General features: G+C 65.1%; 56 protein-coding genes (2 of these 56 running past the window's edge). 26 read left to right on the forward strand and 30 right to left on the reverse strand.

Features of this window, described 5'->3' with window-relative positions; genetic code table 11:
• Together ilvD and LGR44_RS10980 are read left to right on the forward strand one after the other, a co-directional pair.
• Positions 1 to 359 carry the 3' end of a dihydroxy-acid dehydratase gene (gene ilvD, locus LGR44_RS10975; RefSeq protein ID WP_226740325.1) on the forward strand. The gene continues 1,372 nt to the left of window position 1, outside the view, so the window shows 359 of its 1,731 coding nt (coding positions 1,373–1,731); its start codon lies beyond the left edge, outside the window; it ends in the stop codon at positions 357 to 359.
• Positions 346 to 1,209 carry a tetratricopeptide repeat protein gene (locus LGR44_RS10980; protein ID WP_226740327.1) on the forward strand — a complete coding sequence of 288 codons (864 nt, stop codon included), beginning with the start codon at positions 346 to 348 and terminating at the stop codon, positions 1,207 to 1,209. The genes ilvD and LGR44_RS10980 overlap by 14 nt, the downstream gene beginning before the upstream one ends.
• Before the next feature lie 27 nt (positions 1,210 to 1,236).
• Here LGR44_RS10980 and xth read toward each other — a convergent pair whose 3' ends face one another.
• The gene (xth, locus tag LGR44_RS10985; RefSeq protein WP_226740329.1) at positions 1,237 to 2,022 is read right to left on the reverse strand and encodes an exodeoxyribonuclease III; all 786 of its coding nucleotides are present in this window, start codon (positions 2,020 to 2,022) and stop codon (positions 1,237 to 1,239) included.
• Between the two features lie 82 nt (positions 2,023 to 2,104).
• Entirely contained in the window at positions 2,105 to 3,079 is a 975-nt protein-coding gene (locus LGR44_RS10990) for an aldo/keto reductase (RefSeq protein ID WP_226740331.1), read from the reverse strand.
• 199 nt (positions 3,080 to 3,278) lie between these two features.
• Between LGR44_RS10990 and LGR44_RS10995 the strand changes: the two genes are divergently transcribed.
• The 3 genes from LGR44_RS10995 to LGR44_RS11005 are packed head-to-tail and all read left to right on the forward strand — an operon-like array spanning position 3,279 to position 5,059.
• A complete protein-coding gene (locus LGR44_RS10995; protein ID WP_226740333.1) occupies positions 3,279 to 3,968 on the forward strand; it encodes a ceramidase domain-containing protein in 690 nt (229 codons plus the stop codon).
• A gap of 35 nt (positions 3,969 to 4,003) precedes the next feature.
• Positions 4,004 to 4,561, forward strand: coding sequence for a hypothetical protein (locus LGR44_RS11000; protein ID WP_226740335.1), 558 nt, complete (start codon positions 4,004 to 4,006; stop codon positions 4,559 to 4,561).
• Between the two features lie 48 nt (positions 4,562 to 4,609).
• The gene (locus LGR44_RS11005) at positions 4,610 to 5,059 is read left to right on the forward strand and encodes a hypothetical protein (protein WP_226740337.1); all 450 of its coding nucleotides are present in this window, start codon (positions 4,610 to 4,612) and stop codon (positions 5,057 to 5,059) included.
• A gap of 57 nt (positions 5,060 to 5,116) precedes the next feature.
• Here LGR44_RS11005 and LGR44_RS11010 read toward each other — a convergent pair whose 3' ends face one another.
• Entirely contained in the window at positions 5,117 to 6,211 is a 1,095-nt protein-coding gene (locus LGR44_RS11010; RefSeq protein ID WP_226740339.1) for an alkene reductase, read from the reverse strand.
• Between the two features lie 144 nt (positions 6,212 to 6,355).
• Positions 6,356 to 7,309: an aldo/keto reductase gene (locus LGR44_RS11015; protein ID WP_226740341.1), complete on the reverse strand. Its 954-nt coding sequence runs from the start codon at positions 7,307 to 7,309 to the stop codon at positions 6,356 to 6,358.
• Positions 7,310 to 7,442: 133 nt separating this feature from the next.
• On the opposite strand from LGR44_RS11015, the gene LGR44_RS11020 reads away from it, so the two are divergent.
• Complete coding sequence (locus LGR44_RS11020; protein WP_226740342.1) at positions 7,443 to 8,459, forward strand: LLM class flavin-dependent oxidoreductase; 1,017 nt, start codon at positions 7,443 to 7,445, stop codon at positions 8,457 to 8,459.
• Positions 8,460 to 8,562: 103 nt separating this feature from the next.
• On the opposite strand, the gene LGR44_RS11025 is transcribed toward LGR44_RS11020, so the two are convergent.
• The 6 genes from LGR44_RS11025 to LGR44_RS11050 all read right to left on the reverse strand — a co-directional run bounded on the left by LGR44_RS11025 (position 8,563) and on the right by LGR44_RS11050 (position 14,160).
• Positions 8,563 to 8,859, reverse strand: a complete 297-nt coding sequence (locus tag LGR44_RS11025; RefSeq protein WP_226740344.1) for an HU family DNA-binding protein — start codon at positions 8,857 to 8,859, stop codon at positions 8,563 to 8,565.
• Between the two features lie 127 nt (positions 8,860 to 8,986).
• On the reverse strand, positions 8,987 to 9,667 hold the full coding sequence (locus tag LGR44_RS11030) for a hypothetical protein (protein WP_226740346.1): 681 nt from the start codon (positions 9,665 to 9,667) through the stop codon (positions 8,987 to 8,989).
• A 113-nt stretch (positions 9,668 to 9,780) separates the two neighbouring features.
• Entirely contained in the window at positions 9,781 to 10,686 is a 906-nt protein-coding gene (locus LGR44_RS11035; protein WP_226740347.1) for a carbohydrate ABC transporter permease, read from the reverse strand.
• Between the two features lie 18 nt (positions 10,687 to 10,704).
• Entirely contained in the window at positions 10,705 to 11,574 is an 870-nt protein-coding gene (locus LGR44_RS11040) for a carbohydrate ABC transporter permease (RefSeq protein ID WP_377035158.1), read from the reverse strand.
• A gap of 138 nt (positions 11,575 to 11,712) precedes the next feature.
• Entirely contained in the window at positions 11,713 to 13,032 is a 1,320-nt protein-coding gene (locus tag LGR44_RS11045) for an ABC transporter substrate-binding protein (RefSeq protein ID WP_226740351.1), read from the reverse strand.
• Between the two features lie 75 nt (positions 13,033 to 13,107).
• Positions 13,108 to 14,160 (reverse strand): ABC transporter ATP-binding protein, encoded by a 1,053-nt coding sequence (locus LGR44_RS11050; protein ID WP_226740353.1) that lies wholly within the window; start codon positions 14,158 to 14,160, stop codon positions 13,108 to 13,110.
• A gap of 415 nt (positions 14,161 to 14,575) precedes the next feature.
• Here LGR44_RS11050 and denD point away from each other — a divergent pair, with 415 nt between their 5' ends.
• The 3 genes from denD to LGR44_RS11065 are packed head-to-tail and all read left to right on the forward strand — an operon-like array spanning position 14,576 to position 17,124.
• Positions 14,576 to 15,559 (forward strand): D-erythronate dehydrogenase, encoded by a 984-nt coding sequence (gene denD / locus LGR44_RS11055; protein WP_226740355.1) that lies wholly within the window; start codon positions 14,576 to 14,578, stop codon positions 15,557 to 15,559.
• Between the two features lie 27 nt (positions 15,560 to 15,586).
• Positions 15,587 to 16,336 (forward strand): SDR family NAD(P)-dependent oxidoreductase, encoded by a 750-nt coding sequence (locus LGR44_RS11060; RefSeq protein WP_226740357.1) that lies wholly within the window; start codon positions 15,587 to 15,589, stop codon positions 16,334 to 16,336.
• Between the two features lie 29 nt (positions 16,337 to 16,365).
• Positions 16,366 to 17,124: an SDR family oxidoreductase gene (locus LGR44_RS11065; RefSeq protein WP_226740359.1), complete on the forward strand. Its 759-nt coding sequence runs from the start codon at positions 16,366 to 16,368 to the stop codon at positions 17,122 to 17,124.
• A gap of 11 nt (positions 17,125 to 17,135) precedes the next feature.
• Here LGR44_RS11065 and LGR44_RS11070 read toward each other — a convergent pair whose 3' ends face one another.
• Entirely contained in the window at positions 17,136 to 17,552 is a 417-nt protein-coding gene (locus tag LGR44_RS11070; RefSeq protein WP_226740361.1) for a hypothetical protein, read from the reverse strand.
• A gap of 205 nt (positions 17,553 to 17,757) precedes the next feature.
• Here LGR44_RS11070 and LGR44_RS11075 point away from each other — a divergent pair, with 205 nt between their 5' ends.
• Positions 17,758 to 18,645, forward strand: a complete 888-nt coding sequence (locus tag LGR44_RS11075) for a YihY/virulence factor BrkB family protein (RefSeq protein WP_226740363.1) — start codon at positions 17,758 to 17,760, stop codon at positions 18,643 to 18,645.
• 67 nt (positions 18,646 to 18,712) lie between these two features.
• On the opposite strand, the gene LGR44_RS11080 is transcribed toward LGR44_RS11075, so the two are convergent.
• Positions 18,713 to 19,120, reverse strand: coding sequence for a DUF1236 domain-containing protein (locus LGR44_RS11080; protein WP_226740365.1), 408 nt, complete (start codon positions 19,118 to 19,120; stop codon positions 18,713 to 18,715).
• A gap of 212 nt (positions 19,121 to 19,332) precedes the next feature.
• Here LGR44_RS11080 and LGR44_RS11085 point away from each other — a divergent pair, with 212 nt between their 5' ends.
• From LGR44_RS11085 to LGR44_RS11120, 8 genes are all read left to right on the forward strand, one after another.
• Positions 19,333 to 21,648, forward strand: a complete 2,316-nt coding sequence (locus LGR44_RS11085; protein WP_226740367.1) for an FdhF/YdeP family oxidoreductase — start codon at positions 19,333 to 19,335, stop codon at positions 21,646 to 21,648.
• Positions 21,645 to 22,490 carry a formate dehydrogenase accessory sulfurtransferase FdhD gene (gene fdhD / locus LGR44_RS11090; protein ID WP_226740369.1) on the forward strand — a complete coding sequence of 282 codons (846 nt, stop codon included), beginning with the start codon at positions 21,645 to 21,647 and terminating at the stop codon, positions 22,488 to 22,490. The genes LGR44_RS11085 and fdhD overlap by 4 nt, the downstream gene beginning before the upstream one ends.
• Positions 22,491 to 22,586: 96 nt before the next feature.
• A complete protein-coding gene (locus tag LGR44_RS11095) occupies positions 22,587 to 23,237 on the forward strand; it encodes a cytochrome c3 family protein (RefSeq protein WP_226740370.1) in 651 nt (216 codons plus the stop codon).
• 5 nt (positions 23,238 to 23,242) lie between these two features.
• Entirely contained in the window at positions 23,243 to 26,182 is a 2,940-nt protein-coding gene (locus LGR44_RS11100; protein WP_226740372.1) for a TAT-variant-translocated molybdopterin oxidoreductase, read from the forward strand.
• Positions 26,183 to 26,186: 4 nt separating this feature from the next.
• A complete protein-coding gene (gene nrfD / locus LGR44_RS11105) occupies positions 26,187 to 27,497 on the forward strand; it encodes an NrfD/PsrC family molybdoenzyme membrane anchor subunit (protein ID WP_226740374.1) in 1,311 nt (436 codons plus the stop codon).
• A complete protein-coding gene (locus LGR44_RS11110; protein WP_226740376.1) occupies positions 27,497 to 28,030 on the forward strand; it encodes a DUF3341 domain-containing protein in 534 nt (177 codons plus the stop codon). The genes nrfD and LGR44_RS11110 overlap by 1 nt, the downstream gene beginning before the upstream one ends.
• A complete protein-coding gene (locus LGR44_RS11115) occupies positions 28,027 to 28,521 on the forward strand; it encodes a c-type cytochrome (RefSeq protein WP_226740378.1) in 495 nt (164 codons plus the stop codon). The genes LGR44_RS11110 and LGR44_RS11115 overlap by 4 nt, the downstream gene beginning before the upstream one ends.
• Positions 28,518 to 29,570, forward strand: a complete 1,053-nt coding sequence (locus LGR44_RS11120) for a hypothetical protein (protein WP_226740380.1) — start codon at positions 28,518 to 28,520, stop codon at positions 29,568 to 29,570. Before LGR44_RS11115 ends, LGR44_RS11120 begins: the two co-directional genes overlap by 4 nt.
• A 23-nt stretch (positions 29,571 to 29,593) precedes the next feature.
• Here LGR44_RS11120 and LGR44_RS11125 read toward each other — a convergent pair whose 3' ends face one another.
• A complete protein-coding gene (locus LGR44_RS11125) occupies positions 29,594 to 30,136 on the reverse strand; it encodes a c-type cytochrome (RefSeq protein ID WP_226740381.1) in 543 nt (180 codons plus the stop codon).
• A gap of 313 nt (positions 30,137 to 30,449) precedes the next feature.
• Between LGR44_RS11125 and coxB the strand changes: the two genes are divergently transcribed.
• From coxB to LGR44_RS11150, 5 genes are all read left to right on the forward strand, one after another.
• Positions 30,450 to 31,487 carry a cytochrome c oxidase subunit II gene (gene coxB, locus LGR44_RS11130; protein ID WP_226740383.1) on the forward strand — a complete coding sequence of 346 codons (1,038 nt, stop codon included), beginning with the start codon at positions 30,450 to 30,452 and terminating at the stop codon, positions 31,485 to 31,487.
• Positions 31,484 to 34,051, forward strand: a complete 2,568-nt coding sequence (locus LGR44_RS11135) for a cbb3-type cytochrome c oxidase subunit I (RefSeq protein ID WP_226740385.1) — start codon at positions 31,484 to 31,486, stop codon at positions 34,049 to 34,051. Before coxB ends, LGR44_RS11135 begins: the two co-directional genes overlap by 4 nt.
• 35 nt (positions 34,052 to 34,086) lie before the next feature.
• On the forward strand, positions 34,087 to 34,413 hold the full coding sequence (locus tag LGR44_RS11140) for a hypothetical protein (RefSeq protein ID WP_226740387.1): 327 nt from the start codon (positions 34,087 to 34,089) through the stop codon (positions 34,411 to 34,413).
• Positions 34,414 to 34,542: 129 nt separating this feature from the next.
• Positions 34,543 to 34,764 carry a hypothetical protein gene (locus tag LGR44_RS11145; RefSeq protein ID WP_226740389.1) on the forward strand — a complete coding sequence of 74 codons (222 nt, stop codon included), beginning with the start codon at positions 34,543 to 34,545 and terminating at the stop codon, positions 34,762 to 34,764.
• Positions 34,765 to 34,892: 128 nt separating this feature from the next.
• Positions 34,893 to 36,041, forward strand: a complete 1,149-nt coding sequence (locus LGR44_RS11150) for a glycosyltransferase family 87 protein (RefSeq protein WP_226740391.1) — start codon at positions 34,893 to 34,895, stop codon at positions 36,039 to 36,041.
• A 41-nt stretch (positions 36,042 to 36,082) separates the two neighbouring features.
• On the opposite strand, the gene LGR44_RS11155 is transcribed toward LGR44_RS11150, so the two are convergent.
• From LGR44_RS11155 to LGR44_RS11195, 9 genes are all read right to left on the reverse strand, one after another.
• Complete coding sequence (locus LGR44_RS11155; RefSeq protein ID WP_226740393.1) at positions 36,083 to 37,717, reverse strand: hypothetical protein; 1,635 nt, start codon at positions 37,715 to 37,717, stop codon at positions 36,083 to 36,085.
• Positions 37,714 to 39,360 (reverse strand): hypothetical protein, encoded by a 1,647-nt coding sequence (locus tag LGR44_RS11160; protein WP_226740395.1) that lies wholly within the window; start codon positions 39,358 to 39,360, stop codon positions 37,714 to 37,716. The genes LGR44_RS11155 and LGR44_RS11160 overlap by 4 nt, the downstream gene beginning before the upstream one ends.
• Complete coding sequence (locus LGR44_RS11165) at positions 39,357 to 40,967, reverse strand: hypothetical protein (protein ID WP_226740397.1); 1,611 nt, start codon at positions 40,965 to 40,967, stop codon at positions 39,357 to 39,359. Before LGR44_RS11165 ends, LGR44_RS11160 begins: the two co-directional genes overlap by 4 nt.
• Positions 40,968 to 40,993: 26 nt before the next feature.
• Positions 40,994 to 41,734 (reverse strand): SDR family oxidoreductase, encoded by a 741-nt coding sequence (locus LGR44_RS11170; protein WP_226740399.1) that lies wholly within the window; start codon positions 41,732 to 41,734, stop codon positions 40,994 to 40,996.
• Positions 41,734 to 43,068 carry an FAD-binding oxidoreductase gene (locus tag LGR44_RS11175; protein ID WP_226740401.1) on the reverse strand — a complete coding sequence of 445 codons (1,335 nt, stop codon included), beginning with the start codon at positions 43,066 to 43,068 and terminating at the stop codon, positions 41,734 to 41,736. Before LGR44_RS11175 ends, LGR44_RS11170 begins: the two co-directional genes overlap by 1 nt.
• Positions 43,065 to 43,457 (reverse strand): GtrA family protein, encoded by a 393-nt coding sequence (locus LGR44_RS11180; RefSeq protein WP_226740487.1) that lies wholly within the window; start codon positions 43,455 to 43,457, stop codon positions 43,065 to 43,067. Before LGR44_RS11180 ends, LGR44_RS11175 begins: the two co-directional genes overlap by 4 nt.
• An 85-nt stretch (positions 43,458 to 43,542) precedes the next feature.
• Positions 43,543 to 45,093: a UbiA family prenyltransferase gene (locus LGR44_RS11185; RefSeq protein WP_226740403.1), complete on the reverse strand. Its 1,551-nt coding sequence runs from the start codon at positions 45,091 to 45,093 to the stop codon at positions 43,543 to 43,545.
• Between the two features lie 637 nt (positions 45,094 to 45,730).
• Positions 45,731 to 46,546: an alpha/beta hydrolase gene (locus tag LGR44_RS11190; protein WP_226740405.1), complete on the reverse strand. Its 816-nt coding sequence runs from the start codon at positions 46,544 to 46,546 to the stop codon at positions 45,731 to 45,733.
• Positions 46,547 to 46,961: 415 nt separating this feature from the next.
• A complete protein-coding gene (locus LGR44_RS11195) occupies positions 46,962 to 47,327 on the reverse strand; it encodes a response regulator (RefSeq protein ID WP_226740407.1) in 366 nt (121 codons plus the stop codon).
• Between the two features lie 345 nt (positions 47,328 to 47,672).
• Here LGR44_RS11195 and LGR44_RS11200 point away from each other — a divergent pair, with 345 nt between their 5' ends.
• From LGR44_RS11200 to LGR44_RS11210, 3 genes are all read left to right on the forward strand, one after another.
• Positions 47,673 to 48,257 (forward strand): NAD(P)H-dependent oxidoreductase, encoded by a 585-nt coding sequence (locus tag LGR44_RS11200; RefSeq protein WP_226740409.1) that lies wholly within the window; start codon positions 47,673 to 47,675, stop codon positions 48,255 to 48,257.
• Positions 48,258 to 48,412: 155 nt separating this feature from the next.
• Entirely contained in the window at positions 48,413 to 48,814 is a 402-nt protein-coding gene (locus LGR44_RS11205; protein WP_226740411.1) for a hypothetical protein, read from the forward strand.
• Complete coding sequence (locus LGR44_RS11210) at positions 48,814 to 49,137, forward strand: c-type cytochrome (RefSeq protein WP_226740413.1); 324 nt, start codon at positions 48,814 to 48,816, stop codon at positions 49,135 to 49,137. The genes LGR44_RS11205 and LGR44_RS11210 overlap by 1 nt, the downstream gene beginning before the upstream one ends.
• Positions 49,138 to 49,153: 16 nt before the next feature.
• Here the strand turns inward: LGR44_RS11210 and LGR44_RS11215 are convergent, their stop codons facing one another.
• The 8 genes from LGR44_RS11215 to LGR44_RS11250 form a co-directional block, all read right to left on the reverse strand.
• The gene (locus LGR44_RS11215; RefSeq protein WP_226740415.1) at positions 49,154 to 49,915 is read right to left on the reverse strand and encodes an LOG family protein; all 762 of its coding nucleotides are present in this window, start codon (positions 49,913 to 49,915) and stop codon (positions 49,154 to 49,156) included.
• A gap of 272 nt (positions 49,916 to 50,187) precedes the next feature.
• Positions 50,188 to 50,469 carry a hypothetical protein gene (locus tag LGR44_RS11220; protein ID WP_226740417.1) on the reverse strand — a complete coding sequence of 94 codons (282 nt, stop codon included), beginning with the start codon at positions 50,467 to 50,469 and terminating at the stop codon, positions 50,188 to 50,190.
• Between the two features lie 152 nt (positions 50,470 to 50,621).
• A complete protein-coding gene (locus LGR44_RS11225) occupies positions 50,622 to 51,467 on the reverse strand; it encodes a universal stress protein (protein ID WP_226740418.1) in 846 nt (281 codons plus the stop codon).
• 38 nt (positions 51,468 to 51,505) lie between these two features.
• The gene (locus tag LGR44_RS11230) at positions 51,506 to 52,195 is read right to left on the reverse strand and encodes a helix-turn-helix domain-containing protein (RefSeq protein ID WP_226740420.1); all 690 of its coding nucleotides are present in this window, start codon (positions 52,193 to 52,195) and stop codon (positions 51,506 to 51,508) included.
• 94 nt (positions 52,196 to 52,289) lie between these two features.
• Positions 52,290 to 52,703: a response regulator transcription factor gene (locus LGR44_RS11235; protein WP_226740421.1), complete on the reverse strand. Its 414-nt coding sequence runs from the start codon at positions 52,701 to 52,703 to the stop codon at positions 52,290 to 52,292.
• 118 nt (positions 52,704 to 52,821) lie between these two features.
• On the reverse strand, positions 52,822 to 53,442 hold the full coding sequence (fixJ, locus tag LGR44_RS11240) for a response regulator FixJ (RefSeq protein WP_226740423.1): 621 nt from the start codon (positions 53,440 to 53,442) through the stop codon (positions 52,822 to 52,824).
• Positions 53,432 to 54,973, reverse strand: a complete 1,542-nt coding sequence (locus LGR44_RS11245; RefSeq protein ID WP_226740425.1) for a PAS domain S-box protein — start codon at positions 54,971 to 54,973, stop codon at positions 53,432 to 53,434. Before LGR44_RS11245 ends, fixJ begins: the two co-directional genes overlap by 11 nt.
• Positions 54,974 to 55,222: 249 nt before the next feature.
• Positions 55,223 to 55,454: the end of an adenylate/guanylate cyclase domain-containing protein gene (locus LGR44_RS11250; RefSeq protein ID WP_264196468.1), read on the reverse strand. Its footprint extends 881 nt past the window's final position; only the last 232 of its 1,113 coding nucleotides appear in the window; its start codon lies beyond the right edge, outside the window; the stop codon is at positions 55,223 to 55,225.

Consider the following 55,454-nt stretch of genomic DNA (forward strand, 5'->3'; position numbering starts at 1 on the left):
CGGCGGCCCTCTACGGCCAGGGAATGGGCGACAAGGTGGCGCTCATCACGGACGGCCGCTTCTCGGGCGCGACCCGCGGCTTCTGCATCGGCCATGTGGGGCCGGAGGCGGCGGTCGGAGGCCCCATCGGCCTCATCAGGGACGGCGACATCATCGTTCTCGATGCCATCAAGGGCACCATCGACGTGGAGCTCTCGGAGGAGGAGCTGGCGCGCCGCCGCGCCGAGTGGAAACCCCGCGAGACCTTGTCGACCTCGGGCTATCTCTGGAAATATGCGCAAACAGTGGGTCCTGCGCGGGATGGGGCGGTCACTCATCCCGGCGGAGCCGCAGAAAAAGAAACCTATGCGGACGTCTAGCCTTATCGCCATCTCCTTCGGTGTCGGCCTCCTGGGAACGGGGGCCGCCCATGCGCTCGACGCCGCACCGCGTCCGCAGCCGCTTGCGCCGACGCTCACCCCGGCACTTCCCACGCTCAGCCCGAAGATCACGCCCGCCGTCAAGTACAGCTCGGCGCGCGAGGCCCTGCGCAACGGCATGCGCGACTACAATGCGGGCGACAAGGTCGGGGCCGCCCAGGCCCTCGAATACGCGGCGGGGCAGGGGCATACTCTCGCCCTGTGGAAGCTCGGCCGCATGTATGCCGACGGCGACGGGGTCGAGCACGACGACCTGAAGGCCTTCGAGTATTTCTCCAAGCTCGCGGACCAGAATGCGGACGAGAGCCCCGATTCACCCAATGCGGCCGTCGTCTCCAGCGCTTTCGTGGCGCTCGGCGGCTACTTTCTGGACGGGATCAAGGGCACCTATGTGAGCGCCAATCCCCGGCGCGCCGTCGAGATGTTCAGCTACGCGGCGTCGTATTTCAGCGACCCCAACGCGCAGTACAACCTCGCTCGCCTCTATCTCGAGGGAACCGGCGTCGCGAAGGACGCGCGCCGCGCGGCCCGCTGGTTCAATTTGGCGGCCGAGAAGGGCCACCCGGCCTCTCAGGCCCTCCTCGGGCACCTGCTCATCAACGGACAGGGCGTTCCGCGCCAGACGGCCAAGGGCCTGATGTGGCTGACCCTCGCCCGCGAAGGCAGCTCCGGCTCCGCCAAGGATCGTTGGATCGACAAGCTCTACGAGGAAGCCTTCGCCGATTCGGCCGAAAGCGACCGCAAGCTCGCCCTGGCGCTTCTGGAGCAGTATATCCAGTCCCGCCGATAGATCGGCCGGGCGGGCAATGTGTTCCGCCTACTCGACGTCGAGATCGACCATCACGGGGACGTGGTCCGAGGGCTTGTCCCAGCCCCGGACCTCCTTGCGGATCGAGGCCGTCTTGAGCCGATCCTGCGCGTGCGACGAGAGCAGGAGGTGGTCGATGCGGATGCCGTGGTTCCGCTGGAAGGCGCCGGCCTGATAATCCCAGAACGAATAGAGTCCGGGCTGATCGCTGCAGGAGCGGACCGCGTCACCGAAACCCAGATTCAGGAGCGCGCGGAACCTGGCCCGGCTCTCGGGCTGGAACAGGGCGTCGTTCTTCCAGGCGGCAGGATCGGCAGCATCCTCCGGCTCCGGGATCACGTTGTAGTCGCCGCACAGGACGAGCGGCTCCTCCAGGGCCAGGAGCTTGCGCGCATGGGCCGTCAGCCGGTCCATCCAGGCCAGCTTGTAGTCGAATTTCGGCGTTCCGATGGGGTTGCCGTTCGGCAGATAGATCGAGGCGACCCGCACGACTCCCTGCGATGTGGAGACGACGCCTTCGAGATAGCGCGCCTGTTCGTCGCTCTCGTCGCCCGGCAGCCCCCGGCGCACGTCTTCGAGCGGGCGCTTGGAGAGGATCGCAACGCCGTTATATGCCTTCTGGCCATGGATGGCGACATTGTAGCCGAGGGCCTCGATCTCGGCCCGCGGGAACGCCTCGTCCACGCATTTGAGCTCCTGCAGGCAGACGATGTCGGGCTCCGCGCTCTTCACGAAGGTGACGAGGTGGTCCAACCTCTGCTTGATGGAGTTCACGTTCCAGGTGGCTATTCTCATCGTTCGACCTTCTTACTGCCGTACGCCTTCATCGGACGTCGCGGCTCGTCTGGCAAGGTCGAGGATGCAGATGGAGCCCGCGCTAGGCGGGTTCGAACTGAACTGCTTTTGTGGCTGAAGCTTCGTCGAGAGCGTCGATATCCGACCTCTCGAGGGTGAGCTTGGTTGCCGCGATCAGATCATGGACTTGCTCGACCGTCGTTGCGCTTGCAATGGGTGATGTCAGGCCCGGACGGGCCAGGAGCCAAGCCAAGGCGATCTGGGCTTGCCCCGTCTTGTGTTTCCGCGCGATGCGGTCGAGCGTCTTCAGGATGCGCAGCCCCCGATCGTTCAGGTATTTCCCCATTCCGTGACCGCGCGGGCTCTTCCCGAAATCGTGTTCCGAACGGTACTTTCCGGTCAGGAAGCGGCTCGCGAGGGAAGAGTAGGAAATCACCCCGAGTCCACTGCTGCGGCAGACCTGTTGTGCGCTGCTTTCGAAGTTCTCGCGATCGTAGAGATTGTATTCAGGCTGGAGGGACTCGTATCGGGGCAGTCCGGTTCTGGCGCTGACCGCGAGAGCCTCCCTCAACCTCTCGGCGCTGTAATTCGATGCGCCGATGGTCCGCACTTTCCCTTCCCGGATCAAATCGCCATAGGCTTCGAGCGTCTCTTCGAGGGCCGTGGCCTTGTCGTCGATGTGGGATTGATAAAGATCGATGTAGTCGGTCCGGAGGCGCTTCAGGGATGCCTCCACGGCCTTCCTGATATAGGCCTTCGAGAGGCCTTTGCGGTCGGGGGACAATTCCACCCCGACCTTGCTGGCGATGATGACCTTTTCGCGGTTCCCGCGCGCCTTCATCCAGTTGCCAATGATGGTTTCCGATTCACCGCCCTGGTTGCCGGGAACCCAGATGGAATACATGTCGGCCGTGTCGATGAAGTTGAGACCAGCCGCGAAGGCCGCGTCCAGCAATCTGAAAGAGGTGGGCTCATCCACCGTCCAGCCGAAGACGTTGCCACCGAAACAGAGGATCGGAACCTCAATGCCGGACCGGCCGAGTTGACGCTTCTCCATGGCAGCCCTCCCATACCCATACTGTCTTTCTTCTCACACGGGACCTCCCCGTATGTGAAACAGTATTTCAAGATATCCTGCTGCCAAGCATCGCACGGTTCAAGTTAGCCGTTGGAATAACATCCTAAGCCGAACGAAGGCCAATACTCAGAAGCGGTCCGAGATGCTAGAGCAGGCCATCCTCCCGAGGCCTTTAGCCATGCCGACCTCCTGGTCCACGCCCATCGACAATTACTGCGAGCGGATCGGTGCCGGTTTCTGGGCCGAGCCTCTCAACGCGATCACCAACGGGGCGTTCGTTCTCGCGGCGGCTTACGCCTTTTTCCTCTGGCGGTGGGCCGGAGGCCGGGACCTTGCCGCACTGTGGCTGATCGCGGTCACCGCCGCTGTGGGCATCGGCAGCTTTCTGTTCCACACCTTCGCCAATCGCTGGTCGGTCATGGCGGATGTGATCCCGATCGCAGTGTTCATCTACAGCTATTTCCTGCTGGCGCTGCGCCGCTACCTTCGCCTCGGATGGGTGGCGGCCGTCGCCGTGACCGTGCTCTTCGGCCTGTTCAACTCGCTCTTCGTCCGCCTCTGGCTCGGCGTGTTCCCCGGGCTCACCCTCAACGGCTCCGTGAGCTACTTCCCCGCGGCGCTTGCTCTCGTCGCGGTTGGAGCGCTCTGCCTGCTGAGGGACAGGCGCGTCGCAGGCCGTGCTCTTCTTCTGGCCGCCGTCGTCTTTGCGGTTTCGCTCCTCTTCCGCTCCATCGACGACGCGCTCTGCTCCGCACTGCCCATCGGAACGCATTTCCTCTGGCATGTCCTCAACGCCCTGGTTCTCCTCATTCTCATGCGGGCAGCCATTGCCTCCGGCCCTGCGGATCGGGCAAAACCCGTCCGCTGAGCGGATTCGCGGCGGGACGTGTCAGGGAGAACGGTGTGGCGGCGGTCGAAATTCATGGATATGCCATCGTCTCCGACGACGACCGCATTGCCGATGCAGAGGGGCGGATGCCCGACGTGCTGCGCAACGAGGCCGACTGGGCTTATTTCCAGGACGGGCTCGACCGATCCGCCGTGACGGTGCTCGGGCGGCTGGGACATGAGGCCAATCCCAACCCGAGGGGCAGGCTGCGCCTGGTCGTGTCTTCATCCTCCGCCGGGCTGGAGCGGCGAGCTGACGGCTGGTGGTGGAACCCACAGGCTCTCGCATGGCGCGACGCCATCCGTCAGGTGCTGCCCGACGGGGGGCAGGTTGCCGTGCCGGGCGGGCGCCGGGTGTTCGATCTCTTCCTGGATATCAGCTACGACGCCTTTCACCTCTCGCGCACCGAAGGTGCGCGCATCCCCGGGGGCGTCGCGCTGTTCTCGCGCTGCGACAGCGGCGCGAGCGCAGAGACGATTCTGTCGGAGCGGGGAATGGAGGCGGGACCGCGCGGGGTTCTCGACCCGAGCGTGCCGGTCAGCCTTGTCGTTTGGCGGCGGAAAACGAACTGACGCCTGGATTTGGAGTTGTCTCCCCGTATCCGAATGTGGGGAGGTTTCATGCGCTATCTGACGATCTCGGCGGCACTTGCCGCATTCCTCCTCACAGGCACGGCACTGGCGCAATCGGGGAGTTCGTCCTCGACGGGCGGCGGCGCGACGGGCGGTGGCGCCGCAACCGGCGGGACGGCTCCAACGGGAAGCGGTCCGACCGGCACAACCACATCGTCGTCCAACCAGCCGACATCCCCCGACGCCCCTTCAGGGGCCCTGACGCCGCCCATTCGCGCTCCCGGTTCGGAGGGCAGCACGGGCGGCGCGGCGGGAACGTCCGGCGCCGGACAGAACACCGGCACCGGTACGCGGGCCAATGCCGGACCGGGCGCGGGCGGAACCGCAGCCCCGAACTCCGTCGGCCCGACCCCTCGCGAGCAGGCGTTGGAGCGGCGGAGCCGGGAACTGGACCGCAGGATCAAGCGCGGAATCTGCGTGGACTGTATGGAAGACTAAGAGCATCGGACCCGAAACGAAGGCCGTTTCCGGGTCCGATGCTCAATGCAGCCGGCGCTATGCGGCCTCGTCCAAGGCCGGATAGTCGGTATAGCCCTTCGCATCGCCGCCATAGAACGTCGCCCGCTCGGGCTCGTTGAGGGGCGCGTTCAGCCGGAAGCGCTCGACGAGATCCGGGTTGGCGATGAAGAGACGGCCGAAGGCGACGAGATCCGCGCGGCCGCTGGAAACGGCTTCCGTGGCCATGGTCCGGTCGTAGCCGTTGTTGCCGATATAGGCGCCGCGGAAGGACCGGCGCAGGCCTTCGTAATCCACAGGCACCGCATTGCGGTCGCCTTGCGTGGCGCCCTCGATCATGTGGATGTAGCCGAGCTCCAGCTTGTCGAGCCTTTCGACCACATGGCTGAAGAGGGCCTGCGGGTCGGAATCCGCTGCGTCGTTCACCTGGGCAGGCGACAGGCGGATGCCGACGCGGCCCTTGTCCCACACCTTCAACACGGCTTCCGTCGCCTCGATGGTCAGGCGGGCGCGGTTCTCGATGGAGCCGCCATAGGCATCGGTGCGCTTGTTGGCGCCGTCCTTCATGAACTGGTCGAGGAGATAGCCGTTGGCGGCGTGAATTTCGACGCCGTCGAAACCGGCCTCCTTCGCATTGCGGGCGGCCTGCTCGTAATCGCGCAGGATGCCGGGGATCTCCGACAGGTCGAGTGCCCGGGGCTCCGATACGTCCGCGAAGCCGCCGTCGATGAAGGTCTTGGTGTTGGCGCGCAGGGCGGAAGGCCCGACAGGAGCGTCGCCGTTCGGCTGAAGAGAGGTGTGGGACACGCGGCCCACATGCCAGAGCTGAATGAAGATGCGGCCGCCGGCCTTGTGCACCGCATCCGTCACCTTGCGCCAACCGGCGACCTGCTCCGGCGAATAGATGCCGGGCGTGCGGAGATAACCCTGTCCCTGATGCGAGATCTGGGAGCCTTCGGAGATGAGGAGGCCCGCGCTGGCGCGCTGCTCATAATAGGTGGCCGCATGAGGTCCGGGCACGTCGCCTACCGGCGCTGCACGGTTGCGGGTGAGGGGAGCCATCACGAAGCGGTTGGGCAGCGTCAGGTCACCGAGGGTGAAGGGTTGGAACAAGGCGTTCGGATCGGCGCTCATATTGTCCTCTTTCAGACTGTGAAATTGGATATTGCACAGGTCTGGAGGAGATAATGAGCCTTCCGTTCAGCGCAACGGAAGGCTGCCATGCGTGTGCGGGATGGCTCGCCGACAGAAGATGCCTTTCAATCCCCTCACGGAGGTCTATGCCTCCGCTCCTGCCCGGTCGAGTTTCTCGATGTCTGCGGCGTCGAGGCGAAGCCGCGTTGCCGCGACCAGATCCTCGAGTTGTTCCAGGCTCGTTGCGCTGGCAATCGGCGCCGTGATGCCGGGATGCGCCATCAGCCACGCCAGCGCCACCTGCGCCGGCGTAACGCCGTGGTGCAGGGCGACCTGATCCAGCGCCGCCAGGATCCGCTCGCCGCGGGGATTGAGGTACTTGCCCATGTTCCGGCCGCGGGTGCTCTTGCCAAAATCCTTTTCGGAACGGTACTTCCCGGTCAGGAAGCCGGCGGCGAGACCGTAATAGGGAATGACCCCGACCTCGTTCTCCCGGCAGAGCCGTTCGAGATCGCCCTCGTATTCCGAACGGTCGTAGAGATTGTAGAGCGGCTGCAGGCTTTCGTAGCGGGGCAGGCCCATCCTGGCGCTGGTGTCGAGGGCCTCCTTCAGCCGCGCCGCGGTGAAGTTCGAGGCGCCGATCGCCCTGACCTTTCCCTCGTTGATGAGGTCTCCATAGACGCCGAGCGTCTCCGCCTGAGGAGTATCGGGATCGTCCCGGTGGGACTGGTAGAGATCGATATGGTCGGTCTGGAGGCGTCGCAGCGAAGCCTCGACCGCAGAGCGGATATAGGTCTTCGACAGCCCCTTCTGGCCCGGGCCCATCTCGGAGCCGACCTTGGTGGCGATGATGAGCTGGTCGCGGTTGCCGCGCGCCTTCATCCATTTGCCGATGATGGTCTCCGATTCTCCGCCCTCGTGGCCGGGAGCCCACCGTGAATAGACATCCGCCGTGTCGATGAAGTTGAGGCCCGCCTCGACGAGGGCGTCGAGCAGCTTGAGCGATGTCGCTTCGTCGGCGGTCCAGCCGAAGACGTTGCCGCCGAGGCAGAGGGGCGGAACCATGATGTTCGAGCGGCCGAGCCGACGCTTGTCCATTGCAATCTCCTGTCCGCAGCCGAATTGTGTCATGGGGAGGCATTCTCAAGGGGAGGGCTGAATCGGTGCGGCTGAAGGCCCATATTGTCCAAACCTCCAACGGCCCTTCAAGCCAGTCTCCGGATCCGTCAGCATGATTCCACTTTCCGTCCTCGACCTGTCCTTCGTCACATCGGGCTCCACGCCCGCACAGGCCCTGAGGAACACACTCGATCTCGCCCGCCACACGGACGAACTGGGCTACACCCGGTTCTGGGTGGCCGAGCACCACAACCTGCCGTCCGTCGCCAGCGGCGCACCGGACATCATGATCGGGCAGATCGCCGCCGTCACCGAGCGCATTCGCGTGGGATCGGGCGGCGTCATGCTGCCGAACCATGCACCGCTCATGGTGGCGGAACGCTTCAAGCTTCTCGAGGCGCTCTATCCCGGCCGTATCGATCTCGGCCTCGGCCGCGCGCCCGGAACCGATCCGGTCACGTCCTATGCTCTGCGGCGGATGCAGGAGGAGCGGGGCCGCGACGATTTCCTGGAGCGGCTCCAGGAATTACTGCTGCTGGAGACCAGGAGCTTTCCGCCCGATCACCCGTTCCGCAAGATCGAGATCATGCCGTCGGGCGTGCCGCTGCCGCCGATCTGGCTTTTGGGCTCCAGCGACTACAGCGCCCATCTTTCCGCACAGGTCGGATTGGGTTTCGGCTTCGCCCACCACTTCGCGACGCATGACGCCACGGACGCGATGCTGGCCTATCGCCGCGGCTTCCAGCCGTCGCAGTGGCTTGCGCAGCCGCACGCGATCCTGACGGTAGCCGTGATCTGCGCCGAGACGGACGAGGAGGCGGAGCGGCTGGCCGCGAGTGCGGATCTCGGATTCGTGCGGCGGATGCGTGGCGAGTTCGGGCCGATCCCCACGCCCGAGGAGGCGCTGGCCTATCCATACACGCCCGCGGACCGCGAGATGATCCGGAGAAACCGGGAGCGGCTGTTCGTCGGGGCGCCGGAGACGGTGCGCAAGAGGCTCCAGTCCCTGATCGACGAGACGAAGGCCGACGAACTGATGGTGACCTCGGCCATGTACGACCACGAGGCGCGCAAGAGGTCCTACGACCTCATCCGCGCCATCGATCTGCGGCCTGCCGTTCAGGGCTAGAAACAGAGATGGCCGGGAACAGCCCCGGCCATGATCGCCCCCGATCGGGATCGGGCCAGAGCCCGATATGCGCCGGTCCTGCGGGCAGGTCCGCAGGAACGCCTTACTTCTTGCGCGAGCGGCGCTTGGTGTTGAGGGACTCCTTCAGGGTCTTCGCAGCCTCGAACTTCACGTTCTTGGACGCGGCGATCTTGATGGCCTCGCCGGTCTGGGGGTTGCGTCCCTTGCGGGCGCCGCGCTCGACCATCTTGAACTTGCCGAAGCCGAAGATTGCGACCTCTTCGCCCTTCTGGACCGATTCGGCGATGGCCTGGAACACGTTCTCCACCACGTCCCGAGCGAAGGTCTTGGTCACCTCGTGCTCTTCGGCGATGAACTCGATGAGATCGTTCTTATTCATGATCACCCTCATGGTTAGGTAGGAAACCGTAGCTCATGAAGGATTTTATAGCGTGGTCAAGCCTCGATGAACCAGGACCGGCCGGTGACGTAAGGTGAAAACCGGCAAGAACCCCGACTTTCCCCAGCTAGTTTGCGGCAAAGCAGTAGAACAGCCCAGCGCCGCCGGTGCTCCTGAGCGCATCTTGGCTGCAGCCGCCCCGGGACGGGTGTGATGCGTTCCAGGACTTTGCCGCCGCGCTGTCGTCGAGGCCCATGCGGTCATGGTGGCCGACCATCACGGCGCCCTCCGTGCCGCTCCGGGTCCAGTTTCCGCAGGTCCGGTCCTCGCCGGCCGGAAAGGCGGTTCCGTCCGCTTGGGTGCCCGTGAGGATGTCGTGCTGGTTGGGCGAGTCGCCCCGGCCCTTCACGGGTTCGCCTTTCTCGGTCAGGGCGGTCTGCTTGGTGAGATTGTTGCTGCCGCCGTGCAGGTCCGCGACGTCCTTGGCGATCACCGTGCCCTTGGCGTTCTGCCAGGGGCCGCGCCCGATCCGGTCCCTGGCGTTGATGGCCTGTGCGCCGCCCGTGGCCTGAGTCGAGAGATAGGCCCGCCAGGTCTTCCCGCCGGCTCCCGCCGCTTCAGCGAGGGACTGGCAGTGCCGGTCCGCGCCTTCGAGGCCGCCCAGATCCGCGCCTTTCCCTGAGCCGACGCTGGTGACGAAGAACGTCATGTCGGCCGCACCGGCCTGCTGCGCGTGGGCGCCCGTGACCGACCCGAGCGAGAGCACGCCGATTGCTGCAAGAAGGCAGCCGCCATCGATCCTGTTCATGTGATCCTCCCGCTCATACATCCGGCCTTCGGAGCCGGGCCGACATCAGGACGAGAAGACTAGCACGGAGAAGGCGCCTGCAAGATTGACGACTCCGTGGTTATCCCGGTGGGCTATTCCTTCACCGCACCGGTCATCGACGAGACGTAGTAGTCGACGAAGAACGAATAGAGCAGGACCACCGGAAGCGATCCCAGAAGGGCTCCGGCCATCAGCGCACCCCACTCGTAGACGTCGCCGCGCACCAGTTCCGTCAGCACGCCCACGGGGACGGTCTTGTTCTCCGACGACTGGATGAAGGTGAGGGCGTAGATGAACTCGTTCCAGGACAGAGTGAAGGCGAAGATCCCCGCAGAGATCAGGCCCGGCACCGACAGCGGCAGCAGGATCCGCGTCAGGATCTGCCAGCGCGTGGCCCCGTCGACCAGGGCGCATTCCTCGAGCTCAAACGGGATCGAGCGGAAATAGCCCATGAGCAGCCAGGTGCAGAACGGGATCAGGAAGGTCGGGTAGGTGAAGATCAGCGCCAGCTTGGAATCGTAGATGCCGAACTTGAAGGTCATCACCGCCAGCGGGATGAAGAGGATCGACGGCGGCACGAGATAAGCGAGGAAGATCGAAAGACCCACATAACGGGAGCCGGAAAAGCGGATGCGCTCGATGGCGTAGGCCGCGAAGACGGACGCTGCGAGCGACAGGATCGTGGAGCCGATCGCCACGAGCATGGTGTTCCACAGCCAGCCCGGATAGGAGGTTTCGAACAGGAGATAGCGGATGTGCTCCAGCGTCGGGCTGGTGGGCCAGAACGGGCTGTAGTTGTTGAAGTCCGTCATCTCGTGGTTCGGCTTCAATGCCGTGATCGTCATCCAGTAGAACGGGAACAGCAGCACGAAGGTGAAGACCGCAAGCGGCAGATACACCACCACCAGCCGCCTCGGCAGGCGGTCGAGATAGCTCATGCCGACGCTCTCGTCGGCCGTGGCGGTGTTGCGGGGAACGGCGTTGGTGACCACACCCATGGTTTCAGGCTCCGCAGGCTAGTCGCCACCACCCTGCTGCCACTTGCGGCGCTGAAGGCCGAAATAGCTGAACAGGATCGCTGCGAGGAGGAAGGGGATCATGGCGACCGCGATGGCGGCGCCTTCGCCCAGCTGTCCGCCGGGAATGGCGCGCTGGAAGCTCAAGGTCGCCATGAGGTGCGTGGCGTTGAGCGGACCGCCGCGGGTCAGCACGTAGATGAGCTGGAAATCCGTGAAGGTGAACAGAACCGAGAAGGTCATCACCACGGCGATGAGGGGGGATAGCATCGGCAGCGTGATGTAGCGGAAGCGCTGCCAGCCCGTGGCGCCATCGAGGGTCGCGGCCTCGTGCAGGGACGGCGAAATCGTCTGCAATCCGGCCAGGAGCGTGATCGCCACGAACGGGATGCCGCGCCAGACATTCGCTGCGATGACCGATGCGCGCGCGTTCTCCACATCGCCCAGGAAGTTGATGGGGGTATCGATGACGCCGAGACGGAGCAGGGCCCAGGAGATCACCGAGAACTGGGAATCGTAGATCCACCAGAAAGCGATGGCCGAGAGCACCGTCGGCACCACCCAGGGCAGCAGGAGAATGGCGCGGAAGAGCGCCTTGAAGGGCAGGTGCTCGTTGAGGATGAGGGCGAGCCAAAGGCCCAGGGCGAATTTCAGGATCGAGGCGGCGATCGTGTAGAGGAGCGTGTTGAAGACGGAGAGCCAGAACAGGGAATCGTCCCACAGGAGCTGGTAGTTCTCCAGCCCGATCCAGACGCCGTCACGCCCGATCCGCGTATCCGTGAAGCCGAGCCAGACCCCGAGGCCCAGCGGGTAGGTGAGAAAGACGAGCAGGAAGACCAGGGCCGGCAGCATGAAGAGGAAGCCGACCATGCCACGGCTCTGCAGCAGGGACGGACCCTGTGCCGCTTGGGGTGTTGCGATGTTCTCTTGCAGGGCAGCTTGGGCCATGGACTTTCCTTGGCTGAGGGCCGTCCCTCCCCGGGTTGAGGGAGGGACGACTTGCAAGCGTCAGACGCGGTAGTAGCGGTTGGCGCGGGTCTCGGCGCGTTTGGCCGCTTCCTCTGGCGAGCGCTGGCCGGTGGCGGCTTCGGCCACCATGTCGACCATCACGTAATCGGCCATGGTGGCGGCGGAGGCATAGCCGAGCGGGCCCGCATGGCCGTTGGGGACGAGCGTCTCCGAGGCCTTCGCATAGGGGGCGTGGAGCGGATCGGAGGTCCAGACCGGGTTGTCCGCGTAAGCCTTCAGCGGTTGGCAGCAATAGGCGCTCGACGCCTTGATCCATTCCGACATCTGCGGCTGTTCGTACATGAACTTGAGATAGGCCTTGGCTGCCTGCGGGAACTTGGTGTGCTGGAAGATGACGGCGGAGGTCGTCTGGTGCAGTTCCACCGCGCGTCCGATCGGCCCGATCGGCATGTTGGACGAACGCATGTCGGCCGCCATGTCGGCGAGCTTGGGATCGTTCTTGGCCGAATAGTACAGAGATACGCCGTTGGCCGTGAGGCTGACGTCGCCGGCCAGGAAGGCGCGGTTGTTGTTGATGTCGAGCCAGGCCTCCGTACCCGGGATGAACTGCTGGTAGAGGTCGCGGGCGTATTGAAGGGCCTTGATGGTTTCGGGCGAGTTGATGACGACCTTGCCGGATTCGTCCACCATCTTGCCGCCATGGCTCCAGACGATCCAGTGCGCGAAGTTGTTGCCGTCACCCACTGCCTTGCCGAGAGCGAAGCCCATGGGCTTCGCCTTGGCCTTCAGGGCCTTCGCCAGTTCGAGGAAGCCTGCCGTATCGTTCGGGAACTCCTGGAATCCTGCGGCCTTCATCATGCTGTCGCGATAGATGATGCCGTTGCCGATGGCCGCGAGGGGCAGAGCCACGAACTGATCGCCGCGCTTGGCATAGCCCTGGAGACCGTCGTACCAGCCGCCGTACTTGTTGCCGAGATAGTTGGCGAGATCGGTGACGGGAACGAGCTTTTCCGGGTACTGGTGCGGATCGTCGAACCAGACCAGCATGATGTCCGGACCCGAGCCCACATTGGCGGCCACGGCCGCCTTCGGGCGGATGTCCTCCCAGCTTTCCTTGTCGATGCGCACATCGACGCCCGTGGCGTCGGTGAACTTCTTGGTGTTGGCTATCCACTGATCCTCGTCGCCCTTCACGAAGGGCGCCCAGCGTAGCACGCGCAGGGAGGCGCCGGATTCCGGTGTATATTGAGGTTCGGCCGCTTGCGCAAAGGCGGGAAGGGAACCCAGGAGCGGGGCGCCCGCAGCGCCTACCGCAAGGCTGGCGGTCCCGAGAAGCAGATCGCGTCTAGACAGTGTCATCGTCGTTTCCTCCGCAGCCCGGGATGTTTTTTGAGAAGCATCGCGGCCTTCCCGGCAGGGCCGCGTGCCTGAAGCTCAGTTCATGCGCTGGCCCGTTTCCCTGTCGAAGAGATGCACGAGGGCCGGATCCGGCTGGACATGGATGATTTCGCCCGGCCGGGCGCCGATGCGCTCGCGGAAGACGCAGTTGATCTCCCGTCCGCCGGCTTTCGCGACGACCAGCGTTTCCGATCCCGTGGGCTCGGTCACCACGACCTCGATCGGCAATCCTTCGCCGCTCAGCCGGAAGTGCTCGGGCCGGATGCCGTAGAAGGCGGGCCTGCCCGCCGAGGCCGCCGGGGCGTGCTGGACCGGGAGGATCAGATCGCCCATGGCGAAGCCGCCGGAATCCATGCGCCCCTCCAGCACGTTCATGGCCGGGGAGCCGATGAAGCCCGCCACGAACAGGTTCACCGGGCGGTCGTAGAGCTCCAGCGGCGCGCCGATCTGCTCGACGATGCCGTCGTGCATCACCACGATCTTGTCGGCCATGGTCATGGCCTCGATCTGGTCGTGCGTCACATAGACCGTCGTGGTCTTCAGGCGCTGATGCAGAGCCTTGATTTCGGTGCGCATCTGCACGCGCAGCTTGGCATCGAGGTTGGAGAGCGGCTCGTCGAAGAGGAAGACCTGGGGATCGCGCACGATGGCGCGGCCCATGGCGACGCGCTGACGCTGCCCGCCCGAAAGCTGGCGCGGATAGCGGTCCAGAAGCTGCGTCAGGCCGAGGATCTCCGCAGCCCGATTCACCTTCGTGGAGATTTCGGATTTCGGCGCGTTCTTCAGCTTGAGCGAGAACGCCATATTGTCGGCGACCGTCATGTGCGGATAAAGCGCGTAATTCTGAAACACCATGGCGATGTCGCGCTCTTTAGGCGGAACATTGTTCACCACCCTGGAGCCGATGCGGATCTCGCCGCCCGTGATGTTCTCGAGTCCCGCGATCATCCGCAGCAATGTCGACTTTCCACATCCGGAAGGGCCGACCAGGATCACGAATTCCCCGTCCTGGATGTCGACCGATACGCCGTGGATGACTTGCGTGGCCCCGTAGGCCTTTCTCACGTCCCGGATCTCAACGGAGGCCATGAAGCACCCGCTCGGTTCCAGTGATCGGTTGGATCGGCCGGCGGGTCTGGCGATGGCGCCATCCCTGAATGCGGACAACAGGCCGCCGGCGCATCAATGCCGCGAAACGGCGTTGAAGCATGCACTTCCTCCCAGCCCCCGCTTTTTATGTGCCCGTCTGATGCGGGCCTTCAGCGATATTGCAGACATTATTCCAGTAGTATCGGGAGAAGATCAAGCGGCGCGCTCGCGCTTTTTCCCAAGCCGCGAAAAGTTGAAGGGACGAGACGGGCTGCGAAGACCTGTTTTGCACTGCACCACGAATGCGCAGACCGAGCGAATGCGCTGCGCATACATTGTGGCTAAGATCGCATCGTATCATTGCAAAGATGAAAGCTCGCAGCCACAGTAAGCCGCACGAAAGGGAAGCTCGCCAATGGAAGTCTTGATCCTCGGAGCGGCCGGCATGGTCGGCCGCAAGCTTGTCGAACGTCTCGTGAAGGATGGTCATCTCGGCGAAAGGAAGATCGACCACGCGATCCTGCACGACATCGTCGAGCCCCAGGCGCCGCCGGATGCGCCGTTCTCGGTCAAGACGCTCATGTCGGACTTCTCCGTTCCGGGCGAGGCCGAAAAGCTCGTGGCAAGCCGCCCCGACGTGATCTTCCACCTCGCAGCCATCGTGTCGGGAGAGGCGGAGGCGGATTTCGAAAAGGGCCTGCGCATCAATCTCGACGGCACCCGCCACCTGTTCGATGCGATTCGCGCCATCGGGGACGGCTACAGGCCGCGGGTCGTCTTCACCTCGTCCATCGCCGTGTTCGGAGCCCCGTTCCCGGATGCCATCGGCGACGAATTCTTCCTGACGCCGCTCACGAGCTACGGTGCGCAGAAGGCCATCGGCGAGCTGCTGCTTTCGGACTACACCCGGCGCGGCTTCTTCGACGGAGTCGGCATCCGTCTGCCGACGATCTGCGTGCGGCCCGGCAAACCCAACAAGGCCGCCTCCGGCTTCTTCTCCGGCATCATCCGGGAGCCGCTCAACGGGCAGGAAGCCGTATTGCCGGTGCCGGAGGACGTGCGTCACACCCATGCCTCGCCCCGTTCCGCCGTCGGCTTTCTCGTTCATGCGGCCACGCTGGACGGCGACCGGCTCGGCCCGCGGCGCAACCTGACGATGCCCGGTGTCTCCGTGACGGTCGCCGAGCAGATCGACGCCCTGCGTCGCATCGCCGGCGACCGGGTGGCGGCGCGGATCAAGCGCGAGCCGGACCCGACCATCATGAAGATCGTCGAGGGCTGGCCCCGGCGCTTCGATGCGAGCCGCGCCAGGGAACTCGGCTTCCGGGCCGAGGAGAGCTTCGACGAGATCATCCGCATTCACATCGAGGAAGAACTCGGCGGCCGTTTCGTCGAATGATCGTGGGCTTCAGGGAGAGGAACGACAATGAGCAATCCTAAGCGGTTCGAGGGCCGGCGGGCCGTCGTGACCGGCGGAGCATCGGGCATCGGGCTGGGCGTCTGCGCCCGGCTGGCGAGCGAGGGGGCGCAGGTCGCCCTCTGGGACCTGAGCCAAGATGCGATCGCGGCGGCGCAGCAGAAGATCGGGGCGAACGTCACGGCGGTTCAGGTCGACGTCACGGATCCGGACGCGGTCAGCGCCGCCTGTGAGAAGACCGTTTCCGCCATGGGGGGCGTCGACATCCTCGTTGCGAGCGCGGGCATCACGGGGCCGAACACGACGACCTGGGAATATCCGGTCGACGCATGGCGCCAGGTCATCGAGGTCAATCTCAACGGCCTGTTCTACTGCAACCGGGCCGTCGTTCCGCGAATGCTCGAAGGCGGCTACGGCCGCATCGTCAACGTCGCCTCCATCGCGGGCAAGGAGGGCAATCCGAACGCCTCCGCCTACAGCGCCTCCAAGGCGGCGGTGATCGGCCTGACCAAGTCCCTCGGCAAGGAGCTGGCGAAGAACAACATCACCGTGAACTGTGTGACGCCGGCTGCCGTGCGTACGCCCATCTTCGACCAGATGAGCCAGACGCATATCGACTTCATGCTCTCGAAGATCCCGATGGGGCGGTTCGGAGCGGTGGAGGAGGTCACGTCCCTCATCTGCTGGCTGGCCAGCGAGGAATGCTCCTTCAGCACCGGCGGCGTCTTCGACGTGTCCGGTGGACGGGCGACCTATTGATCGAATTCACGGGGTGGGAGGAAAGCCGAATGGCTGGGAATGCGAAGATCGCCATCGTCACCGGAGCGGGTACCGGGGTTGGCAAGGCCATTACCCGTGGCCTCTTGGAAGCCGGCTACACGGTGGTCATGGCGGGGCGCCGGGCGGAGGTGCTCGAGGCGGCGGAGCGCGAGGTCCGGGCGCCGGGAACATCAGTGCTGTCGGTCCCGACCGACGTCACGGACCCGGCTTCCGTCGCGGCCCTGTTCGCCAGGACTAAGGAGAATTTCGGCAGGCTGGACCTGCTCGTCAACAATGCGGGCATCGGCGCTCCGGCGATCCCGCTCGAAGACCTCTCCTTCGAGCAATGGCAGAACGTGGTCAACACGAACCTGACGGGCACCTTCCTGTGCATCCAGGAGGCGTTCCGCCTCATGAAGGACCAGGATCCCCGCGGCGGGCGCATCATCAACAACGGGTCCGTGTCGGCCTATGCCCCGCGCCCGCTCTCGGCGCCCTATACCGCGACGAAGCACGCGGTTCTTGGTCTGACCAAGTCGGCGTCCCTGGACGGCCGGGCCTACGACATCGCCTGCGGCCAGATCGATATCGGCAACGCCGCCACGGACATGACGGCACGGATGGCGACGGGAGTGCTCCAGGCCAACGGGACCATGGCTCCCGAGCCGACCATCGACCCGAAGCACGTGGCGGATGCGGTGGTCTACATGGCAGGCTTGCCGCTGACCGCCAATGTGCAGACCATGACGGTGATGGCCACCAAGATGCCGTTCGTCGGCCGCGGGTGAGCCGGCCGGGCTCAGGAGGAGAGGGGAGGCGTCACGGAGATTCGTGACGCGTCTTCGCCGCCGGTCGTGCGGGAGGGGCTGAGCGCTGCCGGGGCTTCGGGGGGGACGGTCAGCTTTTTCTCGAGGGAGGCGATCTGGCGTGTCAGGGCATCGATGCTCGCTTTGAGAGCGAGGACGTCCGCAGCATCGGGGACCGGGCGAGATGGGACAGAAGCTGCTGCCGGAGGGCCCAGAACCGGCTCTCTCCTTTCCGTCGCCTTCCGAGGCCGTGGGGCATCCGCAGGACTTTCGCGCGCTCCGAGGACGAGCCGCAGCGCACCTCTCACGAGGCGCCAGACCAGCCATATGACCAGCACGGCTGCCAGCACCGCGAAGGCGGCCGGGGCCATTTCGATGCCGTAGGACGCGATCTCATTCCAATCGAGCAAGCGCTTTCTCCGTCTCTTTCCACATGGTGAGCGGATGCAGATAAGACGAGGAGTGTGACTGCTTTAAGTTCGGAACTCGCCGGTCCCGGGCCCGCGCCGCGCCGGGATTTCACCGGCGGAACAAGAAGCCTGACCATTCTGTTGACGACCAGGATCAACACCGTTGCACCTGCCACCTGATCCGGGCAGCAGATTTGGTTCATCGATGTTTTCAGAGACGTTGCGGCTGTTCAAGGTGGCCTTCGAGGGGTGGTGGAACGACCGTGCCATGAGCCTGGGCGCGGCCATCGCCTTCTTCACGGTCTTCTCGCTCGCCCCGATGCTGCTCGCCGCGATCGCCGTGGCAGGGCTCGTCTTCGGCATGGATGCCGCTCAGGGAGCGATCGTGGATGAGCTCGGCGGTCTCACGGGCGAGCAATCGGCCGCTGCCCTGGAAGCCATGATCGTCAATGCCAGCAATGTGGGATCGGGCATCGTCGGCATGTCGGTGGGGATCGTGACGTTCCTCCTCCTGGTCACCGGAGCCATCGTGGAACTGCAGGACGATCTGAACATCATCTGGAAGGCGCAGCCGCCGGCACATTACGGCATCTGGGACTTCATCCGGACGCGCCTGCTCAGCCTCGGGCTCGTCCTCGGGATCGGCTTCCTGCTCCTCGTTTCCCTCATCATCGATGCGGGGCTCTCCGCCCTTGGCGCCTATCTGGAAGCGACTTTCTCCGGCGCCACGGTCCTCCTCCAGATCCTCAACAGCATCTTCGCCTTCGGAACCGCTTTTCTCCTCTTCTCGATGATCTTCAAGATGCTGCCGGCCGTGGACCTGCGCTGGCACGACGTGTGGACCGGTGCTCTCGTCACCAGCGTCCTCTTCACGGTGGGCAAGTTTCTGATCGGCTACTATCTGGGTCGCAGCGGCGTCACCTCCACTTATGGTGCCGCGGCATCCCTCATCACCATCCTTTTGTGGATCTACTATTCGTCCCTTATTCTTCTCTACGGGGCCGAGTTCACAAAGGCCTATGCGGAGAGCCGGGGGAGCCGCGGGGGCAAGGGCGCCCGGGAAACCGTGCCGGAGCCGCGTTCGGTCCGATAACAGAACAGCTCCCACGAAAAGGGGCGGCTCCGAAGAGCCGCCCCTTTTCGGTCGAACGCGCCTTCGTTCAGTCGATGACCTCGACGATCTCGCGGGTCTGCGGATCGACCAGCACCGTCCTGTCGTTCACGACCGTGTAGCTGTAGGGGTTCTGGAGGCCGACGGTCGGCGGAACCGGATAGACCCTAACGCGGCTCGGGAGCGGCCGCCCGACGACGATCTCGTCGCTGACCCGGACGGAGGGGCGCCGCTGCGAGACGACATAGGTCCGCATGCGCGTGGATTCCTCGGCCGTCAGAATGCCGCCCGCGGCCGCACCGGCGATCCCGCCGACGGCTGCGCCGACCGGGCCGCCGACGACGGCGCCCGCAACGGCGCCGCCAGCGGCGCCGGTCGCGGCGCCGGTCTGGCAGGCGGCAAGGGGGATGGCGAGAAGGGTCAGAAGGGCGGCTGAAGTCAGGACATGATTGCGCATGGCGGATTCCTTTCCGGTTTGCACCATGCGAACGCGGTATAGCTTGAGCGGTTCCGTCAAGGTTGGACGTGTTCTCGAAACCCGGTTCGAAGGCTTCTCGGCGATTGGGAACAACGAGCTCTGCTGCGGAACAGTCAGGCTTCCCGTTCATTAACCCCGATTACGGGTGGAAACGTCGCGTCCAGACGACACGAACGGGGAGTCTTGCGCTCATGAGCGAGAAGCCGAAAATCGAACCCTATACCGGTCCAGCAGGCGGATGGGGATCCGTCCGTTCGGTCGAGGGCATCCTGACCCGGGAAGGCCGCTTGGTCACCGGCAACGCCATTCTTCTCAAGCAGAACAAGCCCGACGGTTATGCCTGCGTCAGCTGCGCCTGGGCCAAGCCGGCAGACCCGCATCCGTTCGAGTATTGCGAGAACGGCGCCAAGGCGACGGCCTGGGAGCTCACGACGAAACGGGTTACGCCGGAATTCTTCGCCGAGCACCGGATCGCCGAGCTGAGGACATGGTCGGACCACGACCTCGAGGAGGCCGGGCGTCTGACCCATCCGATGCGCTGGGACAAGGCATCCGACCGTTACCTGCCAGTGAGCTGGGAGGAGGCGTTCCGCGAGATCGGGCGTGAGCTGCAGGGCTTCGAGGACCCCGACCAGGTGATCTTCTACTGCTCGGGCCGTGCGTCGCTCGAGACATCCTACATGTGGGCGCTGTTCGCCCGGCTCTACGGCACGAACAACCTGCCGGACTCGTCCAACATGTGCCACGAGAGCACCTCGGTCGCTCTTCCCGAGAGCATCGGCGTCTCCGTGGGCACGGTTCTTCTCGACGACTTCAAGAAGACGGACTGCATCTTCTTCTTCGGCCAGAACGTCGGTACGAACAGCCCGCGCATGCTCCACCCCTTGCAGGAGGCCTCCAAGCGCGGCGTTCCGATCGTGACCTTCAACCCTCTGCGGGAAAGGGGCCTGGAGCGTTTCACCAATCCTCAGGCTCCGACGGAGATGCTGACCGGGTCCGAGACCCGGATCTCCTCGCAGTATCACCAGGTCAAGGCGGGCGGCGATATCGCGGCCATCATGGGCATGTGCAAGGCCCTCGTCGAGAGCGACGACAAGGCCCGCTCCGAAGGCAGGCCGCCCATCCTCGATCACGCCTTCATCGCCGAGCACACCCACGGCTTCGAGGATTTCGTCGAAGCCGTGCGGAGTTATCGGTGGCCCGATCTGGAATCCCAGTCCGGGCTGCCCCGGGCGGCCCTGGAGGCGGCGGCGGCGGAATATGCACGCGCCAAGGCCGTGATCGGCATCTACGGCATGGGGCTGACCCAGCATCGTACCGGCGTCGAGAACGTGCAGATGGTGGTCAATCTGCTGCTCCTGCGCGGCAATATCGGCAAGGAGGGCGCCGGAATCTGTCCCGTGCGCGGGCACTCCAACGTCCAGGGACAGCGCACCGTCGGCATCTCCGAGAAGCCCGAGCTAGTGCCGCTCGACAAGCTGAAGGAAAAGTACAATTTCGAACCGCCGCGCAAGACCGGCATGAACACGGTCGAGGCCTGCGAAGGCATCATCAAGGGCGAGGTGAAGGCATTCCTGGGCCTGGGCGGCAATTTCGTCCGCGCGGTTCCGGAAACTGCCGCCATGGAGCACGCCTGGTCGCGCCTGCGCCTGACCGTGCAGATCTCGACCAAGCTCAATCGCAGCCACCTGATCCACGGCGAGGTCGCCTATATCCTCCCGTGCCTCGGGCGCATCGAGATCGACGAGCAGGAAACCGGCCCGCAGGCCGTGTCCATCGAGGATTCCACCACCTGCATCCACGGCTCGAAGGGCCACGCCAGGCCGGCGAGCCCCGATCTCCTGTCGGAGCCCAAGATCGTCGCCGAGATGGCGAAAGCGGCTCTTCCCCCGAAGAAGGAGGTGCCCTGGGACGAGTGGGTCGCCGACTACGCCCGCGTGCGGGACGCCATCGAGGAGACCTATCCGGACGACTTCCGCGACTTCAACGACCGCATGTGGCAGCCGGGCGGCTTTCCGCGTCCGGTCGCGGCGCGCGACCGCCAATGGAAGACGAAGACCGGCAAGGCGAACTTCATCGTGCCCCGGAGCCTGGAGGAGGCGCTCGGCCTTGCCGAGGAGAGCCGCGATATCCTGAAGCTCATGACGGTCCGCTCGAACGACCAGTTCAACACCACGGTTTACGGCTATCACGATCGCTTCCGGGGGATCAAAGGCACCCGCAGGGTCATCCTCATGAACCGGAACGACATGGCTCGCCTGGGCCTCGAGGAGGGCGAGATGGTGACCCTCAGGACCGCGGTGGACGATGGCGTGAGCCGCGAGGTGAGCGACATGCGCGTCACACCCTACGACGTGCCGGAAGGGTGCTGTGCCTCCTACTATCCGGAATGCAATCCGCTGATCCCGCTTTGGCATCATGCGGAGCGAAGCAAGGTGCCGGCCGCCAAGTCGATCCCGATCAGGATCGAGCGGATGGGGGCCAGGATCCCCGAGGCAGCGGAATGACCCCGCGTCTTTCTCCCGTCGTCCGTCTGCCGCGGGTCAGCGTCTCCGGGGACGCCGTCGCTGCGGGGGATAGGGTCGTGCCCGAGGAAACCCCGATCGCCTTCACCTATAACGGATCCGCACACGCGGTGATGATGGCGACGCCGGCGGACCTGGAGGATTTCGCCGTCGGCTTCAGCCTCTCCGAAGGCATCATCGCATCGCCTGGCGATCTGGCTTCGATGGAGATCGTGGAGCACGAACTGGGGTGCGAGATACGGATGTGGCTGTCCGATGCCCGCGGCGAGTCCTACCGGGCCCGGCGGCGCGCCCTGGCCGGGCCGGTGGGCTGCGGCCTGTGCGGAATCGAGTCCCTGGCGGAGGCGGTGCGCGCCGCCGAGCCGGTCCAGGGCGACCTCCGCCTCCCGCCGGAGGCCATCGCCATGGCGATGGCCGACCTTTCCGACGCTCAGCGCCTCAATCGGGAGGCGCGGGCCGTTCATGCCGCCGCCTTCTGGCGGCCGGACCTGGGTCTGGTCGCCCTGCGCGAGGATGTCGGCCGCCACAACGCCTTGGACAAGCTGGCGGGCGCTCTCGCCCGGTCCGGTCAGCCGGCCTCTCGGGGCGCGGTGCTTCTCACGAGCCGCGTTTCCGTGGAAATGGTCCAGAAGGCTGCTCGCATGGGAGCGCCCATCCTCGCCGCCATCTCGGCGCCCACGGCGCTTGCGGTGCGGACGGCGCAGGCCTGCGGCATCACCCTTGTGGCCATCGCGCGAAGCGACAGGTTCGAGATCTTCACCCACGAGGAGCGGATCTCCCTGGGGGATGGAAGGAGCGCCGATCTGCAGGCGGCCGCTTTCTGAAAGAAGGGAACGAAGCTGCGCTGAGCCGATTGTAAACAGCGAAGCTTCAACCCGGGCCTCCGGCTCGACACACCAATAGGTGCGCGGCACGCAAAAATGGCGCAGCTCTTCACACGAACGGCCAGCAACGCCTTTCGAGTCCTGATCGTCCTTACGCTTTTCTCGGTCGTGGGGGCAGGCGTACTCGGCTATGCGTGGTCGCGTGCCGACGCCACGTGGAACGTGGGCAAGCCGGCGGACCAGCCGGTTCCGTTCCGCCACGACCTGCACGCGGGCTCGCTCGGCATCGACTGCCGCTACTGCCATTCGACCGTGGAACGCGCCGCCGATGCCGGCATGCCCTCGGCTCAGACCTGCATGACCTGCCATTCCCAGGTCTGGGTCGGCGCGAGCGTCCTCGAGCCGGTCCGTTCGAGTTTCGCGCTCGGACAGCCCCTCACATGGACCTCCGTGCATCGGCTGCCGGACTTCGCCTATTTCAACCACGCGGCTCACGTGACGAACGGGGTGGCCTGCGAAACCTGTCACGGCCGGGTGGATCAGATGACGAAGACGGTCAAGACCCAGACGCTCTCGATGGGCTGGTGCCTGGATTGCCACCGCGATCCGGCGCCTCATCTTCGTCCGCGGGAGGCCGTGTTCGTCATGGGCTACAAGCCGCACGGCCAGGATCTGCCGGAGGACATCCAAGCCTTCTATCGCGAGGCGTCTCGGCGACTCACCAGCTGCAACACATGCCATCGGTGAACGGAATGGAGCGCCTTCCTCTCGACCTCGACACCCTGAGGGCCCGGCTCGCCGAGGAGCGGGGGCCGGTGCTGTGGCGCAGCCTCGAAGAGCTCGCGGACGTGCCCGAGGTGCGGCGCTACGTCGAGGCGGAATTCCCCGATATCCAGACGGCAACCGTCGACCGGCGCACGCTCCTCCGGCTGATGGCGGCTTCTCTCGCCCTCGGCGGGCTCGCCGCCTGCGACAGCCGGCAAACCGTCACCGATGCGCCGCTCCTGTCGCAGAGTCACAACGTTCCCGGCTACACGCCGGGCGAGCCCCTGGTCATCGCCACGTCGCTGGAGCTGAACGGCTACGGGCGCGGCGTTCTCGTGAGGGCGCAGGAGGGGCGCCCGGTCAAGATCGACGGCAATCCGCTTCACCCGGCGACCCTCGGTGCGACGGACGTGTTCGCACAGGCCGAGGTCCTGTCGCTCTACGATCCCGACCGTTCCGACAGCCCGCTCCAGAACGGCCTTCCCCGGAGCTGGGAAGAACTGACGGAGTTCATTCGTCCCGTGCGCAACGAGCTCGTGGTCGGCGAGGGCAGGGGCCTCCACATCCTGATGCCGCCGACGAGCTCGCCCACCCTGGCCAGGCTGACGAGCCTTTCGGAGCAGCTCTTTCCCTTGGCGCAGTGGCACCGCTATTCACCCATCGACGAAGACAACTTTCGCGCCGGGGCGGAAACGCTCTTCGGCCGTGCTGTCGATGCGATCTACGATCTGACCCGGGCGGATGTGATCGTCACCCTCGGCGGCGACCTCTTCCTGGAGGAGCCGGGGCATATCCGGTACGCGGCGGACTACCAGGCGCGGCGTCGGGCGGACGACCGGCCGCTGCCGCGGCTCGTCGCCGTCGAAGCCCGCCCGAGCCTCGTCGGCGCCCGGGCAGACGAGAGGGTGGCGCTTCGCCCGCGGGATATCGAGGTCTTCGCACAGGGCCTTGCCGCCGCCCTCGATGCGGGATCGGCTCATCCGTCGGAACCCCACCCGGCCATCGGGCGTCTCGCGGACGAGCTGCGCCGCGCCGGCGCCCGCGGCCTCGTCACAGCCGGGCGTGAGCAGCCGCCCCGCGTTCACGCACTCGCGCTCGCCATCAATGCGCGGCTCGGCGCCTTCGGAACCACGATCCGGGCCATCGAGCCCGTCCGCCCGGCATCGGGCGAGAACGGGTCCATCGTGGCGCTGGCGGAAGCGATTGCGGCCGGGCAGGTGTCCCGCCTGCTCATCCTCGGCGGTAATCCCGTCTATACCGCTCCGGCGGACCTGGATTTCGGCGCCCTTGTCCGGCGCGTGCCCCTGTCTCTCCATCTCGGCTACCATCGCGACGAGACGGCGCTCGCCTGCCACTGGCATGTCCCTGAAAAGCATCCCCTGGAGGGCTGGGGCGACCTGCGGGCCTTCGACGGCACCGTCGGCTTGCGCCAGCCGGCGGCCATGCCGCTGAAGGCCAGCCTCGGGGTGGAGGAGTTCCTCGGCCTCATGTCCGGGCAGATGGTCGACGGGCGCTCGCTCGTTCAGGCGACCTGGCGGGAGGTCTGGGGCGACGCGTTCGAAGAGCGGTGGCTCAAGGTGCTCGAAGACGGCGTTGTCGAGGGATCGGCCTCGCCTCCCATCGATGTTTCTCCGACGCCGGAGTGGAATGCTGGTGCGCCGGGGCCGGCGCCTTCGTCCGGGATCGACGTCGTCTTCAGTCCCGACCCCTCGGTTTGGGACGGCCGCTTCGCCAATAACGGATGGCTTCAAGAACTGCCGAAGCCCCTCACGAAGCAGGTCTGGGGCAATGCGGCCCTGATCGCGCCGGAGACGGCGGAGATGTTCGGGCTCGCCACCGGCGATGCCGTCGATCTTACGGTGGAGGGGAGAACCCTGCGGGTGCCGGTCTGGGTCCTTCCTGGCCACGCGCCCGGCGCCGTGACCCTTCCGCTCGGCTACGGCCGCACCCAGGCCGGCAGCATCGGCAGCGGAATCGGCTTCAACGCCTATCTGCTGCGCCAATCGGGGCATCCCTGGGTCGCCCAGGGCGAGATCAGGACCACCGACGAGCGGATCGCGCTCATCAGCACGCAGTTGCACCACGCGCTGCAGGGGCGGGACATCGTGCGCGTCACGGGTCCAGACCCGGCCGACACCGCGCAGCCCGGAGAGACGGAGGCGCTGCCGTCCCTCTATCCGGAATGGCGGTACGAGGGCTATGCCTGGGGCATGGCCATCGATCTCGATGCCTGTATCGGGTGCAATGCCTGCGTCGTCGCCTGCCAGGCCGAGAACAATATCGCGGTCGTGGGGCCCGAGGAGGTGGCGCGAGGGCGCGAGATGCACTGGCTGCGGATCGACCGCTACTATGCCGGCGATCCGACCGAGCCGGACACCTATTTCCAGCCGGTGCTCTGCATGCATTGCGAGAAGGCGCCGTGCGAAGTGGTCTGTCCCGTGAACGCCACCGTCCACTCGGCGGAAGGCCTGAACGACATGGTCTACAACCGCTGCATCGGCACGCGGACCTGCTCCAACAACTGCCCCTACAAGGTCCGGCGCTTCAACTTCTTCGACTACCACGGCGCGGAATATGCCGCCTCGCCCGAGGCGCTGAACCCGCAGGTTACGGCCCGCAGCCGTGGGGTCATGGAGAAATGCACATTTTGCGTTCAGCGGATCGGTGCTGCCCGCGCCGAAGCCCGGATCGAGAACCGGCCGATCCGCGACGGCGAGATCGCCACCGCCTGCCAGGAGGCCTGTCCGACCCGGGCCATCATCTTCGGGGACGTCAACGATCCCGACAGCGCGGTCAGCCGGCTCAAGCGCAGCCCGCGCAACTACGCCCTTCTCGGCACGTTGAACACCCAGCCGCGGACCACCTATCTCGCCCGGATAGAGGCCGATGCCGAGCGGCAGCCCGCCGATGCCACGGATAAGGAGTGACGGAATGGCAAGCGACGTGCAGGCCCTGACCAGCCCCGTCGCGGAGGTCCCGCTCTCGCCGCGCTTCGGCTGGGCCTGGTGGGTCGCGCTTGTGATTTCGGGAGTTCTGGTGCTCCTGCTCGGCTACACCCTGATGTCCGTGGTGCTCGTGGGCGTCGGGGTCTGGGGCGTCAACATCCCCTTCGTCTGGGGTTTCGACCTCATCAACTACGCCTGGTGGATCGGCATCGCCAACGGAGCGAGCCTCTTCGCCGCGAGCCTCGTTCTGCGCCAGCACGATCTGCGCACGGCCGTCAACCGCTTTGCGGAAGGCGTCGCCTTCTTCGCCGTCATCTGCGCCGGCATCTTTCCGATCTTCCATCTCGGGCGCCCGTGGCTGTTCTACTGGGTCTTTCCCTATCCCGCGACCTTCCAGGTCTGGCCCCAGTTCCGCAGTACGCTCACCTGGGACTTCTGGGCCATCAGCACCCACGCGATCGTCACCAGCCTCCTGTGGTATGTGGGGCTCATCCCCGATCTCGCGACCCTTCGCGACCGCGCCAGGCGAAAGACCGTGAAGAAGATCTACGGTCTCTTCGCCCTCGGCTGGCGGGGCTCCGTGTATCAATGGGCCTATCACCAGCGCGCCTACCGCCTCGTCGCCATCCTGGTTCTGCCGCTGATCCTCATCATGCAGAGCACCGTCGCCTTCGAGTTCGCGGTAACGCTGGTGCCGGACTGGCACGAAACGCGCCAGCCGCTCCACTTCGTGGCCACCGGCCTCGCCCAGGGCCTGTCGATCGTCCTCCTCGTGGCCGTCATGCTGCGGTGGGGGTTGCGGCTCGAACGCTACATCGACGACAGGGACGTGGATCTGCTGGGCAAGCTCGTCCTCGCGAGCGCGCTCGTATCGGGTTATCTGTACATCGACGAGATCGCGAGCGCGTTTCTGGCAGATCCCATCACCCGCCAGTCGACCTTAACGCGCATGACGGGCGATTATGCCGGCTTCTACTGGGCCGCCATCGCCTACAGCGTCGTCATTCCGCAACTGTTCTGGCTCAAGGTCGCGCGCCAGAGCGTCCTGGCCGGTGTCTTCGTCGGGTTCTCCATCGGCGTCGGCGTGTGGCTCGACCGCTTCTCGATCATCATCGGGGGCCTTCAGACCGATTATCTTCCCTCCATCTGGAGAGACTACACCCCGACCATTCCCGAATGGGGCCTGTTCCTCGGCACGGTCGGGCTTTTCGCCGCGCTCGTGCTTCTCTTCATCCGCTTCCTGCCCGTCGTCTCCATGTTCGAGACCCGTCACGACGAGCATCTGGAGAAATCGTGATGGCGGAGAAGCTCTATGGCATGATCGCCGAGTTCAGGAAGCCGGAGGCTCTTGCGGAGGCCGTGAAGGAGGCCAGCCGGGCCGGCTATACGCGGCTCGATGCGTTCAGCCCCTTTCCCTTGCGTGATGTAGCCCACCTCCTGGGAGCCCGGACCTCCGCCATTCCGTGGATCGCCGTCGTTGCCGGGCTGGCCGGCGCCGTCGTTCAATATGGCTCCCAGTACTGGATGAACGTGATCGACTATCCCATCAATGTCGGAGGGCGGCCCCTTCACAGCTGGCCGACCTTCATTCCGGCGACCCTGATCGTCGCCATCCTCTGGGCGGGCGTGGCGACGCTTCTCGGTCTGCTGATCATCCTGCGCCTGCCGCGGCTCCATCATCCCATCTTCGCGGTCCATGGCTTCGAGCGCGCCTCAGAGGACCGCTTCTTTCTCTGCATCCTGAGCGAGGATCCGCTCTTCGACGAGGAGGGAACAAGGCGCTTTCTCGAAACGCTTGCTCCGCAGATCGTCCGCGAGGTTCCGGCATGAGACCGGCCTTCGTGCTACTCGGCGCTGCGCTTCTGGCCGCCTGCGATTCAGGGACCGAGGTCACGCCCTCCATCTCCTCGACGCGGGTCGTTCAGCGGGCCTATGTGCCGGCGCCGCCCGGTGTCGTCCCCCGGGGCACGAGCGCCTATCTTGCCGCCGTCGCGCCTCCCGGTCCGGAGGTTACGCCGGAACTCATCCGCCGCGGCCAGGAGCGCTTCCTCGCCTTCTGCTCGCCATGCCACGGTCCGAACGGGCAGGGCAATGGACCGGTGGTCTCCCGCGGATTTCCGGCGCCGCCCTCCTACCATCAGGAGCGCATCCAGGCTTTATCGCCGGCCCAGATCGTGACTGTCATCACCTTGGGGAAAGGCATGATGTTTTCCTACGCGGATCGCGTGTCGCCGGAAGATCGCTGGGCCATCGCGCACTATGTCAAGCAGCTGCAGGCGAGCGGGCCCGCATCGGCGGCGGGTCAGAGGCCGGTCCCATGAGCACGTCAGTCGCCATCTCCCGGGGCAGGATCGTGGCTGGCCCGCTTCTGGTCGCGGCGGTTCTGGCAGCCCTGGCGGCCGTCCTCGTCCGGACGAGCGGGACCGGCCTCGAAGCCACCTACGTGGTCTTCATCGTGGTCGCAGGGCTGGCGATGGGCAGTCTCGCCCTGCTGATGATCGGCCATCTCATGAACGAGGGCTGGCTTGCCCCGGTACGCTCGGAGGCCGAGGCCGCGGCGCTTACGATGCCGCTGCTCTTCCTCATGGGGATTCCGCTCGCTTTGGGTCTGGAGCAGCTCTTTCCGTGGGCCGATAACGGGATCGACCTGCCGTCCGGTCGGACCGTCTTCCTCAGCCCCGCGTTTTTTCTCGTTCGCAGCGTCGTGTACATTCTGATCGCCAGCGTGATCGCATTCTGGCTCGCCGGCACCGGCAATCCGCGGCGCGTGAGTGGAATCGGGCTGTTCCTCCTCACTCCGGTGATCACGTTTGCAGCCTTCGACTGGGCCTTTTCGAGGGATCCCACCTGGTGGTCGAGCCTCTTCGGTTTCGCCTTCGCGCTCAGCCAGGTTCTCGCCGCGCTTGCCCTGACCATCCTGATCACCCTGCTCAGGCCGGAGCATGCCGCGCCCGAGCGGATGAGGAGCCTGGAGCGGGCGCTCCTGACCCTGTCGCTCCTGGCGATCTGGACATGGTTCGGCCACTTCCTGATCGTCTGGCTCGCCAATCTGCCGGACGAGGCGGCTTGGTATCTCCGCCGGGCGGATCCCGGAAACCTGGTCCTGATCGGCATCGCGTTCGCCGCCATGATTCTCGCCGTCCTCATCCTGATCCCGACCGGCGTCAGCCGCCGCGTCATGATCGTTGGGAGCGTGCTGGTTCTCGTTCAGCATGGGGTGCACATGGTCTGGCTTCTCCAGCCGGTTCGGCGCCTGTCCTGGCTCGATCTCGGTCTCGCCCTTGCCGCGGCTGCAATCTGGATCGTCGCATTCGCGATCCTGATCCGGAGCCGACCGACCTATGCGGAAGAAATGGCGGAGGAGCCTTAGAGCACGGCGTCGTTACGATGCCCCTAGTGCGGAGAGACGACGTTCCCGTCCGGATTGGGGAAGATGCGCTGGGTGCGAGGCGTGGTCTCGGCCGGGTCGGCGACGGAGCGATCAAGTCCCGGGAAGGATGGCTCCTGCCGCCGCAGGGTCGGGGCGGGCTCAGGGGGATAAATCTCGATCCGGCTGCCCAGGGAGTAGAGATAGGAAGCGATATGGCGGGCCTCGGGCTCCGTGATGCCGAGGGACGGCATCCCCGTCTGTGCTTTCAGGGCCGGCGGATCCATCAGCCACGCGATCAGGTAGCGGGGTGAATTGGGGAGAAAGCCGGCCAGGAGACGTTGCTGGGAGTAATCGTCGAGGTGCGGCCCCACTCTGCCTCGTGCTCCCCGGATCCCCTCGATGGCGTGACAGGTGCCGCAGCCATAGGCATAGATCAGGCTTCTCCCTTGCTCGGGATCGCCGCCTTGGATCGTCAGAAGCTCCGACTGCTCGGACGTATCGCTGCAGGCGGATAGCCCGGCGGCTCCGACGATGCTCAAAACCTGGATAAGACGGCGCGCTGTCATCTGCTTGTTTTCACAACCCCTGAGGCGGAAACCTTCAAAGCGTTGCCGTGTTCCAGTGGCGGAGGCGACAGGAGGCGCGCAGCCATGGCGGGACGGGCGCCAGAATAGGCGGTGCTCATGGGGGATGGACATGATCGCATCCGCGAGGTGACGGTCCTCCAGAGGTGTGGGCCGGCAGGCGCGGCGGAGCGAGCAAAGGGCTGCTGCGGCAATAAGCGAGGTCGCTGGCAGGCGCTTTGCGACGGCTTTCAGGGAACCATCCGTCACGGTCAAGCTTTTCTGTTCAACCCACATAAGGCTCACGTAGGGCGGGATGGACCTGAAATCGACACGACCTCGCCCGTCACGGGCGCTGGATCCGCTGCTGGCATGCACCAGATGGCTGGCGCTCGTCTCGGGGGTGCCGGTTCTTGCCGGGTGCAGCGGCATACAATCCGCCCTCGACCCCGCCGGCAACGACGCCTACGAAATCTACCTGCTCACCATCGTGATGACAGTCGGCGGCACGCTCATCTTCGTCGGCGTGACCGCGCTTCTGCTCTATGCCATTTTCTCCCGTCCCGAGCAGAGGGCATGGCTCGGCACCCGACGCACCATCGTCTATGGCGGGCTTGCCTTTCCCATCGTGACCCTGACCTTTCTGCTGCCCTACGGCCTCACCGTCATGCGGGATACGGACGTGCCGACGGCCGACGCCTTGCAGATCGAAGTGATCGGGGAGCAGTTCTGGTGGCGGGTGCGCTATCCTGCGGAGCAGGGGCAGCCGGAGGTTACGACGGCCAACGAGGTCGCGCTGCCTATCGGGCGCCGGGTCACGGTAACCGTCACTGCCGCCGATGTGATCCACAGCTTCTGGATCCCGAACCTGGCCGGGAAAATCGACATGATCCCCGGGCGGGTCAACCGCTTCAGCTTCACGGTGGAGCGCCCCGGCGTCTATCGCGGGGTCTGTGCCGAATTCTGCGGCGACCAGCACGCCCTCATGGCGTTCGACGTCCTGGCCATGGAGGATGCCGAGTTTTCCGCCTGGCGCGCGGCGCAGGCGGCTCCTGCCCGGGAGCCGGTGACGCCCTTCCTCGAGCGGGGCCGCGAGCTGTTTCGCAGCGGCGGCTGCGGCAATTGCCACGCGATCAGGGGAACGGAGGCAAACGGTCAGTTCGGGCCCGATCTCACTCATGTGGGCAGCCGCCGCACGATCGGAGCCGGGCAGTTCCCCAACAATATCGGTACGCTCGGCGGCTGGATCGCCAACACGCAGCATCTCAAGCCTGGCGTGCGCATGCCGTCCTACGGCATGTTGACAGGCGAGGACCTGCGGGCCATCGCCGGATATCTGGAGAGCCTGAAATGAATGCGCCGGAGTCCCCGAAATCCTTCGAGCGCGACACGTCCGAGTTCCCGAACCCAGTTCCGCGCCCCAAGGACGAACTCGAGAAGCTGAAGCGGCCATGGGTGCCTCCCAAGGGCCTTAGCTTCATTACGGCCGTCAACAACACCTATGTCGGCATGTGGTATGTCGGCACGGCGCTGCTGTTCTTCGTGCTGGCCGGCATTCTCGCCCTGATCATGCGGACCCAACTGGCCTCGCCGGAGAGCGATCTCGTCGGCCACGACCTCTACAACCAGCTCTTCACCATGCACGGCACGGTGATGATGTTCCTCTTCGCCGTACCGGCCGTGGAGGCTGCGAGCGTCTATCTCCTGCCCAACATGCAGGCGGCCAGGGACCTGCCGTTCCCGCGCCTTTCGGCCTATGCCTTCTGGGCCTATTTCGTCGGCGGCCTCGTCTTCTTCTCGACCATCTTCTTCGGCCTTGCGCCGAAAAGCGGCTGGTTCATGTATCCACCGCTTTCCAGCCTGAAATACTCTCCGGAAGACAACGCCGACTGGTGGCTTCTCGGCATCGGATTCATCGAGATTTCGGCCATTGCAGGCGCCATCGAGATCATCGTGGGCGTAATGAAGACCCGCGCCATCGGCATGAGCCTGGACAAGATGCCGATCTATTCCTGGGCCATGATCGTCTTCGCCGCGATGATCATCGTCGGCTTTCCGGCCATCATCCTCGGAACCCTGCTGCTCGAAATGGAGCGGGCCTTCGACTGGCCGTTCTTCATCGCCGAGAGGGGCGGGGACCCCCTCCTGTGGCAGCACCTGTTCTGGTTCTTCGGCCATCCCGAGGTCTACATCATCTTCATTCCGGCGACCGGGATGGTGTCGATGATCGTGCCGGCCCTGGCCCAGACGCCGCTGGTCGGCTACCGCCTCATCGTCCTGGCGCTCATCGCGACCGGCTTCCTGTCCTTCGGGCTGTGGGTCCACCACATGTTCGCGACCGGCCTGCCGAAGATGTCGTTGAGCTTCTTCTCGGCGGCGAGCACGGCGGTGGCGGTTCCGAGCGGCATTCAGGTCTTTGCCTGGATCGCGACCATCGCGGCCGGCCGCATGAAGCTGAACACGCCTTCGCTCTTCATCATCGGCTTCCTGTTCATTTTCGTCCTCGGCGGCCTCACCGGGGTCATGGTCGCGATGGTGCCCTTCGATTGGCAGGCTCACGACACCTACTTCGTGGTGGCGCATCTCCATTACGTCCTGATCGGCGGAATGGTGTTCCCGCTCTTCGCCGCGCTGTATTTCTGGATCCCCGCAGCGAGCAAGCGGCCCCTGTCGGAGCGGCTCGGCCGCTGGGTCTTCGGGCTCATGTTCCTTGGGGTCAACGTCACCTTCTTCCCCATGCACATCACCGGCCTCATCGGAATGCCGCGGCGCGTCTACACCTATCCCGTCGGGATGGAATGGCACGAACTCAACCTCATCTCCACCGTCGGCGCCTTCATGATCGCGGCCGGTGTCGCCCTGTTCATCTACGACATGCTGCGGAACTTCCGGCCCGTACAAGATCAGAATGCCGGCAACGTCTGGAACGCCGGCACGCTGGAATGGCTGCCGAACGGCAATTACGGCGTCCGCAGCATTCCGGTCATCACGAGCCGGGAGCCGCTCTGGGATCAGGCGAACCTTGCCAAGGACGTGGAGGCAGGCCGCTACTACCTGCCCGGCACCGTGACCGGCGGGCGCGAGACCATCGTCACCAGTCCATTCGATGCACGTCCGCAATACATCCTGCAGATTCCGGGTCCGGGCTGGCAGCCCCTTCTCGCGGCCGTCTTCACGGCAGGCTTCTTCCTCCTGCTCACGGTGAAGCTCGTCTTCCCCTCCATCGTCTGCGGGGTGCTGGCGGTCGGCTGCGTGATCTGGTGGCTGTGGGAGACCGATCCCGGTCCCGTCCGGCCGCCCGCCGATATCGGCGGGGGCTTCACGGTCCCGGTCTACGTGACAGGACCGATGAACCATTCCTGGTGGGGCATGATCTCGCTTCTGGTCGTGTGCGGGATGATCTTCACCTGCCTCGTTTTCTCCTATCTCTTCCTGTGGCTGGTCAATCCCGGCGCATGGCCTCCGGAGGGCGTCGTCGTTCCCCACTTCCTGTACGGCGCCGTCGTGGGGGCTCTCTATCTTGCAAGCGCGGCCCTGATCGTCTGGGCCAGCCGGAATCTGAGGGGCGAAGACCGCCGCCGCCCCGCATCGGTGCCGATTCTGATCGCGATTGCGCTTCTGCTCTTCGTGGCCGGATCCGCGATGGACCTCTGGAGCCACTGGCAGACCGGCCTCAGCCCGAAGGAGCACGCCTATGGTGCGGCCGTCTACGGCATCGTCTCGTTCCAGGTGCTCTTCGTCGGCGTCACCCTCATCATGGGGCTCTATACGATCGCACGCTGGCTTGCGGGCAAACTCGATTCCGTGAGGAGGACGACTTTCGATAACACCATGCTGTTCTGGTACTACACGACGGCGCAGGGTCTCGGTGGCGCTGCTGTCGTCTACGGCTTCCCGAAACTGGTCGGGGGGTACTAGCGGTGACCGGGCGGCGGATGTGGCAGGTCGTATTCATGCTGGGCGGTTTCCTCGCCTGGGCCGTGCAGTTCACCGTCATCTATGGCGTCACCTCGACCGTGTGCGCCCGGGGCTGGGCGGACACGACAGTCCTCGGCGCCGGAATCGTCCCCTTCACGGTCGCCGGAACGACCCTGGTGGCCGCTGTTGCGGCTGCCGCGTTTCTCGTCCACGCCCTCCGGAAGCATCGGCGGCTGCAATCGGCGGATGCTTCCGTCACCGATGTCTTCCTGATCCAGGGAGCAGTCCTGATCAGCGCCTTTTCCATCGCGGCCATTCTCTGGCACGGACTGCCGGCCCTCATCCTCCCTGCGTGCTCCTGACACGCGAGGTCGCGGACCCGGACCCGATGCCGCTCTTCTGCGTTGCCTTTTTTCGTGGTCATGACCGCCCTTCGCAATTATGAGCGAGGCCGGCCGAACGGGATCGGATGAGCGTGGAGTTGGTGGGACGTGGAAATCTATCGTATCGAGACGATTGCCCCTGAATCCGAAGGGGGTGGGGTCATCCGCCGGACCTTCGTTCGCGTGGAGTCTCTGGAGAAGGCGAAGGAGCGGGCTCTCAGGGTGTTCACCCGCGCCCGTGTCCCGCAGGCTGCGGGCCCTCAGGTCGAGGCCGTGCGGGTGCTGAACGGGGCCGGTTACGAGGTCTTTTCCATCAACGCGAGAGATTGACGACGCGAAGGAGGCTCGCGGACTTGGCGTGCGATCCCGGTCCGGTCCGGTCTGGTCCTCCCGGGACGCCGCGCTAGACTCTCCGGCAGGGCTCGCTTGAGCTTTCAGCGGCTTGAGGAGAACCTGCGATGACGGCGCAACCGATGCGATGGATTCCTCTTCTGGTCCTCGCCATGCTCTCGGTACTGGCGATCTGGTCGGAATACCCGCGGATGACGCCGGGCGCGTCGCTTTGGGATTTCGGCTCGTTCGTGGCGTCGGGACGCGCGGCAAAAGAGGGATTGAACCCTTATGGCATCTACCCGCTGACCCTCCACGTTCAGCTGCCCGGGTTCGAGTCGTGGAATCCCAACCTCAACCCGCCCGTCTCGGCGCTGCTGTTCCAGCTCTTCGATCTGACCGAGCCTCACCAGAGCTATCTGATCTGGCGATGGATCTCGGTGGCGTTCTATATCGCGACCGTCGCCTTGCTGGCGTTCCATTTCCGTGGCGCCGACATGCCCATCTTCGTCATCTGGGCCTTCGCCCTGGCGGGCTTCTGGGACACGCTCTTTCTCGGGCAGATCTACCTGCCCCTGGTCTTCGCAACCGTCGCCGCCTGGGTGCTGCTGGAACGGGGCGCGCCTCTGGCCGCGGGCATCCTGATCGGCGTCGTGATCGCGATGAAGCCGAACTTCCTCGTCTGGCCGGTGCTTCTGTTCCTGGCGGGCCACCGCCTGCCGGTTCTTGCCGCAGTGGCGACGGCAGCCCTCATCAGCGCCGTGCCGCTGGTGGTCTACGGGCCTGAAATCTACCGCCAGTGGTTCGAACTCGTCGCCTCCGACCGCGACCGCGCCTTCTTTCTCACCAACGCCTCCTTCGCGGGCCTTGCCGCCCGCGCCGGGGTGCCGTCCCTCGGCCTCGTCCTCAGCCTTGCGCTGCTGGGCGGACTGGCGGCTTGGGCCTTCTGGCGCCGGCCCGGCATTACGAGGGTCAGCAGCCTGGCGCTCGTTGCGTCCTTGCTCGCCTCGCCCCTCGGCTGGATCCAGTACACGCTGTTCCTTCTGCCGGTCCTCATGAGCCACAGATACCGGCCTGCCATGTGGGTCGTCATGGGTCTGCTCATCGTGCCCGTCCCGTTCATCATCAACCAGTTCGGCAAATCGGCCCTGGTCCAGTTCACGATCGGATCGGCCTATGGCTGGGCCCTGGTGCTGTGCCTGATCGTCCTGCTCGTGGACGAGTGGCGGGAGCTGAAAGGGGAGCCCCGGATCGAGGGAAGGCTGCGCAGCGCCTGAGGCGCTACGTTCCGACCGGAGCACCGGGGCCGGGTTTCCTGCTATCCCCCGGTCGGGGAGGATCCTTCCGCCGTCGTCGGATCGCCGTCGAGGTCCCGGGAGCGGCTGACGGTCTCCGCAGGCTCGTCCCGCAGGATGTAGACCTTCCAGTCCGCCGTTTCCCGCAGGAGCTCGTAGTTTTCGGTCAGGTGATCGGCGTAGACCCGGCGCAGGCCCTCCGCGGTCCAGCTTTCGATTGCCCATTTCGGGTCCATGACCACGCGCACGTCCCGGAACACCTCTTCGGCGGGCAGGTGGTGGTCATCGTCCAGGGTGCGGCCCCAGTGATACCAGGTGCTGTCTCCCTGCGGAGGCTGAAGGCCCAGGCCGGCCGAGAAGGGGCCGACGAAATCGAGGACGAGCACGTGGCCGGCGTCCTCCCCGAGTTCGTCCAGCGCCCGTGCTCCATCCGCGATACTCCCCAGATATCGGCTGAAGGCGGGATGCTCGCCCTCGCTCCAGAGCCTTGCGAGCCTGACCTGCTCGAAGTTCGGCAGGGGGACGGACTGACCGTATCTCGTCGCCGCGAGACCTGCATGGAGGCCGAGGGTGGCGGTCATGTGAACGGTGCTCGGCAGCAGGAGAGCCAGCAGAAGAAGAGGGGCTCCTGCAGACAGGAGGGGGCGCTTGCCGTCCTTGGGCGCCGCCGGTTGAGTCCTGGCGAGAATCTCCGCCGCGACCGCTGCTCCGGCGCCGAGGGTGATGACGCCCCAATGCTGGAAGTTCTGGTTGATGATCATGAAGCCCGAGCCGGCGCAGAACCCAAGGAACAGGAAGTCGCGCAGGCTGCGGGTGCGCCAAAGAACCAGGATCGTGAAGACCGTGAAGAGAACGTAGTCGGCGAGATTCCTGAACAGCGCTTCCGCCAGCTCGTTGATCTGGTCGATTCTGCCGCTCACCTCCCCGGCGAGGAGCAGGTCGTCGAAATGGGCCTTGGTCGCCCCCCATGAGGCTTCGACAGCCAGGCCGATGACGATGGTGACGGCAAGAGCCGCCGCGACCCACAGGCGCTGGCGCGAGAAGAGCAGCATGAAGACCATGAAGGCCAGACCGACCACCCCGTAGCTGATCTTCATGTAGAACAACAGCAGGAGGAGAGCGGACGCACAGACGGCGTCGAGCCATGCCTGGCGGCGATGCGGGTAAACAGGCTGCAGATACATGATCAGCAGCAGGCCGAGGCCCGACCAGCCGATGCGGTTGTAGAACATCGCAAACGACAGATCGCGGATTCCTTCGCCCAGATTGGCGGGGACTGCCGTGACCAGGATGAGGAAAAGGGCGACGGGAAGTCCGATCGCCGGGCGAAGCCGGGATCCGACGACATGAGCGGCAATCAGCGCGAAACCCAGGACAAGGAGGCCCATTCCGACCGGCATTGCGCCGCCGAAGCTGCCGGTCAGCCAGTAGCCGATGGCAGGAACATAATAGACCAGGGGTCCGAGAGCCGTGTGGAAATCGCGGTTGGGCACCTGGCCCAGGCTGACGCGATGAACTCCGTCGAGGAAGATGAAGAGATCGTTGAGATACTTGGTTGTGACGGTCTCACCCGGCAGGGCGAGCAGCAGGGCGCACACCACTCCTGTGGCGACCACGAGCATCTCGACGGATGCGGGGCGCTTCAACCATTGCGTCATTGTGGACACCCATCCCCAGCCCCAACACGCGATGCGGATGCTTGTTCCGCGGGACAGGATCCGGACGACGTGCGGCTCTCTGCCATCTCTCCGGCACGACTGTCCCTGCGATGCCAGACGATCCAGGCGTCGGTTTCCCGGACCGGCTCGAAGGTGCTCTCGATATAGGTTCCGTACAGGCTACGAAGGGGCCCCGGATTGACCCCCCATTTGGGCTCCATCAAGATCTCGACATCCTTGAAAAGCTGGTCCGGCGGCAGGTGGTGCTCGGTGTTGATGTTGCGGCCCCAGTGGAGCCAGGCGTTGTCGCCGCGCGGGGGCGGGAGGTTGAGCCCGGCCGAGAAGGGATTGGCGAAGTCGAGCACGGACACCTGCCGCGGGCGGGTCGGAAGCTCCGCCAAGGTTTCTCCCCCCTTCCGGATGCTCTCCAGATAGGCGGAGGTGAAGGCATAGTCGCCGGGCGTCCACAGCCGCGCGAGCCTGACCTGCTCGAGTCCCGGGAGGCCGAACGGCTGGCCGGACCGGGTGACGGCAAGGGTCGTATGAAGCCCAAGGGCCATCAGGTAATGGACCGTCGTCGGCAGAAGAAGGGCGAAAAGCAGGAAGACCGAACCCGAGGCAAGGGAGAGGGATCCGCCGCCTGACGCAGTCCGGGCATATTGGGTCCGAACCAGGATCTCGGCCGCCACGACGGCGCCGGCATGAAGCGTGATGATGCCCCAGGGCTGGGAGTTCTGGGCCTGGATGAGAAGCCCCGGTCCGGCGCAGAACCCGAAGAACAGGAAATCGCGAAAGCGGCGGGTGCGCCAGAGCGCCAGCACCGCGACGATGCCGAACATCACGTAATCGGCGAGGTGTCTCAGGAATCCGAGCACGAGACCGACCGCTCCGCGCGTTCCGCTGACCTGCCCCGCGAGCACGAGATCGGCGAAATGGGCCAGGGACGCCTTCCAGAGGATTTCGACCGCGAGGGCTGTGAGGATGGTGAGGCCGATGGCCCAGGCGGCCCAGCGGCGCTGGCGCGCATCGAACAGCATGAACACCAGAAAGGCCAGAGCCACCAGACCGTAGGTCACCTTGGTGTAGACCATCGCCACCGTCAGCAGGGTGGCGCAGAGCGCGTCGAGCCGCTCCTGATACGGCCGCACCTGCCGCGGCAGCAGGTACATGACCAGCAGCGCCCCCAGGGCCACCCAGCCGATGCGGTTGTAGAACATGGCAAAGGAGAGCGAGGTGATGGCCTCGCCCAGGTTCATGGGCACCGCGAGGATGAGCAGGAGAAAGGCGCCGAAGAGCAGGGCGATGAGGGGATGCAGGCGGGAGGCGAGGATGTGGGCGAGGGCGGGGGCGAGGGCCAGGGTGGTGAGGGCCATGCCGAGGGGCATGGCGGCGCCGAGGGAGCCGGAGATCCAGTATCCTGCGGCGGGGATATAGTGGGTGAGGGGGCCGAGGGCGGTATGGAAGTCGCGGTTGGGCACCTGCCCCCATACGAGCCGGTGCGCGCTGTCGAGGAAGATGAAGAGATCGTTCGGATAGGAGGTCGTGACCGTCTGCCCGGGCAAGGCGAGCAGAGCCGCCACGACGAGCGCCCCGGCGAGGATGGGCCCCGCAACAGGCAGCGGACGGGTATCGTCGCCGATCATGACGATCCCGCTCCGGCTGCCGGCGGAGCGTCCGCCACGGGCTTGCGACGATGCACGCGCCAGTGCTCCGTTTCCCGCACCAGATCGAAGTTCTCCGCGATATGGGGACCGTAGACGGTCTGAAGCGTCGCATCCGATCCTGGCGGTCTCGGACCTGCGGGTGCCTTGGGCTCCATGACGATTTCGACGTCGTCGAGCAGCACCTCGGGAGGCACGTTGGCGGAGGCGTTGACGGTTCTGTCCCACTGGAGACGCGGCATGTCTCCCCGCGCCGGAGCCATGTCGAAAGCCATGGAAAAGGGGTTGGCGAGATCGAGCACGAAGACGCGACCGCGCTGCGACTCCAGATCGTCCAGGACATCGGCGCCATCCTGTACGGCGGCAAGATACGTGGTCGCGCCGTCGTGATCACCCCAGGTCCACAGATTCACCAGCCTCACACCCTCGACATTCGGGAGCGAGATCTCCTCGCCCGCGCGGGTGCCCGCCACTACGGCGTGGAGACCGAGGGCAAGGGAGCAATGGACGATTGTAGGCAGGACGAGAGCCAGGAAGAGAAGCTGAACGCCTGCGGTCAGGGACCAGCGGCGGTCCCGCGACGCGAAGCCAAGATGCGTTTCGTGGCGAATGACGGTTTCGGCCGCCACCGCAGCAGCGGCATGGAGCGTGATGATGCCCCAGGCCTGGAAGTTCTGGTTGATGATGAAGAACCCTGCAGTGCCGCAGAAGACGTAGAACAGGACATCGCGAAGACTGCGCGTCCGCCACACGGCCAAGCCCGCGAACAGGGTCAGCAGGACGTAATCGGCGAGGTTGCCGAGGATGTGGTCGAGGATCTGCCCCCAGGTTCCGCGAAGGATGCCGCCGACATCGCGGGCAAGGCGCAGATCCGCCAGGTATGAGGCCGACCCCTTCCAGAAGGCTTCGACCGCGAGGGCTGTGAGGATGGTGAGGCCGATGGCCCAGGCGGCCCAGCGGCGCTGGCGCGCATCGAACAGCATGAACACCAGAAAGGCCAGAGCCACCAGACCGTAGGTCACCTTGGTGTAGACCATCGCCACCGTCAGCAGGGTGGCGCAGAGCGCGTCGAGCCGCTCCTGATACGGCCGCACCTGCCGCGGCAGCAGGTACATGACCAGCAGCGCCCCCAGGGCCACCCAGCCGATGCGGTTGTAGAACATGGCAAAGGAGAGCGAGGTGATGGCCTCGCCCAGGTTCATGGGCACCGCGAGGATGAGCAGGAGAAAGGCGCCGAAGAGCAGGGCGATGAGGGGATGCAGGCGGGAGGCGAGGATGTGGGCGAGGGCGGGGGCGAGGGCCAGGGTGGTGAGGGCCATGCCGAGGGGCATGGCGGCGCCGAGGGAGCCGGAGATCCAGTATCCTGCGGCGGGGATGTAGTGGGTGAGGGGGCCGAGGGCGGTGTGGAAGTCGCGGTTGGGCACCTGCCCCCATACGAGCCGGTGTGCGCTGTCGAGGATGACGAAGAGATCGCTCACGTATCGCGTGGTGACCGTCTGTCCCGGAAGCGCGAGCAGAAGGGCGCAGACGGCCGCCAGCCCGAGCAGAAGCGGCCCTACCCGTGCGATGCGCCCAGTCCAGACTGACATCGTTCCCATCCTCCTGGCCCCGGACGTCAAAGGCGCAGGCGCTTGAAGACCCGCTCTGGAATGCCGGTGATCATCATCATGATCGGACGCCAGACGCGGCGGACATAGATGACGTCACCGCCCTTCTCGACTGCGGCGAAAATGGCGCGTCCCACCTCGTCCGCCTCGGCAGTGACCACCGGAGGAAGCTTGATCCCGGCAGTCATGCGAGTGCGCACGAATCCCGGCTTCACCGTTACGACCCGCAGGCCCCTCGGCGCGAGCCGGTTGCGGAGGCCGGACAGGAAGGCCGTGAAACCGGCCTTCGCTGCGCCGTAGACGTAGTTCGAACCGCGCCCTCGGTCGCCTGCCACCGAACTGACGCCGATGATCGTGCCCGAGCCGCGTTCGAGAAAGCGCTCGGCCAGCAGCCCGAGGAGCAGGGCCGGCCCCTCGAAGTTCGTCCGTATGACCATGGCGGCATGTGCGAGATCGCTCTGCGCTCGCGACTGGTCTCCCAGCTCGCCGACCACGCACACCACCACGTCCGGCAGCCGGGGCAGAGTGCCGACGAAGTCCGAAAAGCGATCGGTTTCCAGGACATCTAGTCGATGGGTCGTGACCTCGGCGCCGGTGCGGGAGGCGATGTCGTCCGCATTGCGGCGCGCCTCCTCCTCGTTGCGGGCGGTCAGCATCACCTGCCAGCCGGCCTGGGCAAAATGGAGAGCCGCCGCCCGCCCGATATCGGAGGTGCCGCCGAGGAGGAGAAGGGACTTAGAGGACGTCATCAAATACCAAGCCGCATGGACAAACGAGAAGAAACACGGCCGGAGGCCCCGATTGCCCGCCGCGTCTCGCGAAAGCGGGCAAGTCCGGGATATCCAGCCTCGAAGGTCGCCGGCGATTGCCGGGCGTCCTTGGCTAGATAGAGCCGCCCGCCGGCCGCGACCACTGCCCGGTCGAGTTCGTCGAGGAGCGCGAACACGTCGTCGCTGACCGGCAGGTCCAGGGTGAGCGTGAACCCATCGAGCGGGAAGGAAAGGTCGCCATGGCCGGGGCCGAGGCGCTTCAGGACCGCGAGGAACGACGCCGCTCCCCGGCGGGAGACCTGATCGAGAATCCGCTCCAGCACGGGACCGGCCTTCTCCGTCGGGACGACGCATTGATACTGAAGAAAGCCCCGCTTGCCATAGATGCGGTTCCAATCCCCGATGCCGTCGAGGGGGAAGAAGTACGGATCCCAATGAACCAGGAAGGGATAGCCCGACTTGACCGCACCCGACCGGAAATAGAGCTCGTTGAAGGCCGAGACCGACATCCGGTTCAGGGTAACGGCCGGAAGGTCGAAGGGTACGGACAGGCGCCCGAACTTGGAGGACGGGAAGGTCGGCGCGCCCGGCCGGAGCACGTCGATGTCCCGGGGCCTGGCATGCTCGGCCGCAAAGATCAGGGAGCGGCCGAGGGCGGCGCCGCGGGCCAGGCAATCGATCCAGGCGACGGTATAGGTGACGTCGTCGACGGATTGCAGCGCCGCAAGAGCGCTCTCCAGATTGGGGGCCACGAGGGTCTTCTGCTTCATCCAGCCCGTCTCGACGGGCCTGAGCCGGAAGGTCGCCTCCAGGATGGTGCCCGTAAGGCCCATTCCGCCGATGGTGGCGGAAAGGAGATCCGCGTTCTCCTCCCGCGAGCAGGTGACGACGCTGCCGTCCGGCAGGGACAGCGTGAGCGCTTCGACATGGTCGCCGAAGCCTCCGTCCTGGTGGTGGTTCTTGCCGTGGACGTCGGAGGCGATCATGCCCCCGATCGTCACGAACTTGGTGCCCGGCACCACCGGCACGAAGAAGCCGAGCGGGACGACGACGTTCAGCAGGTCCGAGAGCAGAACGCCGGCCTCCACGCGAATGAGGCCCGTCGTGCGGTCGAAGGCGCGGATGCGGTCGAAGCCGCGGGTCGAGACGGTGATGCGCTCGCCGATGGCAGCGTCACCGTAGGCGCGGCCGTTCCCTCGTGCGATGAAACCGGTTTTGTCCGCTATCGTTTTCGGCAGGGTCGTCGGGGTCGCGGGGCTGAGAACCTCCGATTCATGCCGGGGATAGCGCCCCCAGCCGGCAAGCTCCGTCATGCCCCTCTCTCCTTGAAGACATAGGTCCGATCCAGCGCGAACTTGGCCGCATACCCGATGGCGAGGCCCAGCACCGCTCCGGTATATTTGGCGAAATCCGTGCGCCAGATCATCCAGAATGTGACCTCGAAGCCCCAGAAGACCAGCGTCGTGAGTACGCTGAAGGCGCCGTAGAGGGTGATCTTCTGGAATTCCTGGCGGTGGCCGTGAAAGCCGTCGTCGAAGACCCATTTCTTGTCGAGGAGGTATTTCAGGACGAAGCCGATGGCCGTGCCCATGAAGATCGACAGGGCGAGCGGCGCGACCGGCGCAACGCGGATGACCGCCTCCTGGGTCACCAGGTTGGCCAAGGTCGCAATGACGGCGAAAAGGACATAGCGCACGAACATCATCGCCCCGAACCTTTCGGGACGAGACCGTTTACCGGGCTGGCCTGCTCCAGCCCCTCTTCTGTTTCCCGGTGCGGCATGGGGATCAGACGGCCGCGAAGAACAGGACGGCGGCCGTGCCGATCGTGGCGAGGCTGATCCGGTCCTTGAGGGCAAAGACCACCGGGTCATCGTCCATCTGCCGCCGATTTGCCAGCATCAACGCACGGGCGATCCAGTACATGAGGAGCGGCCCCACCAGCCAGAGGATTTCAGGCCTCGTGTAGAGCGTGTTGACCGACGTACTGGAGATATAGAGCGCGAAGATCGTGACCGCGTTGAAACCGGCCGCTGCCGCAAGGGCCGCGACCATCTCGAGGTCGCCGTTCTTGTAGTCTCGGCTCGTCGGATCGGGCAGATCCGCGTCGCGCCGGGCGGCGAGCTCGACGAAGCGCTTGATGAGCGCCAGCGACATGAAGATCATCATCGAAAAGGCGAGGAGCCATTTCGAGACGGCGATGTCGAGAGCCACCGCGCCGCCGAGCACCCTGACAGAATAGAGGGCGGCGAGCGTGATCACGTCGAGCAGCATCATCCGCTTGAGCGCGAAGGTGTAGGCGGTCGTCAGCGCGAAATACCCGAGCAGGACGCCGAGGAACGGCAGAGACACCGCCGAGGCGATGGCTATGGCGCCGAGAAACAGCACCGGTATGGCCATCACGCCATGGAGCAGGGGCACCGCGCCGCTGGCGAGCGGCCGGTTGCACTTGGTCCGGTGCGAGCGGTCGTCCTGCAGGTCGACGAGGTCGTTGAGGATATAGATGCTCGACGCGCAAAGGGAGAAGGCAATGAAAGCCATTATGGCTTCGATGACCGCCCCGGCCGTGAAGAGATGCGCGGTGAGAAGAGGAGCGAAGACGAGGGCGTTCTTGGCATATTGATGCACCCGCAGCATCTTCGCCCAGGTCCGCCAGGTGGGGCGGGAGCAGGGCAGGCACTCGACCTCCGTGGTGCCCTTGGCGAGACGGCGCATCACCCCGGCCGGAGCCCTGATGGCGATTGCCTTCGCAGCCTTCTCCCATACCGGCAGGTCGGCCGCATCGTTACCGATATAGTCGAAGCCGCGCTCGCCGAAGATCTCGACGAGCTTCTGCGCCTTCATGACGCCCGCGAGATTGGTGGTTTCGTTGGAGGCGAACCAGCCGGTGAACAGTCCGATATGGTCCGCCACGGCTTCGACCAGGCGGCGGTGGCTGGCGGATGCGAGATAGACCGGACGCCCGTCCTCCTTCGCCTGCCGGATGATGGCGAGAACCTCGGGATCGTAGGGAAGAGTGCTGGGGTCGAATTCGCAGGGCTCCGCCAGCCGGTGCTTCAGGGCTGCCTTTCCCTTGGACAGGGCGGTGCACATGTCGAGCAGCGACTGCGGACGCCGCCCCAGCTCGGAAAAGGCCGTCTCGATCAGAAGATCGGATGCGATCAGGGTGCCATCAAGATCCACGACGAGAGGACGAAGCTTTTCGTCCGGGCTGTCGTCCCATTCGGGCGCATTCCAGGCGACATCGTAGCCGCCATAGGGGCGCTCGACGGGTTCGTCGTAGGACGTTCCAATGCCTCTACGGTGCAGAAACAAGGGTTTGGGTTCGAATGGCGCCAAGGGCGTGAGCTCCCTGTGGTGTTGAAACCAAGTCATTTATGCAATGCCGTTCCAAAGACAGGCTGGCTGGGAGACGCAGGCGACGCTCCCAACCACATTCCTCAGAACTCTCGTGTGCAGTCTCAATCTGCCGGTTTTCGCGGACTCCGGATGACCGGACGATTCCCGAGGCGCCATTCAAAAACTACGCAACAGGATATCCATTGACCGTCGAGCACATACATCGTTGCTCGAAAAATCCGGCGGATTGATCGACTGCATGCTAACTGCTTAGGATCCATAAAGTTTCATGTGGCATCCGTTCGCTCCGAAATATTTGGGGTTATCGTCCGTTTCCGCATAACAAACTTCGGAGACGGCCAAGCTGGACAAGCTCGTGAGATAGGGGCCCCAACAGGAATTCAAGCTGCCGGTGCAGAAAAAAGTCGCCTCTATATGGCACGTTGCTTCTGAATGCCCTCTGAATATCGTGTACCTGCTGAAAGCGATCACGAAATTCGAATAGACGGCATCGTTAGCCAAGTACTCGTGCCGAGATAACATATGTTACTCTGCGCAAGGCAAAATGCAGCTCAAAGCCTGGTAGACGCCGGAAAGAGGTGGCTGAGACGTACCTGTCGACGATGCGCAGATCGGTTCAGCGTGCTGCTGCTTCCAGTCGGGCGACGGCTTCGTGCATGGCTTCAGCAAAGGCGGGGTTGCCATAGAGGTCGTTGTGCCCGGCTTCCGCAATGGTTCGGTCGAGAACCAGATTCGGAATGGCCTTTCGCAACGGTTCGCTGCGTCGTGCCGGCACGATGGTGTCGCGACCGGCTACAATCATCGCCGTCGATGTGGAGACGCCCTGCAGGTCCTCGACCGGCGACATGCGGTGGCGTAGGAAGAGGCTTACGGGAGCCCAAGGGAAATGGGCCTTCGCGAGGGCCTGGAGGGAGTCGAAGGGCGTGACTAGGACGAGGCCTTCGAGCGGCCGGTGGCGCGCCAGATGGGCTGCCACTCCGGTCCCGATGCTGAAGCCGACCGCGATGACCGGCCGTTTCCGGTTCTGCTGCAGATGATCGAAAATGGCGGTGGAGTCCGCGAGCAGGGCCTGTGCGCTCGGCTGGCCGCTACTCGGCGGGTAGCCGCGATAGTGGAACGCGACGACCTCGGAGCGGGGGAACAGTCCGCTCAGATACAGGGCCATCGCCTCGGCGTTCCAGGCATTGCCTCCAAAGCCGAGAAGGAGGGGCTCGGTTCCGGATGCGGAGCCCGGCGGGCTCAGGCGCACACCGATGAGGCGCTCTCCGTCCGATGTGGCAAGTTCCAGACGCTTGGCTGCATTCGGCAGGGCCGGGCGGTTGGCTGCCGCCATCCGAGCCGGAAACAGCAGGTTGGTCTGGTTGACGGCTAGCAGGGCGAGAAGGCCGGCGTAGACGATGACGACCGTGGCGACGAGGTAGAGAATCCACATCCGCGATTTCCGATTTCCGAAGGATCGATCGATCCTGCCGCCCGGCTCCCTCGTCTCCAGCTTCCGGCACGCCACTCGACCCGAAAAAAGGGCAGGGTGTCACGGTGTGACCCCTGCCAGTGCTTAACCTAGGGAGTGATATGCATGGTCTCAAGCTGAAACTAGGAAATCGCTATGCGCCCTATAGAGAACCTCCAACTGGTTTCCATGAATTAAGAACGGCGCGGAGGAGGGGTTGTTCCGGAATACTTTGGTTTTTCAGTATAACATAAGTTAAATGAATATATGCACTATATTCCGCAATATAGAGAGATCATGGCTGTACTGACGCCATGATCCGGAGGGCGGCGTCGCCGCCATGACCGTCGGATGGCAATGGCAACAGGCCGTCATGCGCCGGCGTCTCCGGTCTTCGTCAGCTGCTCGCGTTGACGAGATTCTCCAGGGTCTGTGCGACAACCTCCCGCTTTGCAGGCTTCTCCAGCCACGGGACACCGAGGAGCTCCGGCGGATGATCTCCGGTCGCAGGCAGCGCGGAATAGACAGCGAACGGCACGGAACGCCGCTTCAGCTCCCGGGCGAGGAGCAGGCATGGGCCATCGCCCAGCATGACATCGAGGAGCGCCAGGTCTGGCGTGTCTTGCTCCAGCCAGCCCAGGGCCTTCGCGTTGGTGGGAAACAGGCCCGAGATTTTGAAGCCGGCTTCTTCCAGATAGGCTTCCAAGGCGAGGCCGATGAGGGCCTGGTCTTCGGCGATCATGCAGTGGGGCTGGTTCGACATCGTCACGGTCTTTGGTTGGGTTCCATGAGGAGGAGGGGGCTCTGCCGGCGAGGAGGAAGTCCCGGCAGAGCCCCGTCGAGACGAGCGAGGGAACGACCCGCCTCGACCCTCCTTCTAGCGCCGCCCGGCATTATCCTCATTCAACCATGTGTAACTTGGCCGTTATTCCCGGGCGACGATGGCGACCGTGAACCGCCGTGTCCGTCCAGGCCGGAGGGCGCCGCTGCCGGTTGATCCACATCATGGCGCCTCCGCCAACGATGGGTCATGCCACCCGCTTCGGGCAGCAGCCAAGACGGGTCGCTGCCTCGGACGGGCCTGCAACCTTTGCCACGGAACGCCGCCATGTCGCACATCGTGATCATCCAGGGACATCCGACTGCCGGAGGCGGGCACTTCTGCCATGCTCTGGCGGAGGCCTACGCCAGAGGGGCGGCAGAGGGCGGTCACGACGTCCGTCAGATCCTCGTGGCCGAGCTCGACTTTCCCCTCCTGCGATCGAAGCGCGACTGGGAGAAGTCTCCGCCGCCGCCCGCCATTGCCGGCGTCCAGGACACGATTGCCCGGGCCGATCACCTGGTCATCATCTATCCCCTGTGGCTCGGAGACATGCCTGCGCTTCTCAAGGGTTTCCTTGAGCAGGCCCTGCGTCCGGCCTTCATGTCGGGAACATCGGATCCGGGGGGCAACTGGAAAACCGTGCTGAAAGGCAAGTCCTCCCGCATCGTGGTGACCATGGGAATGCCGGCCTTCGTGTACCGTTGGTATTTTGGAGCCCACAGCCTCAGGAGCCTGAAGCGCAGCATCCTCGCCCTGGTCGGTATCGGCCCGAACCGCCACACCTTGATCGGCACTGTCGAGGGCATGAGCGAGGCCAAGCGGAAGGTGTGGCTCGAGAGAATGCGCCGCTTGGGAGCCGGGGCGCGCTAGGCAATTCGCCGTCATGGACATGACGGCCCTGACCTGATCTGCGCCGATCTCCGTCACGATTGATGGAGATCAAGGAGATGGAACCTGCCGCACTTAAGCTCCGAATTCGCGACGAGGCGGCGAGACAGGTCCGCCTTCGTCCGGAGGAGGAAGAATTGCTTCAGCACATCACGCTTCATCTGGCCCGCAGCAAGGAATTTCCGGAGGGCAGCCGACACCATGGCTACGAGATCGTCGCTCCTCTCGATGCCGACGGGTTGATCGACCCGGCCGAGTGGCGGGAGAAGCGGGCCCAGTGCCGCGTCAGACGCTTCTGGGCCGGCGAGGCGGACCAGCACGGTGTCCTGGTGCATCGTCCGGGCGGTGCCGACGGAGCCACATGGATGATCGACTACGATCTTGACCGGACGACGGATGACGAGGCAGGCTATCGCTTGGCGAAGCACCGGTTCGCGCCGGGCGAGTACGTGACCATCCGGGACGAGGACGAAAAGCTCCACACGTTCCAGGTGGTTGCGGTGAGAGGCGCTCAGCAACCTGAAAAGGAGCACGCCTGATGATCCCGTGGCGCTCCGTTCTTCTCGCCTGCTCCCTGGGCCTGGGCCTGCAACCGGCTCTTGCCCAGGAGGGCCGTGTCCAGCGGGGGCTGACCTTCGCGCAGGTCCACTGCGCCCAGTGCCATGCCATCGGCCGTTTCGGCGAGAGCCCGCTGGCGGAGGCGCCACCGTTTCGGACCCTCGGGGACCGGTATCCCGTCGAAAGCCTGGCGGAGGCCTTCGCCGAAGGCATCACGACGGGACATCCGTCCATGCCCGAGTTTCAGCTCGACGTGGCGCAGATCAACGATCTGCTCGCCTATCTCCAGTCGGTCCAGGAATAGGCGAGAGCCCGTCGCATCAGGTGTGATGGGTGATAAGGCCGTTGTCGATCAGGGTGGACCAGACATCTTCGGCGGTGTCGGCGAAGTGCACCAGCTTGCGGTCGCTCTCGCTCACCATCCCGTGTTCGAGAAGCACGTCGAACTTGATGATGGAGCGCCAGTACTTCTTGTCGAAAAGCACGATCGGAAGCGGCGGGGCCTTGCCGGTCTGACGAAGGGTGAGAAGCTCGAAGAGTTCGTCGAGCGTCCCGAAACCGCCGGGGAACACCACGAGGGCGTTCGCCCTCATGGCCAGATGCATCTTGCGCATGGCGAAGTAGTGGAACCGGAACGTCAGATCCGGCGTGGAGTAGCGGTTGGGCTCCTGCTCGTGCGGCAGGGTGATGTTGAAGCCGATGGACGGGGCGCCGACATCGTGCGCCCCCCTGTTGGCGGCTTCCATGAGGCCCGGACCTCCGCCCGTGGCAATGACGTTGTCGCGGATGCCGTTGACCGGCTTCAGGGCGCCGCCGCGCTCCGACGCGATGGCCCCGAACTTCCGGGCTTCGTTGTACCAGAAGGGGTGCTGCCCCGGGCCGTTCTCCCGCACGCGAGCACTGCCGAAAACCACGATGGTCGACCGGATGCCCCAGGTCCGCAGGTGCTCCTCGGGCTTGGCGTATTCCAGCTGGAACCGGACGCCGCGCATGGAATCCCCCAGCAGGAAGTCCTGATCGAGAGCGGCAAGCCGGTAGGATGGAGAATTCAGATGGGCTTCGGCGGTATCGACATCATGCATCTTCTTGAAGCTCCTTTCGCGAAACCCTTCAATGGACGGAGGACCTTGATCGCCTCCTGGGCGCGGACCCCCGAGAAGATCAAGCTCCCGGTGCCCGATCAACCGCAGCCGTCCGGCCAAAGCCATCCCTAGCGAAATTTCCGCGTGGATGGTCCGGTTCCGTCCTTCAGGAATGGGAGTCCGCAGGAGGAGCGCTACGCACCGGAAAACCGAAGGACGGAGCGCCGGCTTGGGCTCTCGTCCTTCGGGCAGGGCAGGGTATCGATCCGGGGCTAGGCGAAGATCGCCTCGATCCTGCTCTTCAGCTCCGCAAGTTCGCGCACGTAAGGAGCGCGGCGCTCCTGGTGGCGTCTCCTGAGCACCGCGATCAGCTCGCGCTTCTGGGCTTCGTCGGCCAAGCTGTGCCGGATCGATTCGATGCTCTTCTCATGGGCGAAGTCGATATCTGCCAGGCTGGCCAGTATCGATTGCAGCCGCGGCTGGATGTCTTCGGGATAGAAAGGATCGTCGCTCAGTCTCGCTCGGTACCGGAAATGTTCAAGATGGACAGCCATGCGCTTCCTCCGCGGATTTGTTGTTCTTGAACGGCTAGGGCCTCCCCATGTGATAGGATGCTGCGACACTTTGATGATTGTTTGGCGTTCGCCGCTTGCGCGAATGCGCAAACCCCTCCTGGAGGGAGGGGTTCGGATTTAGCGGAGACGGCTCAGTAGGAGAGGAAGAGCGGGACCGGCGCTTCCTTGAGGAGCGACTGGGTCACGCCGCCGAGCACCATCTGGCGCAGGCGCGAATGGACGAAAGCGCCCATCACGATCATGTCGGCCCGGGTCAGCTTCGCATGGTTGCGCAGGGTTTCTGCTGCGTCACCGTTCTGGGCCGTGAGTTCCGTGACCGTGACCTGCACGCCGTGGCGGATCAGATGCGGAGCGATCTCCGCCCCCGGAACGGCCCTCGACAGGTCCTTCTCACCGGACACGCAGACGATCTCGACGGTTTGGGCGTGCTTGAGGAAGGGCAGGGCGTCGTTGAGGGCGCGGGCGGCCTTCGCACTGCCGTCCCAGGCGACGATGATCCGCTCCGCCTTGAAGGTGTCCGTACCGCGCGGCACCACGATCACCGGGCGCCCGCTGGAGAACAGGGCCTGCTCGATGAGCGAACGGTCCACCGTGAGCATGTCGGCATCGGCATCGGCCACGGCGAGGTCATGCACCCTGCAGAGCGAGGAGAACGTCTCCACAAGCTCGGCGTAGCGCAGCTGAACCGCCTCGACCGAGCAGGGGATTCCCTCGATCATTGCTTTCTGACGTGCGCTTTCGGCTGCGGCTTCGGCGAGTTCGCGCACCCGCTGGTTCTCGGCGGCCACGAGCCCCGACGCCATATCGCTGACGACCGAATGGGTCAGCGCGAGCTTGACGGAGGCCGAGAGGGCCGTGACATGCGCGCCCGACTCGCGGGCCAGCGAGAGGCCGTAGCTCAGCGCTGCGGACGGGGCCTCCTCGTCCTCGGTGAATCCGATGAGAATGTTCTTCATGTTGTTCAGTGGCTTGGTCATGGGTTCCCTCCTGGTGATCGGCTGCCTGCTCGATGGGATCAGGCGTTGAGGCGGCGCAGGGCGGCCTTGTTGTTGAGGACGATGCGGCGGGTTGCCGGAAGCTTGATCACGGCCTCCCGCTCGAGCTGCGTCAGGGAGCGCGACACGGTCTCGATCGTCAGGCCGAGGTGATCGGCGATGTCGGCCCGGGACATGGGGAGATCGATGGCGCCTTCGCTGTCGGAGGCGCGGTCCGCCATGTCGAGGAGGAAGGAGGCGATCTTTTCCAGGGCTGTCTTGCGGCCGAGCAGGAGCATGTGGTCCTGGGCCCGCTCGAGGGAGCGCATCATGCCCTTCACGAATTGCTGGGCGAACTGGCTGTCGCTGGCGGCCAGGGTTTCCAGGCTGCACCGGCGATAGGCCATCACCACCGCATCCCCGACCGCTTCGGCGCTGAAGCGGTATTCGTCGCCCGTCTCGATGCCGAAGATGTCGCCGGCCAGATGGAACGCGTCGATCTGGCGGCGTCCGTCGCTCAGGAGCTTGGAGGTGCGGACGACGCCGGAGACGACCTTGTAGAAATAGGCGGCGCGGTCGCCCTCGGAGAAGATCTCGTCGTCCTTGGTGTAGGACCGGATCGAGCTGATGGCCTGCGTGGAGGTGTCTGCCGTGGAGCGGGCCGGCTGGGGAGCCCGGGCGATGATCGCAGCGGCCGGATTGGGGGTATTGATCGTGACCGTGGTGTGCATCGTGCCCTCGTCGTCTCAAGTCGTTGACCTTGAGCTATGGGTACCGCCGCACGGACCGGTCAGAAATTCAGATATGCTCCCTAAGGGATTCCCCTTAGCCCGCGGACGGTGCCAGATCGGCCGCGATTTCCCCGCCGAAGCCGGCCAGGGCGGAGCGGATGCTGTTCACGAGGGTCTCGTCCAGGAGGGGCTTTTCCAGCACTTCGTGGATGCCCGCCACGGCCGCGCGCTCCCTCACGTCCTCGCTGACATGGCCGGAGATCAGGATGGTCGGGTAGCTTCGGTGGCGGTCCCGGAGGATGTCGACGAGCTGAATGCCGTTGATGGACGGCATCTGGTAGTCCACCACGAGACAGCCGTGCTCCGGCAGGTCCGCGTCCGCCAGAAGCTCCACGCCGCTGCCGTAGAGGCGTACGTCGATTCCCTCGATCCCGAGGGCGAACTTGAGCGAGTTGCGGACTGCGGCATCGTCGTCGACGATGAGGACGGATCCCGTTCGGGAGGACATGGCGGACCTTGCAATAGGGCTTGTGAGCAACGGTCCCGGTGTACCCGATCCTCCGGCCGGGGGAATTGATCCCCCTCAAAATCTGGAATTCCCGGTATCGGGAGAAATCCCTAGGGGATCATACGTCCTTGAGGTTCCCGGCCAGCAGCGCCATCCGGACGAGTTCGGAGAGGCTGGACGCCTGCATCTTGCCCATGACGTTGGCCCGATAGATCTCGACCGTCCGGGGGCTGATGCCGAGATCGTAGGCGATGACCTTGTTCGCCTTGCCAGCGACGAGGCCGTCGAGAACCTGTCGCTCCCGCTCGGAGAGGGAATCGATGCGCCCCTGGACCTCGGCGGTCTGGCTGGTCCGCTCGGCGTTCTGCTCCTGCAGGTCCAGCGCGGAGCGCACGGCCGCCAGGAAGAGGTCGTCGTCGAAAGGTTTCTCGATGAAATCCACAGCACCCTGCTTCATGGCCTCGACGGCGAGAGGCACGTCCGCGTGCCCGGTCATGACGATGACCGGCACCGAGAACCCGCGGGATTTCAGGCGGCGTAGGAATTCAATCCCATCGACTTCCGGCATGCGGACATCGGTGACGATGCAGCCGGCCACAGGCTCCGTCACGCTGTCCAGGAACGACACCGCGGATTCGTGGAGCCGGACCGGCAGGCCCACCGTCGCGAGCAGGAAGGACAGAGACTGGCGGACGGCCACGTCGTCGTCCACCACGTGTACGATCCCATCATTCCGCATTCGCCAACTCCTCCTCCTTCACCATCCGCAGGGTGAACCTGAACGTGGTTCCCTCGCCGGTCCGCGATTCGACCCAGATCCTGCCGCCATGAGCCTCGACGATGGTCCGGCAGATCGACAAGCCGACTCCCATGCCGTTCTTCTTGGTCGTCACGAAGGGCTGGAACAGCTGCTCGGTAATCTCGGGCGCGATGCCCGGCCCCGTATCGGCCACGCTGATTTCGACCATTCCGTCGTTCTCCGGGAGGGCCGTGGCGACGACGAGTTCGCGGCGGGTCGAGTCCTGCATCGCCTCGATGGCGTTCCGGATCAGGTTGAGCAGGACCTGCTGGATCTGGATGCGATCCGCCAGGACGAGCTCGGCATCCTGGTCGAAGCGGTAGGAGACCCGCACGCCCTTCTCCTTGGCGCCCACCAGGGCGAGGGCGCTCGCCTCCTGAATGAGCTTCGGCAGGCTTTCGATATGGCGCCCGCTCTCGCCTCGGGAGACGAACTCGCGCAGATGCCGGATGACCCGGCCCGCCCGCAGCGCCTGATCGGCCGCCTGGCTGACGGCGTCGCGCAGCATGGGGGCATGCTCGTCCTTGCTCTGTTCCAGCAGGCGCCGGCACCCTTTCAGGTAGTTGGCGATGGCCGTCAGGGGCTGGTTGATCTCGTGCGCCAGGGTCGAGGCCATTTCGCCGAGCGCCGTGAAACGGGACATGTGCACCAGCTCGGATTGAAGCTCCTGCAGGCGCGCCTCCGTCCGCTGGCTCTCGGTCAGGTCGCGGATGAACCCGGTGAAATAACGCTGCCCCCCTGAGCGCATCTCGCCGACGGCGAGCTCGATGGGGAAGGTCGATCCGTCCTTGCGCTGGCCCACGACCACGCGCCCGATGCCGATGATGCGGCGCTCGCCCGTGGAGAGATACCGCTGCATGTAGCCGTCATGCTGATCCCGGTAGGGCTCGGGCATCAGAATCTTGATGTTCTCGCCGATCACCTCTTCCGCGGTGCAGCCGAACAGGCGCTCGGCGGCGACGCTGAAGGACTGGATCCTGGCCTGCTCGTCGATGACGATCATCGCGTCGGGCACGGTTTCGAGGATCGAACGCAGGTGCGCCTCCCGGGCCTTCAGGGCCTCCTCGGCCGCGACCCGCTCGGTGATGTCGCGCGTCACCTTGGCGTAGCCGTGCAGCTTGCCCGATGCGTCGCGCAGGGGGGTGAGGGTGACATGGGCCATGAAGACGGAGCCGTCCTTGCGGATCCGCGGAGCCTGCTCCTCGTAGCGGCCGGTCTGCTCCACCGTCCTCAGGGCCTGCTCCGGCCTGCCGGCCGCCGCATCCTCGGGCGGGTAGAACACGGAGAAGTGGCGGCCCAGGATCTCGTCCTCGCGCCAGCCCTTGATGCGCTCCGCCCCCGCATTCCAGCTGGTGACCCGGCCCTCGGTATCGAGCATGTAGATCGCGAAATCCGTCACGGCGTCGATCAGGAGCTCGAAACTGACATCCCTGCCGAGAGGGGACGGGGAGGTTGAGGCCGATTCAGTCAAAAAAGCTCTCCTGAGCGGATGGACCCGTCCGCAAATCTCCGGCTGCCGAGCAGAGCGCCAATATTCCCATTCCACCGGAACGTAGCAAAGGCTCGATTATCGCAGGCGTCCTGCCCCTGCAATAGGGGCGGGGCGCGGTCTATGGTCCCCTCGCGGGGACGGCCATTGCCAAGGTTGTCCGGGTTGCGGAGCCCGGTCGCGCCTCAGGGAAGGGTGAACACGCGCTGCGGATGCGCCACGTCCCGCAGATCATGCCGGCCCAGATCGACGAGCGGAACGTCGATCTCCCGCGCGCAGGCCCTGGAGACGAGAACCCGGTATCCGAGCTTCTTCGCCAGATCCTGCAGGCGGCTTGCCCGGTTCACGGCGGGGCCGATGACCGTGAAGTCCAAGCGCCTCGGTGCGCCGACATTGCCATAGGCCACTTCGCCGTAATGAAGGGCCAGAACCGAAGTTGAGTTCCGTTTTGCCGCTTCCCGCC

Origin of the sequence: Microvirga lenta, assembly GCF_020532555.1 — a bacterium.
Classification (GTDB): Bacteria; Pseudomonadota; Alphaproteobacteria; order Rhizobiales; family Beijerinckiaceae; genus Microvirga; species Microvirga lenta.

Excerpts from the sequence above, each read along its gene's own strand:
- LGR44_RS10980 (WP_226740327.1), top strand. The coding sequence starts at position 346 with ATGCGGACGTCTAGCCTTATCGCCATCTCCTTCGGTGTCGGCCTCCTG.
- xth (WP_226740329.1), bottom strand. The coding sequence starts at position 2,022 with ATGAGAATAGCCACCTGGAACGTGAACTCCATCAAGCAGAGGTTGGAC.
- LGR44_RS10990 (WP_226740331.1), bottom strand. The coding sequence starts at position 3,079 with ATGGAGAAGCGTCAACTCGGCCGGTCCGGCATTGAGGTTCCGATCCTC.
- LGR44_RS10995 (WP_226740333.1), top strand. The coding sequence starts at position 3,279 with ATGCCGACCTCCTGGTCCACGCCCATCGACAATTACTGCGAGCGGATC.
- LGR44_RS11005 (WP_226740337.1), top strand. The coding sequence starts at position 4,610 with ATGCGCTATCTGACGATCTCGGCGGCACTTGCCGCATTCCTCCTCACA.
- LGR44_RS11010 (WP_226740339.1), bottom strand. The coding sequence starts at position 6,211 with ATGAGCGCCGATCCGAACGCCTTGTTCCAACCCTTCACCCTCGGTGAC.
- LGR44_RS11015 (WP_226740341.1), bottom strand. The coding sequence starts at position 7,309 with ATGGACAAGCGTCGGCTCGGCCGCTCGAACATCATGGTTCCGCCCCTC.
- LGR44_RS11020 (WP_226740342.1), top strand. The coding sequence starts at position 7,443 with ATGATTCCACTTTCCGTCCTCGACCTGTCCTTCGTCACATCGGGCTCC.
- LGR44_RS11025 (WP_226740344.1), bottom strand. The coding sequence starts at position 8,859 with ATGAATAAGAACGATCTCATCGAGTTCATCGCCGAAGAGCACGAGGTG.
- LGR44_RS11030 (WP_226740346.1), bottom strand. The coding sequence starts at position 9,667 with ATGAACAGGATCGATGGCGGCTGCCTTCTTGCAGCAATCGGCGTGCTC.
- LGR44_RS11035 (WP_226740347.1), bottom strand. The coding sequence starts at position 10,686 with ATGGGTGTGGTCACCAACGCCGTTCCCCGCAACACCGCCACGGCCGAC.
- LGR44_RS11040 (WP_377035158.1), bottom strand. The coding sequence starts at position 11,574 with ATGGTCGGCTTCCTCTTCATGCTGCCGGCCCTGGTCTTCCTGCTCGTC.
- LGR44_RS11045 (WP_226740351.1), bottom strand. The coding sequence starts at position 13,032 with ATGACACTGTCTAGACGCGATCTGCTTCTCGGGACCGCCAGCCTTGCG.
- LGR44_RS11050 (WP_226740353.1), bottom strand. The coding sequence starts at position 14,160 with ATGGCCTCCGTTGAGATCCGGGACGTGAGAAAGGCCTACGGGGCCACG.
- denD (WP_226740355.1), top strand. The coding sequence starts at position 14,576 with ATGGAAGTCTTGATCCTCGGAGCGGCCGGCATGGTCGGCCGCAAGCTT.
- LGR44_RS11060 (WP_226740357.1), top strand. The coding sequence starts at position 15,587 with ATGAGCAATCCTAAGCGGTTCGAGGGCCGGCGGGCCGTCGTGACCGGC.
- LGR44_RS11065 (WP_226740359.1), top strand. The coding sequence starts at position 16,366 with ATGGCTGGGAATGCGAAGATCGCCATCGTCACCGGAGCGGGTACCGGG.
- LGR44_RS11075 (WP_226740363.1), top strand. The coding sequence starts at position 17,758 with ATGTTTTCAGAGACGTTGCGGCTGTTCAAGGTGGCCTTCGAGGGGTGG.
- LGR44_RS11080 (WP_226740365.1), bottom strand. The coding sequence starts at position 19,120 with ATGCGCAATCATGTCCTGACTTCAGCCGCCCTTCTGACCCTTCTCGCC.
- LGR44_RS11085 (WP_226740367.1), top strand. The coding sequence starts at position 19,333 with ATGAGCGAGAAGCCGAAAATCGAACCCTATACCGGTCCAGCAGGCGGA.
- fdhD (WP_226740369.1), top strand. The coding sequence starts at position 21,645 with ATGACCCCGCGTCTTTCTCCCGTCGTCCGTCTGCCGCGGGTCAGCGTC.
- LGR44_RS11095 (WP_226740370.1), top strand. The coding sequence starts at position 22,587 with ATGGCGCAGCTCTTCACACGAACGGCCAGCAACGCCTTTCGAGTCCTG.
- LGR44_RS11100 (WP_226740372.1), top strand. The coding sequence starts at position 23,243 with ATGGAGCGCCTTCCTCTCGACCTCGACACCCTGAGGGCCCGGCTCGCC.
- nrfD (WP_226740374.1), top strand. The coding sequence starts at position 26,187 with ATGGCAAGCGACGTGCAGGCCCTGACCAGCCCCGTCGCGGAGGTCCCG.
- LGR44_RS11110 (WP_226740376.1), top strand. The coding sequence starts at position 27,497 with ATGGCGGAGAAGCTCTATGGCATGATCGCCGAGTTCAGGAAGCCGGAG.
- LGR44_RS11115 (WP_226740378.1), top strand. The coding sequence starts at position 28,027 with ATGAGACCGGCCTTCGTGCTACTCGGCGCTGCGCTTCTGGCCGCCTGC.
- LGR44_RS11120 (WP_226740380.1), top strand. The coding sequence starts at position 28,518 with ATGAGCACGTCAGTCGCCATCTCCCGGGGCAGGATCGTGGCTGGCCCG.
- LGR44_RS11125 (WP_226740381.1), bottom strand. The coding sequence starts at position 30,136 with ATGACAGCGCGCCGTCTTATCCAGGTTTTGAGCATCGTCGGAGCCGCC.
- coxB (WP_226740383.1), top strand. The coding sequence starts at position 30,450 with ATGGACCTGAAATCGACACGACCTCGCCCGTCACGGGCGCTGGATCCG.
- LGR44_RS11135 (WP_226740385.1), top strand. The coding sequence starts at position 31,484 with ATGAATGCGCCGGAGTCCCCGAAATCCTTCGAGCGCGACACGTCCGAG.
- LGR44_RS11140 (WP_226740387.1), top strand. The coding sequence starts at position 34,087 with ATGCTGGGCGGTTTCCTCGCCTGGGCCGTGCAGTTCACCGTCATCTAT.
- LGR44_RS11150 (WP_226740391.1), top strand. The coding sequence starts at position 34,893 with ATGACGGCGCAACCGATGCGATGGATTCCTCTTCTGGTCCTCGCCATG.
- LGR44_RS11155 (WP_226740393.1), bottom strand. The coding sequence starts at position 37,717 with ATGACGCAATGGTTGAAGCGCCCCGCATCCGTCGAGATGCTCGTGGTC.
- LGR44_RS11160 (WP_226740395.1), bottom strand. The coding sequence starts at position 39,360 with ATGATCGGCGACGATACCCGTCCGCTGCCTGTTGCGGGGCCCATCCTC.
- LGR44_RS11165 (WP_226740397.1), bottom strand. The coding sequence starts at position 40,967 with ATGTCAGTCTGGACTGGGCGCATCGCACGGGTAGGGCCGCTTCTGCTC.
- LGR44_RS11170 (WP_226740399.1), bottom strand. The coding sequence starts at position 41,734 with ATGACGTCCTCTAAGTCCCTTCTCCTCCTCGGCGGCACCTCCGATATC.
- LGR44_RS11175 (WP_226740401.1), bottom strand. The coding sequence starts at position 43,068 with ATGACGGAGCTTGCCGGCTGGGGGCGCTATCCCCGGCATGAATCGGAG.
- LGR44_RS11180 (WP_226740487.1), bottom strand. The coding sequence starts at position 43,457 with ATGTTCGTGCGCTATGTCCTTTTCGCCGTCATTGCGACCTTGGCCAAC.
- LGR44_RS11190 (WP_226740405.1), bottom strand. The coding sequence starts at position 46,546 with ATGTGGATTCTCTACCTCGTCGCCACGGTCGTCATCGTCTACGCCGGC.
- LGR44_RS11195 (WP_226740407.1), bottom strand. The coding sequence starts at position 47,327 with ATGTCGAACCAGCCCCACTGCATGATCGCCGAAGACCAGGCCCTCATC.
- LGR44_RS11200 (WP_226740409.1), top strand. The coding sequence starts at position 47,673 with ATGTCGCACATCGTGATCATCCAGGGACATCCGACTGCCGGAGGCGGG.
- LGR44_RS11210 (WP_226740413.1), top strand. The coding sequence starts at position 48,814 with ATGATCCCGTGGCGCTCCGTTCTTCTCGCCTGCTCCCTGGGCCTGGGC.
- LGR44_RS11215 (WP_226740415.1), bottom strand. The coding sequence starts at position 49,915 with ATGCATGATGTCGATACCGCCGAAGCCCATCTGAATTCTCCATCCTAC.
- LGR44_RS11220 (WP_226740417.1), bottom strand. The coding sequence starts at position 50,469 with ATGGCTGTCCATCTTGAACATTTCCGGTACCGAGCGAGACTGAGCGAC.
- LGR44_RS11225 (WP_226740418.1), bottom strand. The coding sequence starts at position 51,467 with ATGACCAAGCCACTGAACAACATGAAGAACATTCTCATCGGATTCACC.
- LGR44_RS11230 (WP_226740420.1), bottom strand. The coding sequence starts at position 52,195 with ATGCACACCACGGTCACGATCAATACCCCCAATCCGGCCGCTGCGATC.
- LGR44_RS11235 (WP_226740421.1), bottom strand. The coding sequence starts at position 52,703 with ATGTCCTCCCGAACGGGATCCGTCCTCATCGTCGACGACGATGCCGCA.
- fixJ (WP_226740423.1), bottom strand. The coding sequence starts at position 53,442 with ATGCGGAATGATGGGATCGTACACGTGGTGGACGACGACGTGGCCGTC.